The following is a 57671-nucleotide window of genomic DNA, read 5'->3' as shown; positions in this document are numbered from 1 at the left end:
TCGGGCTGCTGCGCCTGACTCAGGGCAAACTGGGCAATGGCGTCGCCGTCATCCATACCGCCAATTTCCACGGCACTTTGTGCCGGGCTGGCATTACCGGCAATAACCAGATCAACCTCTTTAATTAGCGCCTGTGCCTTAGCAGGATCATGACCTTGCAGGCTCAGGCAGTGAAATTGGATGTCGGTGAGCTGTCCCTGCAGCGCTTGTTCCAGGGCCATGCACTTGCGGGTGTCGGGCATAATAATGGCCACGCTTTTGGCACCCTTGAGCAGAGAAGCGGTGTGCTTGCCATTTTTGATATCTGTTATTGCCGCGCTGGCAAGCTCAGCCTCAGTGGCGCGGTGTTTGGCGTTGCCAAGCACTTGTTTGGCCAGGGCCTGCTGTTTGCCCAGATCCCTATGGTGTTCTGGCAGCAATTGATAGCTGGCCTTGAGCGCCATCACCCGGGCTGCCGATTGGCTAAATTCACCTGCATCCAGATCGCCCGTTTGCACCGCCTTGGCAACGGCATCGATCAGCGCCGAAAGTTTGGCGATATCTCCCTGGTTACGCACGGCAATGGGCATCAGGGCAATATCCACACCGGCCTTAAAGGTGTTGATAACGGCGTCTTCGGCGCTAAAAAAGTGACTGATCCCGGCCATATCCAGGGCGTCCGTGATGGTTACACCGTTATAACCGAGTTCAGTGCGTAGCAAGTCGGTCATAATGGCTCGGGACATGGTGGCCGGTTTGATCATGGTATCGCCATCCTTGCTGACAAAGGTGGAGTTGTCCAGCGCCGGATATTGAATATGGGCGGTCATGATCATCCCCGGCGCATGACCGGCATCGATAATGCGTTTAAAGGGGGCAAGATCCTGAGCCATCACCTGCTCCTTATCATGTGCTACGCGTGGTAAACCCGTGTGGCTGTCTACATTGGTATCGCCATGACCGGGAAAATGCTTTAATGCGGCTATTACCTGTTGTTCCTGGTAGGCGTCGACCTGAGCACCTCCAAGTTCGGCCACAAGTTGCGGGTCTTCACCGAAGGAACGGACATTGATCACCGGGTTATCCGGGTTCATATTCACATCGACCGTGGGGGCATAGTTTAGGTTAATGCCCACGGCACGGAGTTCACTGGCGATGATTTCAGCACTGCGGCGGGCAAAGTCGGTGCCATGGCGCGCATAGGTGGCGCCAATGGACATATTACCGGTCATGGCCGTGCCTAAATCCCGAGGGATCCGGGCCACTCGACCACCTTCCTGATCTATGCTGATAAACAGCGGAGCACCGAGCTCGCTTTGTTGCGCCGCCTGTTGCAACTGTTGCGTTAACTTAACCATTTGCTCGCTGCTTTCAAGGTTTTCTGCGAACAGGATCACGCCGCCTATTTGCTGCTCTGTAATGAGCTTGGCCAAAGGCTGGGGTAAGGAGGTCATGGGGGTGCGACAGCGGGCGCTGTTAATATCCTTATCCTCACAGTAATAGCGAAAATCCAGCATGAGTTTTTGGCCGATTTGCTGTTTTAGCGTCAGCGCTGGGGCGGCTAGGCTAGATGCACTCATAAATACACATCCTAAAATGGCGAATTTGGTTAGTCTGTTTGGTTGCAGGCGAAGCGCCAACGCACTCGTTAAGCGGCGGAAAATCATGGCGAGCTCCCTTGGAATAAAGTATTCATGATTTTATAGTGAGCAATGGCGTAAACACAAGGCCTTAAACTCGCCTATTTCTCAGCTAACATCTTCTATTCTTTGTGGGTATCCCCTAATTTGCGAATACGAGTTTAATAATATTTTATTCCAAGCTATGCTAGGGCAATCACGTATCAGCTATTGCCTCATTATGTCAGAGTCTCCTAGGGCTATGGAAGCCTTCATTGATGCCATGACCGCCGTCCTTGGTCGCGAGCAAGTGATCACCGATTATGCCTTGCGTTATGCCCTGGGCACAGACGCCAGCTTTTATCGCTTAACTCCCCAGTGCGTGGTCTTGGTCAAAAGCGCCGAACAGGTTCAGAAGGTGGTGGTAAGCGCTGCCGAAAACCGGTTGGCGATAACCTTTAGGGCCGCTGGCACAAGCCTTTCCGGGCAGGCTATTAGCGACAGTGTGCTGGTATTGCTGAGCGATGATTGGCAAGACTATAAGGTGGCCGAGGACGGCAGTTGGATCAGCCTGTCGCCCTCGTTAATCGGTGCGCGGGTGAATCGCATTTTGGCTCCCTATGGGCGGAAAATTGGCCCGGATCCGGCGTCGATAAACAGCTGTAAAATAGGTGGTATTGCTGCCAATAATGCCTCGGGCATGTGCTGTGGTGTCAAACACAATAGCTACCATACCCTCAAAGACATGGCGATTATCTTTGCCGATGGCAGCTATCTGGATACCGCCGATAAAAACTCCAAGGCGGCGTTTCGACAAAGTCACAAAGATTTGCTCACCGCCCTTGAGCAACTGGCGCAGCGTGTGCGCGAAAACGAGGCGTTAAGCACTCGCATTGCGCATAAATACCGCTTAAAAAATACCACGGGGTATGGCCTTAATGCCCTGGTGGATCACCATGACGGCATAGAGATCATCAAACACCTGATGATAGGCTCGGAAGGGACTCTTGGCTTTATTGCCAACATTACCTATAACACGGTCGTTGAGCCCGCCTTTAAACGCACAGGCCTGTTTACCTTTGCGGATGTGGATAGCGCTTGTGTGCTGATTGAACAGCTGAGCGCCTTGCCCATCGCCGCCGTAGAAATGCTCGATAAACGGGCGCTACTCTCGGTGCAGCAGCATGCGGTGATGCCACAAAATGTCGCCGATTTCCCCTCTGAGGCCACCGCTTTATTAATAGAGATTAGCGGTGAAAATCAGCAGGCCCTCGACGAACTTGATAACGCGGTGAATGCTATCTTGGCGCAATATCAATCGCAGCTCGTGCATCACTATCCCCTGAGCGATGATATCGAGCTGGCGCAGGCTCTATGGAATGTGCGTAAGGGCACCTTCCCTGCGGTGGGGGCGGTGCGCGAAACGGGGACCACGGTGATCATCGAAGATGTGGCCTTTGCGCTGGCGGATTTAAGCCGGGGCATTAAGGCGCTGCATCAATTGTTTGATAAACACGGGTACAGCGAGGCCATTATTTTTGGCCATGCCCTGGCCGGTAATCTGCATTTTGTCTTTACCCAGGCCTTTGACAGCCCAGAGCAGCTCCAGCGCTATGATGAGTTTATGGCCGATGTGGCGCACCTGGTGGCGGTTGAATTAAAAGGCTCTTTGAAGGCGGAGCATGGCACCGGGCGCAACATGGCTCCCTTTGTCGCGCTCGAGTGGGGCGACGAAGGCTACGCGGTGATGCAGCAAATTAAGCAATTGTTTGATAAGCAGGGGATTCTTAACCCGGGCGTGATCATCAACGGGGATCCCCGCGCTCATCTCCAGCATGTTAAAACCATGCCTGCCAGCGATATACAAATCGATAAATGCATCGAATGTGGCTTTTGTGAGCCGGTGTGCCCATCCAAGGAATACACCTTAACGCCGCGCCAGCGTATCAGCCTAAAACGACACGAGCAGCAGTTACTTGATGAACGACCCACGCATCCTGATGCCGTTGGCCGTCTCTTTGCGGTGCAGCAGGGCTATCAACATCTGGCCATCGACAGCTGCGCCGCCACTGGCTTGTGTGCCACCCGCTGCCCGGTAGGAATTGACACCGGAGCCTATATTAAATCATTGCGCGTCAAGCAGATGAACGCCAAGCCGGTGATCACTAAAATCGCCAATTGGACGGCAAACCACTTTGCCATGACCAGTGCCTTAGCCCGAGTGGGCGTGCGCGGCGCTCATCTCAGCGCCAGACTCCTGGGTGCGCAGCGGCTTGAAGGTTTTAGTGCCCAATTACAAAGGCGCTTCGGTACACCACTTTACTACAGCGCCTGGCCCGAGGCGCAACACACCGAGCAGAGACGCGTCAAGGTCAATGGCGGCGAGGCCAGGGATAAAGTGGTTTATGTGCCCAGTTGCGCTAACCGCATTTTTGCGAACGCCGCCGAGCCGAGTATACAGCAAAGGCTGCAAAGGCTGTGCGACAAGGCGGGACTAAGCCTGGTTATACCCGAGGAGGTCACCGAGTTATGCTGCGGCATGCCATGGCAAAGTCGTGGCTTAAGTGAGGTGGCGATGCAAAAACAACAGCAGTTGCAACAAACCATAGCACGGCTGAGTGAGGGCGGACGCTGGCCCGTGGTTATAGACGCCAGTCCCTGTGCCCTACAAAGTCAGCCTCAGGAGCTGGGCGGCGCTCGGGTGCTCGATAGTATGGGTTTTGCGTGCGAATACTTGCTACCCCGTCTGGCCATTGAACCCAGCAGCGAGCCGCTGTGGCTGCACATTACCTGTAGCTCGCAGCACTTAGATGGCGGTGTCGCCATGCTAACCCTGGCCAGGGCGTTGAGCTCCAAGGTGAGTACCACTGAGGTCAGTTGTTGCGGATTTGCCGGCGATAAGGGCTTTACTCATCCGCAGTTAAATGAGCACGCGCTGCGCCATGTGAGCGCCAATAAACCCAAGGGATGCTCGGTGGGTTATTCAAATAGCCGCACCTGTGAGATTGGCCTAACAAGGCACAGTGGAGTGATCTTCTCTTCCCTGCTGGCTTTGTTGGATGAGCGAGCGGCGGCACTCGCTAGCTAGACGAGGGAGTGAGCCTTAAGCAGCAATTGGTGGGCTTTAAGCCCGGCGATAATTTTAATTCTGGCGTCGATGCACCCGAGCAGGGAAATGGCCGCGGCCGTGAGCAGCAAGGCATCGTCGAGTAAACCTGGCATGGGGCTGGTGTCGGCCAAGAGATCGTAAGGAAAGAGGGTATAGGCCATAGTTGTAACGAGTGCGAGGCGATGTATCAGTGTGCACTTATCGCCGCGGATGGCATAATACAAAAGCAAGGCCCGTGTTAGGGTCGCGTGCAGTCGATCAAAAAACCAGCTTGGCGTAGTCTTCGTGACTCCTGCCTTTGAGGCTTTGCAGCGCTGTGATGTATAGGTTCTCTTGTTCATTGCATCCCCTCCAACGGCCACCAATTTACCTCGGGAGGGGACAAAATAATATTACAGCTAATTACGCCGTCGCTAGTTTATTCTTTGCAACTAAAGCGATAGGCGTCGTCCAGCTCAAGGGGCAGGACGACCGAGTAAATGCCCAGTGCGTCGGTAGTGGCGCACATCTCGCTAAACTCGGGGCTACCAACACCACTCACCCCCAGGTATTCAACGTGAAATACGGGTTTGTTGGCATCTACAAAGGGACGTAGCATGTCACATTCATTCCAGCGAATGCATGACTCGTTGATAGCGAAGTCATAGTAGCTGTGCAGGTCCGCCAATTGGCTCAGATTATTCTTTAAACCCACCGCCAGTTGTTGATCATGGGCCGCAGTTGCCAGAAAACGGTTATAGCTGAGCTGCTGTTCATAACTGATACTAAAGCCGCTTTTCTGGGTGTGTACGTCGACATTATCCGGATCGACGGCGTCGCAACCCTTGCTTTTAGCCAAGGCGATACGTGCAGACATCACCGCCTTCACCGATTCATGGGTGGTGTCCAGCCAGTGCTCACCGGGCCAGTCGCCAAGCGGAGCGCCTATGGCTTCGGCGGCGAAATCATTGGCATCAGGGCGCCATTCTTCGTGGGTGCCGGCAGAGAAATAGCAAATCGCTTTGGCGCCGCTGCTTTTAATTTCGGCTATGGTCTGAGCGCTGACATCAAACAGATCAAAGACATAGGCATCGACAGCGTATTCGGTATTGAGTGCCCCTTGGAGCTGCATTTGATAACTGGCGCCGGCACTGAGAAACCCTTCACTCGGTGGCTGAGGTTCGGGCTCGGGTTCCGGCTCCGGATCGGGTTCTGGAGCCGGGTCGACAGGCTCTTCACAGAGCTTACGCGGACGGCATTGTTTGCCGGTATCCGGACCTGCATTCTTAAATATGGTGTAATCCGCAAAAGCCGTGGTTTGTTCTTTTTGTTGGGTGCTTGGCGCGGCGTTTAGCGCACCGCAACTAATCAATAATGACAAGAGTAAGACATTGTATTTTGAGCGCATTTCAAGCCTAAAGTATTAATTTTTAGTATGAAAAAAAGTGTATGACGCAAATTCGAAGTCCACTAGTTTTTTTCGTACAAAAGGGTTAAAAATAAGTAAAAAGTATTAATATTTTGCGTGTTTTAAGCTGAATTTTCCCTGAAAGCCGGCGGTGTTTCGCCTATTGCAATGCCATGTCACTGACTGCAATCTGGGGGGGGGTCATTAGCTATCTGAATTTAATAAGGTAAATACAGGTTGAAAAACCATCTTAAACGGAGGCGCTGGGTATAAGGCTATTCAGTTTTTTGCATCAGTGCTGAGGGGGGAAGGTGGCTTGATATGGAGTGGGTTTCAGGTGTTAGAGCTGTCGCGGCCAGCAGATGCGAATATGAGCTCCACCTGTCTGCGGATGGTTACCCAAGGATAACTGGCCGCCATGCCATAAGCATATACGCTCGACGATATAAAGACCGAGACCGTAACCGCTGGCAACCGCACTGTCTTTGGAAGATGAAAAGGGCGCTAACAATAAGTCTGCGTCGTTGGGCAGGCCGGGGCCATCGTCATAGACTTCCAGCACCTGCATTTGATCTTGTTGATGAAGCCTTAATACTACTTGATGTTGGGCATATTTAACGCCATTAAAGAGCAGATTCTGAACCAGAATTGCAAAGCTATTAGGTTCACAATAGAGCTTGTCCAAGGCCACCTGGGTCTCGATATTGACATCGGTAAAGAGCTGATTCTTACTCGCTTCTTGATTGATAAACTCTTTTGCATCAAGCGCCTGTAATTGCAGGGGCTGAGTTAAATACTCGACCCGGGCAAAATCCAAATATTGACAAAGACGGTTTTCGATTTCGTCGATATTGCGTTGCATGGTGTGTTGAATTTCTTCATCGAGATCGCTATGCAAGGAAAGCACAAAGCGCATTCGTGACAAGGGTGTGCGGATTTCGTGAGAGATGATCCGCGATAAATCTTCGTGTAGTTGAATAAACTTACTGATGCGCTCCGACATCTCGCTCAGGGTTTGCGCCAGGGGGTAGACGGTAGAGCTGGGCTTGACCTTGGCGGTGAAGGCTTTCTTTTCTCTGGCGAAGCGTCGAGAGGCGCGTTTTAGCTCGGCTAAATCTTTGAATACCGGCCAGATAAATGACATCACCAGAAGTGCAATGGCGCTATAGACCAACAAAAAATAGATGCTATGTTCATCCGGCGGTGGCGCCACGGTAATAGGTCCGATGCGATACACTGTGTCGGCCTTATCGCCGCTACCAAGGACATAAACAAAATTGCCCTCGCTTTGGACCACCGTCAGCATTTTTTGCTTGTTAAGCTGCTGTGCCAAGGTTGGAGGCAGGGCGAGATCGTGTCGATTTAAACTGACCAGGCTATCGCCCTTATTATCGATCAGCGCTGGCCATTGGCTTACCGGCAGGGCAATGCTGGGGGATTGTTCAAATACATAGTTTTGATAGATTTGCCCAAAGGCGATCAGTGCTGCGATAACACTAACAATGATAAATACGTAGAGGCGAAAAAACTGCTTACGCATCGTGCTCGGTCGGTACTTGAAGCAGGTAGCCTTCGCCGCGAATAGAGATAATGTCTAGCCCTTCAATGCCATGATCGCGAATTTTGCGGCGCAAACGGCTCACTTTAAGATCGGCGGCGCGATCTAGTCCGTCGTATTCTCGGCCGATGATTTCCTTAAACAAGGTCTCCCGTGACAAAGGCGTGGGATAGTTTTGGATAAACAGGGTAAAGAGTCGGATTTCATCGTCATTAAGGTTGAGCTGATGCTTTTGGTACTGGAGTTGACGATGCGTGGTATCTAATTTTAATGGGCCTATGGCCTTGGTGGCTTCGCCTTTGCCGCTGATACGCAAACTGTTGTTGATGCGTGCGAGTAATAATTCCGGGCGAATAGGCTTGATCAAATAATCGTTGGCACCCAGGTTAAGCCCTTTTATTTGTGAGCGATCCGAGTCTAAGGCCGTTAAAAAGAGCACCGGGCAGCTAAAATGCTTTTTAAGCAGGGGAAAGAGCTCGAAGCCATTGCCATCTGGGAGCATTACATCGCAGAGAATGATATCCGGCTGCAGTTGGTCGAAGCAGGCCTTAAAGGCGGCGATACTATTTACTATGCTTACATCAAGTCCATTTTTGCTTAAGTAACGACTAATTAGGCTGGCTAACTCCTTGTCGTCTTCTATAAGTAGAACCTGGTGCGTCAATGTTAAATACCCCAACCAAAACGTCTTCTTACGCGATAGTTTTTTGAGGCGAGTTTCCCCACCTCGAGTTTTTGTTCTGCCAGTACCATTCCAGATTGATCGGTGAGAGTGATAGTGGTGGTGGCTTCAAGCGTGACTCGATAGGTCACCGACACCCTGTTGCCGTTAAAACATTCATATTGTCGCTTTGGCAGAGCAATACTGATACACAGTTGCTCCGCCAAAGCCGACGCCGCATTGACATGGATTTCCATGGTGCAACTGGCGGCTTGCAGCTCGCCGATGCAGGTGTGAGGAGATACCTTAAGGGTACCCTCCACAGCAGATTGCATGGATGCGGGTAGCATAGATAGGGCGACAAAGTAATTAACTAGCATAAGATGTTAGTACTGCTAAAACTCAAAAGTAATCCCGGTAAAGCCAGTCATATACTGGTCTCGATCAAACATAGGTGTATCACTTAAGTCACTGTCAATCCAAGTGTTTGAGATATTTAGCATAGCACTAAATTGTTCACTTAGACGATATTTGTACTCCAGTTTTACATGGTAATTGAGCGCGCTACTTAGTTTATAGCGGGGGATCTTAGACAATGCCTCGCCTGGGTGGACGCGGTAGTAGTATTCTATTAACTCGGTGCTTTTATGAGTGAGTCCGGCCTCGGCAATGAACTGACCACCGAGTAAATTCTGACTGTAATAGGCAATAAACTTGTTTTCCAAACCGTTATGTACGCTACTGATATCATGCAGGGTGCTAAGTTCAAGGCCCCAGTTTTTGGCGCTGTAACCGAGTGCCAGGCCTCCTTCGTAGGCCAGGCTGCGCTCTATCGGCGTCAAATTGATTGGCGTGGCATTGGGTCTTCCTGGGCGCGGCGAGTCGCGTACCGCCGAGGTGGCAAAGAGCTTATCTATGCCGTCGAGCTCGAAGAAAAAGCCGTCTTCGTTAAAAGCACCGATAACATCAACGTACCAGGATTGGTCCTGGTGCAGGCTGTAGCCCAAAGCAAAGTCGTCGAAATACCACTTCTCACCATAATAAGCCAAGTGCGGAAGAATAACAGAAGTGACGTTATCCGCTCCCCGAATCGGGTTTTCGATACCACCATATCCCACGGTGATAGACGCCTCTAATGTACCTACCTCAATAAATTGCGCCGACTCGCTGGGCGCATTCTGGCTCAGTACCGAGGCGGAAAATAATGTACACGCAAGGGCGATATGTTTATTCATGTTTCAGTTGTGTTCCTTCTCTGTCTTAACTGAATCTTAATTATTTGTCGATATTACGCAAGCCACGTTAGCGCAGTGTCAGGGTTTTGGCAAAGCACGAATCCACGGGGAAAACAGCGATAATTTCGTATCTTTATGATTTTTATGGTGTTTTCATAATGTTAACAGAATTCCCCGTACAAATTGCTACATTACTCCGAGTTAGGTTACCCGCTGTTTCTGGTGTTAATGAGGTGTTTTATTTTGTGTTGATGCTGTACAAAAGTGTACACAGAGTTGTTGGTGATGGCTGTTGTTAATGTGATTGAATCGAGCTGTTAAAAAATTTCGGCCTGTTCGAAATTATAGCTTAATTACTTACTAAGTTAGGGTTCAAAATGAAAAAAACCACTATTGCTTCTGCAGTTGGTGTCGCACTCTTTAGTGCGGGTACACTCTATGCAGCAGTTGGTACAGACCAACAAACAACAAGTGTAAAGAATACGCTAAAAGCACCTGCATTTACTGCACAGGACGTTCATGCTCTACAAAAAGAGCTTAACCTTGACCAGCAGATGGATGCGCAAGTACAAGGGGTGAACGTACAACTAAACGCTCATCAAAGTAAATTTGTTGAGGAAAATATCGACGGTGAACACATCTACATCGTGCGTTTGAAAGACGCCTCTGTAGCCGTTGCCGCGAAGGATCCAAACTCACCCCTTACTCGCTCTCTTGGCGATTCTAATGCGAAGTTGTTTGAACGTGGTCAACCTACTTCAAAAGCAGTAGTGACTTATGAGCGTCAGCTACGTGACAAGCAACAACAAGTATTCCAAGAAGTAACCGGGTTGACAGGTCGCACCGAAATGCGTCGTCAATTCACCAAAGCCATCAATGGTTTCTCGGTAAAAATGACCGAGCAGGAAGCGGCACGTATCGCAAACCTGGGTAGCGTCGCCTCGGTAATGCGTTCTAAGCATTATGATCTTCTGACTGATGAAGGTCCCAAGCAAATTTCTGCCGATCAGGTATGGTCAGGCATGGCTTCTCCAACGGGTGTAAAGCACAAGGGGGAAGGTCAAATCATCGGTATTATCGATACCGGTATTAACTCGGATCACCCTTCATTCGCCGATATTGGCGGTGACGGTTATGACCACGCTAACCCTTGGGGTGCAGGTCAATACGTGGGTGACTGTGTTGAAGATGCAGAGCACATTCAATGTAATGACAAGCTAATTGGTGTACGTTCATACGACGTGATCACCGATACCTACGCAGAAATGATCCCAGGCTGGCCAGCTATTGGTGAAGATTACCAGGGTCACGGCTCACACGTAGCCTCAACGGCTGCGGGTAACGTAGTAAAAGACGTGCCTTATATGATTGCGGGCATCGGTGAAGAGCAAGACGGTAAAATTCTTGCCGATGCCTTGTTCCCGGAAATTTCTGGTGTAGCACCGCATGCCAACATTATTGCTTACCAGGTATGTCACTCGACAAATGCAAGCGGCTACGCGGGTTGTCCGGGTGAAGCGCTTGTTGCCGGTATCGAAGATGCTATCTCAGATGGTGTTGACGTAATCAACTTCTCAATCGGTGGTGCCGACTCAAACGTGTGGGCCGACCCGGTTCAACTTGCCTTCCTATCTGCGCGTGAAGCGGGTATCAACGTTGCTGCGGCAGCGGGTAACTCGGGTACTGGCGTATGTGGTGCGTCTGAGTGTTTAGGTTACTTGGATAACTCTTCACCTTGGCTTGCCCAAGTGGCGGCAACGACACACGGCCGTAGCGTCGTTATTGAAACTGGTGTTGAATACGCGGGCTTCATCGACCCGGCTATGGGCTCAGAAGTACCAAGCTGGTCAGAAATGGGTCTTGTCGGTGGTTCAATCAACCAAGAAGAAATCACCGGCGTGGTGGTTTGGGCCAAAGACTATGCAGATGTCAATGGCACTAAAGATTTCAATGGCTACTGTGCAGCCGAGTACCCGGCCGGTACCTTTGACTTCTTCAAAGATGGTACGGCTATCCCAGGTGCGGCCGATGGCTCTACAAACGTTATCGTTATCTGTCAGCGTCACCATCCACAAGATCCTAATGCAAACGCTCGTACTGCGAAAGTAGAAAACGTTCAAGCCGGTGGTGCAGATGGCTTCATCATGTATAACCGTGACAGTGCTCAAGGTACAGTGCCAGAAAGCTATGCGCTACCGGGTGTTCACTTCACCTATGACCAGTGGAATGGTGTATACCCAGAAGATGGCCTCGAGGACTGGGTAGACAGCTTCAGCGAAAAAGGCCATATGATCACCATTAAGCCTACCGTTGTTGAGCGTCGTATTAATGCAGAGGACGCGGACTGGCTTGCACGATTCTCATCACGTGGCCCTTCTTTCTCTAACATTGAAGTGCTTGCACCTACGCTAGCTGCACCGGGTGTGAATATCTATGCTGCGTACTCGGATGAGCATCCGTTTGTACCTACACCTTTCGGTCTGGACTATTCAATGAGCAGCGGTACATCGATGGCTTCGCCACACGTTGCCGGCTCAATGGCCTTGATCCGTCAAGCAAACCCAGAGTGGACCGCAGCAGAAGTGCAATCGGCGCTGATGATGACCGCTGATAACGTAGTTCAGTACTGGCGTCTTAACCAAGAAGGTAGCCAGTCTGACAAAGCGCAAATCTATCGTGCCGGTACCGGTCGTATCAACGTGGCTAATGCGGTTAAGTCTGGCCTTATTATGGATGAATCGGCAGAAAACTTCCTTGCTGCAGACCCATACAATGGTGGTACACCGCATAAACTAAACCTTCCTAACCTGGTTGACTTCTCTTGTGCTCCTGAGTGTCAGTGGGTGCGTACGGTTAAAGCAACCAAAGACGGTACCTGGACGGTAAGCCATGAAGACGTGGTGAACTGGGCGTTTGATATGCGTCAGCAAGCTGCGCAAAATGGTGTAAACATTGAGATTATCCCAGAGACCTTCTCATTGAAGGCTGGTGAAACGCAAACCATCATAGTTAAAGCCTCCGTTATGGATACACAAGACATGTTTAGTAACGCAGAAGTTGAGCTGCACACTAATCTGATCTTTAAAGCCGAAGAAGCGGATATTCCAGATGCACATTGGCCAATGGCGTTCAAGTATGACCGTGGCGAGCTGCCTTCACGCGTTGGCACCGTAGCGCACGCGAATAAGGACACCTTAGTTGCTAAGGGCATTACTCTGCCAGCAGTGGAAGCGCCAGTTGCGCATGCTTACAAACCAACTAAAGCCGATGTGCAAACAGCGACGATTCCAAAAGATGATGACAGCACATACCCATGGGCAATGAACCGTACCGATACGGTAAATCCTGAAGACGTTCTTGATGAAGCCGTGCATTCTGGCTTTGTGACAGTGCCTGCTAACAGCAAGCGTTTGATTCTTGAAGTCCTGGATGCTGAGTCTGGGTTAGAAGGTACGCCGGATCTTGGCAACCCTCTGGTATACATAGGTAAGGACTACAACGGCGATGGTGTAATCCAGCCGCAAGACGAAATCTTGTGTGCATCAAACCACAGCATGATCAAAAACTTCTGTAATATCAATAACCCAGAAGAGGGTGAATATTGGTACATGCTGTATAACAACAGAGACAATGGTAATGAAGGCTTTGAAGAGACCTTTGAATATGCAGTGGCTGTTGTTAGCGACCAAATCAGCGACGATATTACCGCATCTCTACCTGCGGGCGACGGTATTAATACCGTAGACATGACCGTAGCCTGGAATTTGGATATGGAAGAGGGCGATGTATTCTACAGCATGATCGATGTAGGTACCTCGGCGGTTAACCCAAGTAACCTTGGTTCAATTCCATTCAAGCTAGTGCGTGGCGTGGACCGTGTTAATCTTGATGTGCCACAAGATGGTGCAAAAATCGGCGATGCGGTACCATTTACGTTTGAAGTGCTTGCAAACACCACGGGCATGGACCGTAACTTTACGTTCACTGCCGCCATCCCTGAAGGCTTAAACATTCATGCTGACAACGTGATGAGCTCGCGCAGCGACGTAAACATTGAAGTAGCCGACGGCGTATTGACTATCTCTGGTACGCAAGAAGATACCTCAGAGGTACAGCCGGATTACATCGTCACCGACAGCATCACCGACCAATCGTGTCGTACACCTAACTTTGGTCTGCCAAACTCGGGTGGTTATGTTGACCTACGTATGGCAGGTTTAGCGCCATTTTTGAGTGGCTTCGACCCTGACACTAATGAGATCAACTACCGTAATGGTCATGTTCTTCCTGTTAACTGGTTGTACCCAGAGCTGGAGAACATCAGTCTGTACAACAATGCCGATGCGCTGAATTACGACTATGGCGTTATGGCGATTCGCCCTACTGGTGAAGTGTCGTTCAGCCCGGGTCCTCATTTTAGAGCTTGGCACAGTAAGTACCCGTACGAAGCCTTCCCATTTGAGAGTGTGGCTCCACTATGGCGTGGTTTCTCCCCGGGTTTCGCAAACGATGTCATGAGCCTAGGCTTGAGCTCGCAAGAGGGTATTACTCTGGCGAGAGCCGGTAACTGGACAGTTATCGAGTGGGATAACGCGTCAGACTATGCCTACCAGGGCTATGATCGTATGACCGGTCAAACCGTATGGGAGAAAAAAGACAACTTGTTTGACTTTGAAATGATTTTTACGCCGTACACCCGCTTTGGTGAAAACGAGCATGAAATCTACCTAGCGTATGACAACATCGATTTCGGTTCGACTGACAGCCGCGGTAGTATTGGTATCCAGGGCTTTAGGGGTCTATTACACCCATATGGTCCGCTAGAGGGTTACCTAGGTCGCTCTATCAACTTCAACGAAGTAGACGAAGTAGTTAAAGACGACATGGTTATCTGTATGGATTACGTCGGTCCTGAGTCATCACAGTTCGAAGTTACTGCATGGGCCGATATCACACCTGCATCAGCTGGTCGTGACATGGAATTCACAGCGAATATCGACATGGATGGCATGGAACCTCTGGTTAAGTCACACACCCTGTCTGTGCCTAGCAACATCACCGTTGTTGAGCTAGAAGACATGACTACCAATGAAGAAGAGTCAATTACCTTCGACGTAGCCTACATCGACGAACTTAACTCAGCGAATGAAGTTCTCGTCAGTGGCGACAACATGACTGCTGAAGTGGATGGTAACACCGTGACTATCACTCCGGCTCAAGACTTCTCTGGTGAGATTGAAGTAACCGTTAAAGTGGCTGATATTGAGCATCCATCTGATGCCGTGAGCACGAACTTCATTCTGACCGTTGCGAATGTAAACGACGCACCAACAGCCGAAGTAGCACAAACTGCTATCTCAGCGACGGAAGGCAACACAGTAACGCTTGATGCGAGTGCTTCAATGGACGTTGATGGTGATGCAATCACATTCGAATGGGAAGGTCCGGGTACAATTGAGTCTCCAAACTCAGCGGTAACCAATGTGACTGGTCTGAGCGAAGGTGAGCATATCTTCACCGTAAGCGTAAGCGATGGTGACATGGTAACTACACGCGACGTAGTAGTAACTATCACCGCTGAGCAAATCACGGTAACGCCAGAACCAGAGAGCAAATCAAGCTCAGGTTCACTAGCCTGGTTATTACTACTTAGCCCGCTAGCCTGGTTCCGCCGTAAAAAAGCTTAACTAACCCAATCTAGTTAACAGCTTAATGCCGCTTACTATTTAAGTAAGCGGCATTTTTTATGCCTGCGATAAAGCGGGTTCTAACCGCTCTTTATCCAGCTTTTTAATTAGGGTATGTTATTTTTAAAAGCTCAGGTGCGATTAGGCCCTAATATCATGAAAAAGCGGACTTCCTTTTACCTCGCCTCGTTATTCTTTAGTGCTTTCGTCGGCGCGAATGCAAATACGACTGCAAGTGCGACTGCAAGTGCGGCAGCCAGTAGCACCTTGCCGGAGGACTTTGTTGCTATTGGTGAACTTGACTCCAGCATAGAAAAAGATATTCGCTACTTTGGCAGCAACAATTTTGTCGGCACTCAAGTAACGGGTTATCAAGCCCCCAAGTGCATTTTGCAGCGCCGTGCGGCCGACGCTCTGGTGCGTGTGCAACAGTCGGCAAAGGCACAAGGCCTGACCCTGAAGGTGTTTGATTGCTATCGACCGCAGCGTGCGGTGGATCATTTTGTGCGTTGGGTTAAGGATGGCGCCGATACCAAAACCAAGACCCAGTACTATCCGAATTTAGGTAAAGATAAATTACTGGGGGGTTATATTGCCGCTCAATCCGGTCATAGTCGTGGCGCCACGGTCGATTTGACCTTGGTGGACAGCAGCAGTGGCCAAGAGCTGGATATGGGCTCGCCCTTTGATATGTTCGATACCCTGTCGAATACGGACGATCCACGTATTAATGACGCACAGCGAAAAAATCGTTATTTGTTGCGGGATTTAATGATGGCCCAGGGTTTTGCTCCTTACCCCCTGGAGTGGTGGCACTTTTCTTTAAACCCCCAGCCCTATCCCAACACCTATTTTGATTTTGTGGTGCGCTGAACCAGCGCCTTAATTTCCTTTAGCACCATCTCGGGCTCATCCCGTTGCGGAAAATGATAGCTTTTATCCGTAAGGACGATTTTCCCTTGCGGGAAGGCCAAAGCCCAATCTCTGTGCAGTTCGCCCCACATTTTTCTGGCCTTATCGGTAAAAAATAACAGCGGCGGATTTTCATAGCGTTTAACCGAGGCGATCACGGTCACCGGAATATCGGCTATCTCCGGGTAATCGGGTAAGGGACGTTTGGCCCAAAAGTCGAGGTACTGATTCGACATACCGTTTATCATGTCATCACGCTTTACCTGGGCTATTTCGCGCTCCGCCTTGGCTAAATCGAGCTGGCGCATAATATCAACATCGTGTTCGGATGCCGGCTCGATAAGCATTAGTGCCGCTACTTTTTCTGGATATCGAGCGGCGAAGGTGCGGGCAATATAGGCACCATACGAGTGGGCGATATAAATCACCGGACCATCAATTTTCAGGGCATCAAACAATGCCAGCGCCTCGTCGGCGTATTCTTCTGAGCTGTAATTTTTGCGCACCGCGGTGGAACCGCCGTTGCCAATACGCGAATAGCGCAGGGTGCGGTACTCGCTGGCGAGCTGGTCATAGATGGGGTTCCAGTCTTCTAGGCCGGCCGAGCCACCGGCCTCGAGCAGCAAGGTGGCTTTAGACTCGCCACGTAATTCGTATTCGACCCGATAGTCACCCAAGGTCACATAAGCGACTTTGGCATTGAGGTTAAGGGAGATAAACAGCAATAAAAAGGCACTAAATTTAGTCATCCTGACACTCAAAATTAATTATTAGCTAGATGGATTAGGTAAAACTAGCTCGGGCGAGAGAAAGCCAATACGATCCTGCAACCCAAATTTTGTACAAATAGTACTGTAACACATTGATCCTAGATTAATAATAAATGCGGTTCTGAGGTGTGGTTTGTAGGGGGCAAGGCGGATTTTCATCTCAATGAATAAAAAATATACAAAAAAGTGACTTAAAGCTTAGGTGATCTCGCCCCCTTGTGTTAGGATGCACGCGTCTGATGAGTTCTACCCAGATTCGATTTTGCTTTTGTACTTCAGTTCTTCGTGTGTTCTACCCAGTTAGTGTTCCACCCGAATTTATGCAGCGTAAGCCACTCGTGTTAGCTAGTACTTAGTTCGGCAATTCTGATGTTGCAATGCAACACATTATTTAATTTAAATATTTTGGAGACACTATGTCTAAAACAACTGGTACAGTTAAATGGTTCGACGAAGCAAAAGGCTTTGGTTTTATTACTCCTACTGATGGCGGCAAAGACGTGTTTGTACACTTCCGTGCTATCGTTGCTGAAGGCGGTTTCCGTACCCTTCAAGAAGGTCAGCAAGTTGAATTTAACGTTGAAGAAGGTGCTAAAGGCCCTCAAGCTTCTGACGTTACAGCTATCTAATTAGCTGGCATATCCAGGTGGGGCGCCCTCGCTCCACCCGTTAACCTCTCCTCTTTACCACTATTTTTACCTCCCGGTTTTTTATTTAAGCTTTTCTAGAGCTTCACTCCCTAATTTGCTTTGAGCATAAAAATTGTAATTGCTATAAGAAAGCAATAAAACCGTTAGTAACTCGACTTACACCCTTTACCCTCTTCATCTTCATCGTTTTTGACCTGTTAACTCTAAGCCCTGCAGCCCTGTGTATTTATACCGATTCACTTAAACAGCTAATCATTCTAGCGGGCTAAAAAATATCATGCTCACAGCGTTGGAATTTTCCTATGCACGCTTGCTGGATTTAGGCGGTAGAGCGGCGCAGGAGCCAAAGCCGAGAATAACTACATCAGAAAAATTCCGCCTTGTTATCACATCATTTATCCAGCGCTATACCTGATCCCATACTTAACAGAATTGGTATTAGCTCCGTGAGCGGCTATTTTATGTCCGTTAATTTCAATGGCGTGGGCGATGCGTTTGTATCCATGCTGGCAAGCTCAATATTATGGGTTTGCACATGGGTGATAAGCTCGGGGAAGAAAGCTAAAAAATGTGCTTCAAAGGCATCGAAGTGGCGCTCAATATCTTCGATTGCGCCGGCAAAGTCATTGCGAAAGCGGATTCGGGTAGCGATCCTATCCAACGCAAGGGCAACGCCATCAAGCTCGGCATAGGTAGCAAACCAGTTTTGCTCGGACATTTTTCCCACCACATGTCGCATGCGCTCGGGCATCAGATCGTTACGGGTGTTGAGAAGTTGATAACTGTGCTGGCAAAACTCGTCAAATTCGGTGCTGGTAAAGTCTTGCCAGTGACGGATCAGCAGATGATCAAACAGCACATCCAGTGCTACCGGCGCAAAGCGCCGTCTTTGTGGTGAAAACAAGGAAGTGGCACGGCGCACACTGTTATGCTGATCGGTGAATCTGTCCACCAATAAATGATTCTCTAAACCTAATTGTACCGCCTTGGGCCACCGTTGATGCACCAGGCCGCGGCGGAAGTCGCCGAGCAAATTGCCAAAATGGGAATCGGCATTGGGCTGGGCTAAATACAGGTGGGCGAGGTAATTCATGACTCTAGAGCGTCTTGCTTATAAACACGGTTACATATAAGAGTGTAACGCGTTTAAGGCGCTTAGATAAGGGGCGGCTAGCCGGGAGTTAGTGTCATTTTGGATGTGTGCGGCGAAAGTTAACCGCATTTAGGGGGCTAAGCATTGAACGCCAAGGGTGTTAAGGCATAAAAAAGGGAGCGAAACGCTCCCTTTTTTGGTTTTAGGCCTGGCCCTTTAGCCACTGCATAAAGCCTTGCATATCGGCGTTATTTGCAAACTCGATAAAGCTTTTACCTTGATGATGACTAATGGCCATGCGGCGTTTGTTAATAGAAATACCCGCTATCGGCAGGGTAATATCAATACGTTGATTGTTATATAAATAGGACATAATAAAACTCATTTTTTGGCGCCATAGGGCACATTAAAATTGCCTTATTATCGTCTGGAAAGCGGCGTCAATTACGCGGCATTGGGGTTTGCTGCTGTTACAAAAAAGGCAGCACCCGGTTAATCTTTGTCAGACTTTTAAGGCGTTATAAATTTCGGGATGGGACTGACTGGATCAAGGAAAGGCATCACACGCGCACATTGTAAGATGTGCATTGCCCACTAACTGAGGATGAGTGAGCAATCCGAAAATATACCCATATAAAAATGATAATGCAAGCACTATATTTCGAAGTGCTAACTGGTAGTGTTTCCTGCCGTTAAGTAAGGCTGTAGTAAATACTGCAAAACAAGTTGATTTTAATCACAAAAACCGTCCCTTTTTTGAGGAAATTATCGTTATTTCTAAACCTTCGTCTATATTTATTAGTGCTCAATAATTAATCCACGCAATTATTTTTTAAACTTATTTTTATCTTGCTAATAATCAAGGAGAAGTTATGAAATTGCCATTGATAGGTGTGATAGCAGGATTGTTATCGCTTGCGGTGAATGCGAAAGATGATCCTAATGTACTTGCCATCATGGTTGACGATGTTGCGCAAGTGTCACTCAGCGCATACTCACACGGCATGACCTACAACACCCCCAATATTGATCGTATCGCCAATGAAGGGGCGCTATTTACCGATCATTACGCACAACCCAGTTGCACCGCCGGACGTGCGGCCTTTTTAATGGGGCAGTTGCCGGTGCGCACCGGCTTGACCACGGTCGGGCAGCCGGGTAACCCGCTGGGCATTAAGGAAGCGGATCCGACCATGGCCGAGTTTTTGAAAGAGCGCGGTTATATGACGGCTCAATTTGGTAAAAATCATTTAGGCGATCTGGATGAGCATTTACCTACCCGGCATGGCTTTGATGAGTTCTTCGGTAACCTTTATCACCTCAATGTTTCCGAGGAGCCAGAGCAGGAAGATTATCCCAAGAGCAAAGAATTTAAGAAAAAGTTCGGCCCGCGGGGAGTCATAGAGGCCTATGCCGATGGCCGCATTAAGGATACCGGCCCGCTGACTCGCAAGCGTATGGAAACATTCGACGAAGAGGTGCTCGCTCGCAGCCTCGATTTTATGGAGCGGGCGGTAAAAGCGGATAAACCTTTCTTCATTTGGCATGCGCCAAGCCGTATGCATGTTTACACACACCTTAAACCCGAAAGCCGTCATCTGGCCACGCAAATCAGCTCGGAAGAAGATGTGTTCGGCAGTGGTTTAATCGAGCATGATGGCCATGTGGGTCAACTGCTAGATAAGCTCGATGAGCTGAAGATTGCCGACAACACCATAGTGATCTACACCACGGATAATGGCCCCGAGCAAAGCTCCTGGCCCGATGCCGGTACCACTAAGTTCCGCGGTGAAAAAATGACCACCTGGGAAGGAGGTGTGCGCGTGCCCTTTATGGTGCGTTGGCCTAAGGAGATCCCGGCAGGGTTAAAACTCAATGGTATTTCTTCTCATGAAGACGTGTTCCCCACCATAGCCGCGGCCGTGGGTGAGAAAAATCTGCGTAACGCCATGGAAAAGGAGTTTAATGTTTATATCGATGGTGAAAATAACCTTGCGTACTGGCGTGGCAAGGCTGAAAAGTCGGCGCGTAACCACTTTTTCTACTATTACGAGTCGCAGCTGACCGCGGTACGTGTTGGCCCATGGAAGATGCACTTTGCCTCTAAACCCGGCGGTCGTTATTATGAAGACCTGGTAACGCATACCATGCCCAAGTTATTTAACCTGCGTAAGGATCCCATGGAGCACTATGATGGGGTCACCGGTTTCCATCAGATCATGAAGAAAAGTTGGGTATTCCAGCCGGCCATCTCCTTGTTGACGGAACATATCAAGACCTTTGAAAAATTCCCGCCACGGCAAGAGGCGGCCTCACTTAATATCAACGAGGCCATCAGTAAGGCCAAGTCAGCGTCGACCAATCGCTAAGGTTTGCCGGGTTTCCTCACTCGGTTGCACTGTGGCCGAGTGAGGTTTCCTCCATTCACTATTTAGATATGAGCTAAAGCCAGCGTCGAACTCGGCGGCAATACTGGATGTATTTGTCATCAAATTTTTGCTTCAGAAAATGCTCTTCCGGCCGTATTTGAAAACGGTTGAGGTAGATAACAAACAAGGGCGGCACAAGGGCTGAAACCGGGTTAGTAAGCCATATTCCCCAGCCGATTAGCATTAATAAAAAGCCTAAATACATGGGGTTGCGACTGAGTTTATAAATGCCGTTGCTGACCAGACACGCCGATTGCTGTGGATAGCGCGGGTCGACCGTGGTTTGGGCGGCGCGAAATTGCAGCACGCCCAGGGCGGCGATAGCTCCGCCGGTTAACACCAGAGCCAGGGCAAAACCAAAGCGCCCCCAAAGCTGGAAGGTCAAACCCGGAGTCAGAATAGCGGCCAGCCACATTATGAGTGCAGCGAGCAGCATCAGAACCAAAGGTGGGATTTTTAGCGCCACTCTTGTCTCCTTATTTTTATGAGCAGTCAGCTAGGGCGTGACCGACTGCATCAGGGTGAGTTTTTCCACAAGCGCCGCTATTTGAGGATCTCGTGGCACCATCTCTTGTAGCCGGGTGGCATAGCGCAGAGCCTGGCGGTAGTTTTGTGCCTTAATGTGGATTTGTACCAGGGTGTAACACAAATCCGCGTTGTGGGTGTCGAGGGCGAAAGCCCGCTCTAATTGCTCTAAGGCGGCCCTGGCTTCACCCATTTCATTGAGCAGTAGGCCATAGGTGTAGATATGGTTTACGCTGCCATATTGTGCCGCCAGAGCCAGGTGCTCTTTGGCCTTGGTTCTATTTTTCACTCTCACCCAACTCATGGCCAAGGCGTAATGCACATCGGCATTGTCGGCATCCTGTTGCAATGCTTGTGTGAGTACTGCCCGTACCTTGTCTTCATCGCCTTGGCGCCGATATAGATCCGCCAGGTTAACGTAGGCGGGGATATAAATGGGTTCCACCGCAATGGCTTGTTCATAGTGTTGGCGCGCCACTTTAATTTGCTCCAGCTCCAAGGCCAGGTTACCTAAATTGGTATGGCTACTGGCGCGCTCGCTATTGTAACGCTCCGTTTGTCGGTATTCCTCCAGCGCTTTTGCCAACTCGGCTCTGGGCGCATCCTGTAAGTTATTTGGAAAGGGTACCACCAGCATCGCCGCCAACGCACGGGCTGCACCGGTGCGAATAGCCAGACGCGGATCAGCCAACAAGGGTTTTAGCAGGGTATAGCGCTGTGGCAATGGAAATCCCCTTGCGGCCTCGATGGCCCCCAAACGCTTTAACGGCTCTTCATCCCTAACTGCTCGGCTGATGGCGACCAGGGTGTTTTTATCCGGGTAACGGGCCATACGTGCCAGGGCCGAGGCGCGGATAATATCCGTATACTCACTGCTTTGAGCGATACGGGTCAGCAATTGAGACGCCGTTGGTAGGCCTTGGTCGGCGGCATAAAATGCCTGAGAAAAATGGCTTTTGCCCAAGTAGTTAGAGTCTGGGTGCCATGTTTTAATGGCGTTCATGGCCCATTGTGGGGTTTTGTCCTCATGGCAGCCGTTACAGGCATTTGGGGCCTGGGTTTGTACACTGAGATCTGGGCGCGGTACGCGTAGGCTGTGATCGCGGCGGGGATCAACCTGCATATAGGTGGTGCTGGGCATGTGGCAGTCGACGCACTGGCTGCCGATGCTGCCAAGTGGATGGCCATGATGCTCTGTGCTTTGGTATTGACTGCTGTCATGGCACTGGGTGCAGGTTTGGTTGCCGTCCAGCTTTAGTTTGCCCGAGTGAGGGTTATGGCAGTTACTGCAGGTGACGCCGGCAGCGTACATCTTGCTTTGTAAAAAGGAGCCCCAAACATAATCCTCGTCAAGGAGTTGCCCATCCACATGATAAAGCTGCGATGTAATAAGGGCGGGCTTAAAGGTATCCAATAGCTCCGCCTGATTGTTGCGATCGCCCAGTTGCGAACGCCGCGCATGACAGGTGGCACACTGAGCGTTCTGCTCGGTCTGTTTGACTTCCCCTTGAGGTAACAGGGCGCCATCGGCACCGCGGCTAAAAAGCGCTACCTGAGTGCCTATGTCTTTGCTAAAGCCCTTATGTGCTATGTTTTTATCGCCCTCGGCCCATTGCAGGTGTTGCTGGCTATCGCCATGGCAGGCGGCGCAACTGACATTGATGGCTTCATAGGTTGAGGCGAAGCGATTCGATTGGGGGGAAAATTGCTTTTTAAAGTCGGTGCTGTGGCAGTCGGCACACATATGGTTCCAGTTTTGTCCCATTTGCGTGTGATGAAATTCATCCATGCTGCGTTGTTGTGGATGCAAGATAAACCAGCGTTGGCCGCCGGCGTCCTTGGCCCGGCTGTCCCACGCCAAGGGGATAAACTGATAGCCGCCACGCTCATCGGCGACCAGGTATTGCTGCAATGGCTGATAGCCAAAGGTGTAGTGAATCTTTTGGCTGCTTGTCCGGCCATCCGGGTATTCATGGCGTAACACAAAGTCTTCGCCTTGTTTACTGAGGATCAGAACCCGTTGCTCAAAGGGGATACGCTGATCATTAAAGGCACCAAGGACAAATTTTGCGCTGGCCGGGTTCATGGCCCGATAATGGTGGGAGGCTTGCCAGTCGGCTACCTGTTCCTGATGGCAGCTTTGGCACTGCTGTACTGATGCCTGGGCATTGCCAAGGGCACCGAGCATGAGTAATGGCGTCAATATCTGTGCGACTTTCCTTAATACACCCAAGTACATGGCAATAATATTCTCTCACTCTAATACTGGCTCGGTGCCCTTCGACCGCTTAAAGGCCAGAATATGGACAGTTATTCAATAACTTATCCTGCTAGGCGTGCCAGTGCAATGCTAATCTGGACGTTAGAGCTGGTAATTGAATTCGATGCGGTGATCGCCATCAAAAATATCGACGTTTTCGTTCCAGTTGGCAAAGTAGCGTACGTTCAGGCGCGGGGTGATCTGGTAACTGGCGGCAAACTCATGGGTCAAAATGTTACGCTCATTGAGGCCGTAATAATTTTCCTTATAGGTACTGGAACCGGTCAGGGTTGTCAGCCAAAAAGGGTTGTAGTTTAGCCAGATTTTGTCGCTCAAATTAACCTTGGCATACATGCCGATCAGGCCGTAGCTGCCCATTAATGAGTAACCATCGTCTATGCTGCCATCGCTTTGACGCTCATCTTTACCGACTGATGCACCAACCCCCGCAAGGGGATAAAAGTTGAACGCCCCCATAGGTGGTAGGGCTTGAATAAGGGAGTAGGAAATATCGGCGCTTTCATCGGCAACCAGGTTGGCACGAAAGTTATAGTTCACATCGAGCTGGGTGGCGCGCAGGCTTTGCAGGGTGACGGCAAAGTTACGAAAACGCAGTGAGTCGAGGGACTGTGTGGTATGGTGCTCGGAGCGCCAGCCCAAGGTATCGCCGAGTAGGCCTTTGGCCTCCACCACAAATTGTGCGGCGGTGGCGTGATCACCCGTGTCGTAGGCTTTACCCAGTTTAAAATTAACGCCTTTATCTGTGGCGCCGCCGCCAACCTGGGTGTAGATCGCCAGCGGATCCGACATGTCGGCGACGTCCTGTTCCTCGGCATAGACAGAGGTAGAAAAGGTAAGAGTGCAAAGGGTTAAGAAAGCGGTTTTCATTTACTGTCCTTATTAGCAAAGTCCCTTACTGCAAACAGGGAAAGTAAGTGTCATTATTGTCAGGGCCTACCAACTGCTGCCGGCTTGAATGTAAATGGCCTTTTTAAATGATCGGTGACTTCCAAGCCCTCAAGCCAACTTAATAATGGCTTAGGTAATAAAGCTGAGACCAGATTTGTATTTGATTATAGCAAAATATCTTAAATTCAATGTGTTACTAGTCTGGCAAAAAAGGGTATGACCCGCCTAGTATTGCGGTAGCTCGGTGATGGGGCTGTAATCAATTTGCAGTTCAATCAAGGTGAGCTCGGGCATGGCTTTTAAACGAGCCATTTCGGAGGCCATATCCAGGGTTGCGGTTGCACTTAAGCGATAGTTATCACCGGCAATCTGGGTAATTGTGTACTGAGGTGTCAATTGTTGATAGGGCAGTGCCGAGCTGGTGACGACAAAGTCTCTGCCGACGAGCCCCGGCTCACCATTGCTGAGGTTGTCGATGCGGGTTCCCGGCAGTAATTTTTGCCCACGCCAGCGGATTTTTTCACCATTATTGTCTAAGGTGAAGTAAGTTTGTGCCGACGTGGTCGATTGGGATTGATCGCGCTCGTCATTACGACATGCGGCTAATGTCATAAGTAATATCAAAATCAGCAAAAGTTTCATTAGCCCTGTTCCATCTCTTCAGTTGCAATACTGATAAGGTAGTTGCATTGGTTTCAAATAGGCAAGGTACATTATGGCTAAACAGCGATGGTTTAAGACCGAGCATTATGTAAAGACAGGCATAAGGCCGTTGCTCTTAACCCTGTTATGGAGCACTTCGGCTGCGTATGGCGCGCCTCAGCAGGGCGATTATTATCAGGCGCAATCGCAGCCGCCCAAACTATTGGCTCGAGAACAATTGCGCATAGCACAGCAACAGACCAAACTCGGTATGCCCTCGCACTTTGATCCCTTGCTTAACCGAGCCACCTTTGTCTGGGCACCGGCTACATCGGCAATTAGCTCCATCTCTCAGGGTTCCCTGCAGCAAAAAGCCCAGGCACATATGCAGCGTTTAAGCGGCATTGCCAACAATAAGTCCGCTCAGCATCAAGCTGGGCATCAAGCTCGGCTTAGTCACTGGCATGACCCGGGGCAGGGCGCGGTGATTGGTCGCTATCGTCAGTATGTGCAGGGTATTGAGGTATTTAATCGCCACTATAACGTGATGCTCGACCGCCGTGGCGAATTAGTCGCCAGCTCCGGCTATTTTGCCGAGGTGCCTAGCGAGGCACAGAACTTCAGTGCCCTTAGGGCTTTTAGCCATGCCTCTACCGCGGTGCGCCATGCCTTGCGTCAGCTAAGTGGAGCCGCGTTACAGCTTGAATCAATGGGCACACAACAGGGCTATAACTGGTTTAGGGTGGGCAGCAGCGACGCCGATGAGCTCTTTGCTGGAGTGCGCGCCAAAGCCGTGTTTTACCCCCTTAACGGAGAACTATTGGCGGCTCACTACGTGGAGGTTGAGCGACAAAATCGCCATACCTTGGTGAGTGATTACTTTGCCTATGTTATAGCCAGCGGCACCAACAAGGTGCTGTTCAAGAAGAATCTGCAAAGTCATGCCACGGCATATAACTATCGGGTGTATGCCGACGGACAAAGCGGCTATCCGATGGAAGGCCCCCATGGCGACGTGATCCCGGCCACGGGGCTGGGGCAGGAAGATGAAACAGCAATTCTCAATGCCAGTTTAGTGAGCCTAAGTTATTATCCCGGGCTGTCCACCGCCGATCCTTGGTTAAGCGACACGGCCACCCAAACCCAGGGTAACAATGTGTATGCTTATGCTGATATCAATGCGCCTCAGGGCTTTAGCGCCGGTGATCTCAATGCTGAAACCACCTCGGCTTTTACCTTTGATTATGTGCTCGACCCAGACTTACCACCCAGCGCCGAGGTCAATATTAAGGCTGCGGTGGTGAATCTGTTTTATATGAATAACTTTCTCCACGACTTCTTCTACGACCATGGCTTTGATGAAAGTGCCGGCGTGGCGCAACTGAGCAACTATGGTCGTGGCGGTGTTGAGGGCGACCCGATTAATGCCGAAGCCCAGGACTACAGTGGCCTGAATAATGCCAATATGGCAACACCTGCGGATGGTGCCAGCCCGCGCATGCAAATGTTTGTCTTTAACTCCAAAGACGCCAGGGTGGGTGAAGACTATGGGGTGATAGGCCCCAATGGCCTGTTAACCTCGACACAGCGTTCGCAATTTGGCCCGGATGCCTTTGATATCAGCGGTGAGCTGGTGCGCTATAACGATGGTAACGATGTGGACTCCGCCAGCGTCAATGACGGCTGTGAAGTGCCCCTCGACCCCAGCCTGCTTGTGGGCAAGGTCGCCATAATCGAGCGTGGTAGTTGTACCTTTGTGACCAAGGTGAAAAACGCCCAGGATGCCGGCGCGCTGGCGGCATTGATCACGAATAATGTTGATGACGGGACTGCGGCGCCCATGGGCGGTGTCGATGACAGCATCACCATAGGCAATATGGGGCTGAACTTTGCCGATGGCCAATTACTTTACACTGCCTTGAATGATGGCGTGGTCAATGTGCGTCTGTTCGACACCAATGCCCTCAAGGATGGCACCTTTGATAATGGTATAATTGCCCACGAATGGGGACATTATATTAGCAATCGCCTGGTAGGGAATGGCGCTGGCTTAGTGAACTTCCAGGGTCAGGCCATGGGCGAAGGGTGGGGAGATTTCCATTCCCTGATGTTTATCGCCAAGGAAGAAGATACGGCCATTGCGGGCAATAGTGATTTTACTAAGCCCTATGCCATCAGTACCTATGTATCAGACTTTTACTTTGGTCTTCGCCGTGTTCCTTACACCCCGGATCTGACTATCAACCCCCTTAACTTTAGGCACATTAGCGAAGGTGCCGGTGCCGATGTCGGTCTGCCGCCAACCTCGGTGGCTTCGCCTCATGACCCAGGCGAGCTCTGGGCATCGGTGCTGTGGGATACTTATGTGGCACTCATTAACCGACATGGCTTTGCCCAGGCGCAACAACGCATGGCCCGCTATCTGATTGGCGGTTACAAGATGACCCCGGTAGCTCCCCTGTACACTGAGGCGCGGGATGCGCTGCTGGCTACCATAGCCGCCGAGGATATGACCGACTACCGCTTGGCCTTGGCCGCCTTTGCCCGGCGCGGTCTAGGCTTGGGAGCGCAGTCGCCAGAGCGTTACAGCGTCACCCTGGCTGGTGCGGTGGAATCATTTGAAACCGAGCTGGCAGCGTTTGCCGTTGAGCAGGTTAAGCTCGATGCAGACAGCGATCTGTATTGCAGTTTGGATGGCTTTTTAGACGTAGGAGAGCGTGGTAGTCTGAGCGTACAGCTTACCAATACAGGTAGCGAAACCCTGACCAATGTACCGGTACAATTTACCCTTATGTCCGCCCAAGGCGTGATTTTAGGTAATGGAGGCAAGAGCACGGTGGCTGAAATTGCCCCCTTTGAATCGGCCTGGAGTGAGCCCATCAGCATCTCCTTGCTCAATGCCGAAGTAGCCAGTGAGCTCGAGCTTGAGGTGAGCTTCCCCGAGCAAAGCGTCGGCGACGATATCGTCGAGCCACAGGCGGTGACCGAACGTTTCACGGTCAACTTTCGCTTTACTGACGCGCCGCTTGTTAGCGCCAGCCAAGGCGATGATATGGAAAAGGCGGTGCTCAGTCGCGCCAATTTGCCGCTACTCTTGCTGAAGTCAGACCCCCGTGCAGAAAACACCTTGCGCTTTGATAACTCGGAACAAATCGCGCTCTTTGAGCAAGGCGGTTTCGAGCTGGGAGAGCAGGCGTTGTTCCTCAATAACAACGGCTATGAGTCCGATGTGGCGCTGACAACTAGGCCCTTTATGGTGTCGACGCAGAGTGAATTCAGCCTGTCATTTTGGCATTACTATGCTTTGGAGGCATTCTGGGATGGCGCGGTGCTTGAAATTAAGGTCGATGATGGCGACTGGCAGGATGTGACTGAGGCCGGCGGTCAATTTAGCGTCGGTTACAATGGCACGCTTAACGAAAGCCCAACGCAATCTTTGCAGTTGCGCAATGCATACACGGGTCGTAACAGCAGTGGTGGTGTGCTTGGCAACGAAGAGCAGGTGAGCTTTGGCACCCAATTAGCCGGACGGCAGGTGCAATTGCGTTTTCGCATCAGCACAGATATTAACGCTAATGATACCGGCTGGTGGATAGATAACCTCACCCTGGTCGGGATGGACAGTGCCGCCTTTTATCAACTCAGTGCTCCGGATCAGGATGATTGTGACAACCGCGCTCCTACTTTGGCGCCTTTGATGGCGCAAAGCGTGGAGGAGGGCGATGAGGTGACGTTAACCGCTCAGGCTGAGGATATCGACGGCGATACCCTTAGTTATCAGTGGCGGCAAACGCAAGGGCCCAGTGTGACCCTCAGTGGTGCGCAAACCGCCAGCGTGAGCTTTACCGCGCCGCAGGTGAGTAGTCAGCAGCAGTTGCATTTTACCCTGAGCGTAAATGACGGCGCGTTAAGCGCCGAGCAAAGTGTAGTGGTTACGGTTAACAATGTGGTTGCTCCACCACCGGTGCCAGAGCCGAGCTCTGGTGGCGGAGGGGGCTCTGTTGGTTGGCTTACGCTTATCTTGCTCGCCGCGATCAGGGTGTTGCGAAAGAACTAAAGAATAAGGCCGCATTAAAAATGCGGCCTTTTTGATGCTTACTGAGTCTTGTTCTCAGCGGATCAAGTGGGATTAGAGGTAAAGCTGAATGATTTCGCGATTCCACAACCCTTCTTTAGAGCCATCGCTTTGCAGCAATTCGTTTTGTTTTTGCAAATAGCTATAGGTCACCGTGTTGCCGATATCACCCAAGGCCTTCAGGGCCATGGCGCGATCCGACCAGGAGCCGGTGCCTTCATACAAATCTATTAACAACTGGACACTGTCATTGTCCTTCATATTGCCCAAAGACGAGATGGCGGCGAGACGAACATATTCATCCTCAGATTTAACCAGTTCGCGCAAATAAGGCAGGGCAATTGGGTTATTACTGAAGCCAAGCTCATACACATCCAGGTAGTTGGCTTTAACGCCGGCACCCTTAATGCTGTCGATCAGGGTCTGGGTTTTTTCATCGGACAACTTACCGCCCATAAGCTGCTGATTGATTTTTGCGCTTAATTCTTTAACCACTAAGCTCATGGGTTCATTGAGCGTTGGCTCAATAATTTCGTCAAAGCTCCACACCGGCACCTTGCCACGCTTTACATACACGGCCACCGGGTAACTGCCTTTTGTCGTCTCCAGTTTGCCTTTGAGCATGGTGAAGGTAATAAAAGGAGTAAAGCCATTGGTTCTATGATTGCGCATATTAAAACGCAAGATCTCTAACTTGTTGTCGCCCTCACCTAAGGTGATGGGCAAATCACGGGCGGCAAATTCTTCGGCTAAATGTGCCTCGAGGAACTCCACTTGCTTGAGTACCGTGCCTTCATACATCAAGGCGCTGGGCAAAATACCCGAGGTGAAGGGCGCGCTTTTATCGCTGCGCTGGTCGACCACCTGTATTTTTTGCTGGTTGGTCTGAGCCGTCGCCTCATAGGCATTTGGCGAAGGTTGTGGCTTACTCAGCTTGTATGAGCTGGGCGCACAGCCTTGAAGTAAAAGAGAGCAGGAAAGTGCAACTGTTATTGTTATTGTTTTCATTGTAAACATCATAGGTCCTTCAATTTGCTTAATAATTAGCCGCATGAAAATAGCAAACCGCTGAATCTAAAGCAACGAGTTTGTTACCAAGATGTAAACTAAACTTTTGTGAATACCGGAATAAAAGGGTGTCAGCGCTCGTCAATGGCTGTGCACGGTAAGCGCGTGCAGGCGTAGCAAATTAATTATTTTCTCTTTTTTAAGTTTCTTAAGACTTTCTTAAGTTTCGCTTTCTAAATTGATTCCATCGCCTCATCTTCAGTAGGGTTTGCTATGGAATCTTTATCGCTCAGCTACGGCACAATGCAGTCGCAATATCTGTTACCCGAGCCCGCATCTATCGCTCAGGGTTATTTTGTTGCCAATTCAGAGCAGCCCATCCATCGTAGTTTGGCGACCCGTATTCAAGCGGGGTTTGCCAAGCATTATGGCGCCGATGTGCAGGAGTTTATGCCGCTGTTGGCCTGTCTTGGTTACTCCGAGCTGCGCTATTGCTGTTTTGGTTTGCGCAGTGCCAGCCAGCCTTTGTTTATTAACCAATATTTGGATCAGCCACTGGCCGAGCACCTGCAGCAATGGCAATGCCTGCCGTCTGACTGTATCGAGCTGGGTAATTTGGTGTCCACCCACAGTCAGGCAACGCTGGCACACTTTGTCGTTTTGGCCAAAGCGCTGCAACGAGCCGATAAGCGCAAACTGGTATTTTGTGCCACCGCTCATATTCGTAACCTGCTTACTCGCATTGGTGCGCCCTTCGAGGTACTTGGCGATGCCAAGCCGGAGCGCCTGGCAGATTGCGGACTGAGTTGGGGCAGTTATTACACCAATACACCTCAGGTCTGTGTGGTGGATGTGGCGCAGGTTTGTAAGCATGTGGATAGCACCGACACCCTGTCCTATTTTGCCAAGTCCTATCAGAATGATATCGCTAATCTGGCCGTTGAGGTGACGCATTTATGATGGCCGAATTAACCCGTCTTTGGCACGGCCAGGTGGTCGGTGAGCAACAGCACATGGATGCAGCGCAGTTTTGGCAGCAAGTCGAGCACCTGGCTACGCACCTAAAGGACATGCAGTTAAGCTGTGTGGCGGTGGAGCTGGATAATGGTCTGCCCTGGCTGGTGGTTGATTTTGCCCTGATGCAGGCAGGCATAGTGTCCTTGCCTTTGCCAGCCTTCTTTTCGCCCGAGCAACGCCAGTTTGCCCTGGATAAGGCGCGTCCCGAACTTATTATCGGCGCCGCCGACCAGACAAAAAACGCCGCACAGAGCTGGACTATTGGCAGTGAAAGCATTGCCCTGCAACCGAGTAATCTGGCGGCTCCCGAGCAAGCAGTGCCCCAAGGCACGCAAAAAATTACCTTTACCTCAGGGTCTACCGGACAACCCAAGGGAGTGTGCCTGTCCACGGCGCATATGTTTGAGGTCGCCGCGTCCTTGGTCAGTCGCACCGCGGTGGATGCGCCCAAGCATTTATGTCTGTTGCCCTTGCCCGTGTTGCTTGAAAACGTAGCCGGGGTTTATGCGCCCATGTTGGCCGGTGGCGATATTTATGTGCCGTCGCTGACAAGCTTAGGCTTCGACGGCGCCCGGTTAACTACCCCACAAAAGCTCTTGGCCACCATTAGCGAGGTAGAGCCCAATACCCTGATTTTGGTGCCGGAATTATTAAAGGCCCTGGTGCAAGCCTGCGCTTCGGGTTGGCAGGCACCCAGTTCCTTAACCTTTATAGCCGTCGGTGGTGCCAAGGTTGCGCCTCAGCTAATTGCACGCGCCCATGATCTGGGTCTGCCCGTGTATCAGGGCTATGGCTTGTCTGAGGCCGGCTCGGTGGTGAGTTTAGCTACGGATGACGGCGCCGGTGTGGGCGAGCCATTGGCGCATGTTCGTTATGAAATCCGCGATGATGAAATGATCATCAAGGCACCGAGCTTCCTTGGTTACCTTGGCGAGCCAAACACTCAGTCACAAGGCTTCGCCACCGGCGACCTGGTGCGCATGGACAATGGCGAGTTGCATATTCTTGGTCGTAAAAAGAACCAGCTTATTCTGAGCACCGGGCGCAATATTTCCCCGGAGTGGCCCGAGTCGCTCTTGCTTAGCCATGGGCCCATATTGCAAGCAGTGGTGGTAGGTGAAGGTCAGGCTTTTTTGAGCGCCCTTATTTATTGTCATGAGGCCGTCGATGACGCCCAGCTAGGGGCGCTTATCGACGCCACTAATGCGCAACTGCCCGAGTATGCGCAAATTGTTAATACCCTGCGCTTAAGTGCGCCGCTCAGTGCTGCCGAGGGCTTGCTCAGTGCCAATCAAAGGCCCAAGCGCCCGGCTATCAATGCGCATTTTTCACAACAAATTTCTCAGTTATATCAGGAGTAGTCCGCTATGTTATTTTTCCAAAAACTGGTCGAACAAACCGAACAAGAGCGTCAATACCTGTTGTCTGCCGAGGTGATCCAAAAGGCGTTGGCCGGCCAGGTCAGCGTGGACCTTTATGTGGCCTTTTTACAACAAGCCTTTCATCACGTTAAACACACCATCCCACTCTTGATGGCCTGTGGCGCCCGCATTAGCAGCGAGCAGGAATGGTTACGCGACGCCATCGCCGAATACATAGAAGAAGAGCTGGGACACCAGGAATGGGTGCTCAATGACATCAAGGCCTGTGGTTTTGATAAAGAGCAGGCCCGTTACAGCGAGCCCAATTTTGCCACCGAGATGATGGTCAGCTATGCCTACGACAGCATAGCGCGTATTTCGCCGCTCAGTTTCTTCGGCATGGTCCATGTGCTTGAAGGCACGTCCATTGCGCTGGCCGACAATGCCGCCGACACCATACGCACTAAGCTGGGGCTGCCAGAAAAAGCCTTTAGCTATCTCACCTCCCATGGTGCCTTGGATATAGAGCATGTGAAGTTCTTCCAGGGGCTGATGGACCGTATTACCGACGAGCAGGATCAGCAGGTGATAGTGAATGCGGCGAAGCGTTTTTATCGTCTCTACGGCGACATGTTCCGCACCCTGGATACTAACCATGGCCTGGCGCCCCTGAGCGAAGAGGTGGAGGCGTTATGAGCGCGCCGATTGCGGTTTTGACCGGAGCCAGCGGCGGCATCGGCGGTGCCATCGCCAAACGATTGGCGGCCCGCAATTACCGGATGATCTTACTCGGTCGCGACTTGCCCGCATTGGAGCAGGTTCGCCAACAGTTGCCAAGCGACGAGGCGTCTTATCATCTGGCCTTACAGGTGGATCTAAGCAACGACGCCGATATTAGCCGGGTGGTGGACCTACTTGGCGATATTGGCCGCTGTGATTTGTTGGTCAATAACGCCGGGGTAAACACCATGGTGCCTTTTGGATCCCTGAGCAAGTGTGATCTCGACGCGGCGCTGGCGGTCAATGTCCGTGCGCCCATGCTGCTGTCTCAAGGGTTATTACCCCTGCTGCAACAAGGTGGCGGCACCATAGTGAATATTGGCTCCTCGTTTGGCGCCATAGGTTACCCGTTACAAGCCCAATACTGTGCCACCAAGTTTGCCTTGCGCGGGTTTAGTGAAGCGCTGGCCAGAGAGCTAAGTGATACTCAGGTGCGGGTTAAATACTTTGCCCCGCGTGCCACACAAACGGCGATCAACAGCGACAAGGTCACGGCACTTAATAAGGCATTGGGTAACGCCATGGATACGCCGGAGTATGTGGCCGAAGAATTTATGCGTTTACTCGACTCCGACGAGCGCCGCCGCAGTGTCGGAGCCAAAGAGTCCTTCTTTGCAAAAATCAATGCGTTACTGCCCAGGGTGGTGGATAACGCCCTAGCGAAACAACTTGCGACCATTAAACAATTAATGAGGTGAACTATGAAACCCTATTTCGCAATGGCCCTTGTGGCCGCAGCCCTGTCTCAAAGTGCCTTTTCTCAAAGTACCTTGTCTCAAAATGAGCAATCCAGTGCCGATGAGCAAATGAGCCTGCAACAACTGATGCGCCAGTGGGCCCATGTAAATTATGAGCTCAAGGGCGACGATCAAGAGGATGCCTTCGCCGAGCTGGCGAAGAGTGCGCAAACCTATCGTCAGGCACACCCGGATGAGGCCGAAGGCCATATCTGGTCCGGCATTATTCATTCCAGTTACGCCGGTGCAAAGGGCGGCTTGGGGGCTTTAGGTCTGGCTAAAGAAGCGAAAAAAGACTTTGAAATGGCCATGCGCATCAATGGCCAAGCACTGCAAGGTTCGGCCTACACCAGTTTAGGTACCCTGTATGCGCAGGTGCCGGGCTGGCCTATCGGTTTTGGCGATGATGAGAAGGCTCAGGAGCTGTTTAAAAAGTCCTTGGCTATCAACCCTGACGGCATTGATATTAATTACTTTTATGCTCAGTTCCTCTATGATGAAAGGAAGTATAAACAAGCGAAAGCGCATTTATTGCGTGCCCAGGCAGCAGCGCCACGCGCCGAGCGTCCACTGGCCGATAAATATCGCCAGCAAGAGGTGGCTCAGTTACTGGCTAAGGTGGAGCGCAAGCTAAAACGCTAACAAAGGAGACAGGGATTGCGGTTGTTACTGGTGGAAGACGATGTCATCGTCAACGAAGGCTTGAGCCGTACCCTGGCTCACGAGGGTTATGCGGTGGAATCGGTGACCTGTTTGGCCGAGGCGCGGCCCATGGTGGCCCATGATGATGTGGATCTGGTGATCCTCGATCTCGGCCTGCCCGATGGCGATGGTCTAAGCCTGCTCGGTGACATTAAACGTCGTGCCAAGCCCTTGCCGGTGCTTATCCTCACCGCCCGTGACAGCCTGGATGACAAAATTCAGGGCCTGGACTTGGGCGCCGACGATTACCTGGTCAAGCCCTTTGCCGTGGACGAGCTATTGGCACGTTTGCGGGTGCTGGGCCGGCGCGTCAGTGGTGTGGCATCAAGCATATTGCAATGTGGCTCGGTGCAAATGGATCTCGGTGCCCATCAGGTCAGTATCGATGGCGCCTCGATCAATCTGCCGCGTAAGGAATACATGCTGTTAAAGGCGTTAATGGAAAACCAAAGCCGGGTGCAGTCCAAGGAGCAGCTGGAACAAAAGCTGTACCAATGGGGGGAAGAACTCGGCTCCAACGCCATCGAAGTGCATATTCACCATTTACGCAAAAAGTTACCGGCCAAGATGATCAAAACCCTGCGGGGCATCGGCTATGTGTTGGCCACCAATGAAGGCGGCGAACCTTGAGCATACGCACCAAGCTGATGATGCTTTTGTTGGCCATGCTGGTGCTTATCCTGTTTTTAGCCCTGGCCCAGGGCTATCAACGCAGTTTGGCCCGTGCCGATGCCTTGTTTGACCAGCATCTCCAGGCCCGCACCCAATTGCTGTTTGCCGTTGCTCCCGAGGCCCTGCCCAAGCAACAGGCGCAATTTTGGCAGCGTTGGCAAGGCGATACTTTAGTGGGGGGAAGCGAAAGCTTACTCGCCAAGGTGCCGCCCCAAGGCCTGCAAACCATCAACAGCCAAGGGCAACGACTGCGTATCGCCACCTATTGCCGGCAAATAGATTGCGTGGTGCTGGGCGAGCCCATCAGTGAGCGTTTTGCCCTGTCGGAGCAATTGATCATCGCCCTGATGTTACCCATGTTGCTCGGCATTGCTTTGTTGGCGGTGTTTATCAGTCTGGCGGTGAAGCGCGCCTTACAACCCCTTACCTTACTCTCTCACGAGCTCAAAACACGTGCCGCCAATGACTTTTCCATGTTGCGCACCAAAGCCAAGGCCTCGGAAATCAAACCCGTGGTGGACACTCTGAATGCCCTGTTGCGGCGTACCGAGCAGGCCTATTTGCGTGAGCGCTACTTTGCCAGCGATGCCGCCCATGAGCTGCGTACACCCTTGAGCGCGATGAAAATCAACCTGCACAACTTATTACAGCGTCATAATGATGAGGATGCCAAAGCGCTGAGCCTGAGTGTCGACCGCCTTAATCATTTGGTGGAGCAGATGCTGGCCCTGGGACGTACTTCCTCCCAGCAGTGGCAGGACAAACTGGCCAAGCAGTCGCTGGCGCATATTTGCCAGCAGTTAATCGCCGAGCTTTATCCGCAAATAGCGCAGAAAAATCTGGATATCAGTTTAAGCGGCGAGTGTCGCGAGGTTATCGGTGAGCCCTTTACCCTTAATGTGATGTTGAAAAACATCATTAGCAACGCGGTGAAATACACCCCGGCTAATGGCCGTATTGCCATTCACTTGGCCGACCGAGGTGATAATATTGAGCTGCGGGTGGCTGACTCAGGCCCCGGCATTGCCAGCGAGTTACGGGAGCGCATTTTTGATCGTTTCTTTCGCGTTGGCGGCGACTCGCACCCAGCTCATATTCCTGGTGCGGGTTTGGGTTTGGCCATAGTTCAGCATGTGATTGGCCTCTATCAGGGTGAGGTGCAACTCAAGCAAAGTGAATGGGGTGGATTAGAAGTGATCATTACCATGGCGGTACAGCGAGAGACATTATGCAGCGATTGATATGGACATTGCTGCTGTTGAGTATGCCGGCTTTTGCCGAACTCAAAGAGTTTAAGCTGGTGCTCAAGGACCACCTTTTCTATCCGGCGCGCATGGAGGTGCCGAGCGGTGAAAAAATTCGCCTCTTGGTGCACAACCTCGACGGCGACCCGGAAGAGTTCGACAGCTTTGATTTAAACCGCGAGAAGGTGCTGTTCCCCGGGCGCATTAATGTTATCTATGTCGGCCCTCTAGCCCCGGGTGAGTACTTCTTTTTTGGCGAATTTGCACCCGACACCGCACGGGGCACCCTGGTAGCGGTGCCTATTGAGGAGCAAAGGCCATGATCAACAGCTTATTAGTGACCATCAATCAATTGTTGCCGCCGGCGGTGTTGCTGGTGTTTGCCCTGGTGTTGCACGTTAAGCCCCTGGGTCGAAAGCGCTGGCTTATTTTATCCTTGTGGCTAGTGGTGCCGACATTGAGCTATATCCTCGCGCTTGAGCAAATCAGCCAGTGGTTCGATTACCTGGGCTTTGAGTATTCACAAATGCTGCTGGTGGCCCTATTGGTGCTGGCGGCGCTCAGCGGGTTGGCGCTGCGGCTGTGGGCCAGTTTTGTGTTGCTGTTGGCCAGTGCCAGCTGTTTATATTTGAGTCACTACTTACCCTGGCTGCTGCAAGGGCACATGGAGCTGGCTCGCGCCCTGGGGGTATGTCTTGGAGTGGGCATAGTCGGTAGTTTTGCCATTTTATTTTATTTTTTTCTTACCTGGTTGGCCGAGCATTACGGGCCCTGGGGGGTACTCGGCCTATTTAGCATGCATATTGCCGGGTCCATGGTCGGCATGCTGGATATTGCCGCCGGTGCAGGCTTACTAACCATGCCTTCCCCCTTGGTGGATCTGCGCACCCTGTTGGACGAGCACAGTATTTTTGGCCGTTTGGCCAAGGTGGTTGTGGGTTATGAAGCGACCCCCAGTTCGCTGTCATTATGGGTATATATATTGACGCTGTTGGCGCTGCTAGGAGCAGCCAACTGGCAATGGAGTAGACAAAAATGCGATATTTAACCTGGGCTTTATTGCTGCTAAGTGCCAGCAGTTGGGCCGATGGCATGGTGGTCGATAAGGTCTACCATCCCTATGTCCTGCCCTATGAGAGGGAGCTGGAGTGGCGCCTGGTATCGCGACAAACCGAGGAAGGCAATGTGCTGGCGCAACGCTTCGGTGTCGGCGGTGCCATCAGTGAAACCCTGAGCCTGGAAGTCTATGGTGTCGGTGAGCGCGACGATGAAGGCGACTTTGGTCTGGCCGCCTATGAAGCGGAGTTGCGCTGGCAAATGGTGGAGCAGGGGCGTTATTGGGCCGACTTTGGCGCCCTATTTGAAATAGAAAAGCAGCACAAAGAAGATAACTATGAGATCACCTCCGGCCTCTTGTTCGAAAAAGAGTTCGGCATCACCAGCCTCACGGTCAATGCCTTCTTGGTGTATGAGTGGGGCAGTGATATTGATTCAGAATGGGAGTCGGAGTTTCGGGCGCAGTATCGTTACCGTTTGCGCTCGGCGTTTCAACCGGCATTAGAGCTCTACAGCGGCGAAGACTTTGTCGGTGTCGGCCCGGGCTTTATCGGTTTGCACCGTTATGACGGTCAGCATCAGCTAAAATGGGAAGCGGGCTTTATCAGCGAAGTGGGGCATGGCGGTAAAGACCATAGCTTTCGCCTGGCCCTGGAGTTCGAGTTTTAAAATGTGGGTTGTCTGTTTATCTGCGCAAGAAACGAAGATAAACAGACCCTAGGTTTTACTTAAAACTTACTGGGTGCCGGCGGCACGCTCAGTGGTTGTCTCGGATTGGCCTCAAGCTCCTTAAGTAGCTCTTCAACGGCGCGCTCGATGGATGGATCCTTACCCTGATAAATAAGCTCAGGACGATCAATCACCTCGATATCCGGCGTTACGCCTTCATTCTCGATGATCCAATTTCCCTCGTTATCCAGGATGCGGAAGGTCGCCGCAATCACCTGACCGCCATCGACCAGGTTCGGGTTGCCGGAAATACCGATTAAGCCACCCCAGGTACGAGTACCAATCAGCTTACCTAAACCCGCCTGACGGAAATAGTAAGGCAGGGCATCACCGCCGGAGCTGGAATAGCCATTGATCAGCATGGCCTTGGGACCATCGTGGGCAAACTGCGGAGTTTTCGTCGGCTCAACACCACGGCGCTTCCAGTAGTTTAGCGGCTTACGTGCCAGCCAGGTGATCATGTGCTCGGGAATAAAGCCACCGCCATTGTAGCGGTCGTCGATGATCATGGCGTCCTTGGTGGTTTGCGGCATAAAGTTTTTGAACATGGCACGGTTGCCCTCGTAATGGGTGTTGGGCAAGTGCACATAGCCAATCCGGCCATTGGAAAGCTTGGCCACATAGTCGGCGCGCTCATTCACCCATTGCAGATAACGCAGGCCTTGCTCGCTGGCCACCGGCTTGACGCTGACCTTCCAGGCACCCTTTTGGCTTGGTTTGGAGTTTATTAGCAGTTCAACCTGCTCACCCTGGGTGTTTTCCAGCAATTCATAAAAGTTACTCACCTGAGTGACCGGGCGGCCGTTAACGGAAATAATGAAGTCTCCGTCGCTGGCTTTAACGCCCGTGGTGCCTAGTGGTGAGCGGAAGTCTTCATGCCAGTTTTCGCCTTGGAAAATCTGCTCGATTTGTACATAACCCGAGTTGTGGCTCGCCAGTTTGGCGCCCAGCAGGCCGTGTTTTTTGCGCTCTGCTTTTGGCATATCACCGGATTGCACATAAATATGACCGGCATTGATCTCACCGGCGATTTCGCTCAGCACATAGTCAAGATCGGCGCGGTGCGCCACGGCATTGGCCAACGGCTGATACTTGGCCAAGATGGCATCCCAATCCTGACCATGATGGTTTTCATCGTAGAACCAATCACGCAAGGTGCGCCAGCCTTCCACATACATTTGCTGCCACTCGACTTGCGGGTCGATTTTCAACGTCATCTTGGTTAAATCCAGCTTGGATGCGTTCAAATCCTGATCCGCTTTCGGGGCAATTACGCTGTAGTCCTTACCCGCTCGTACCAAGACATGCTCACGGTTGCTGGAGAGCGTATAGGCATTCACACCCTTGGCCACGGTTTTCAGTTCAGCGTCGTGTTCGGTGCCAAGTAACTGCAAGTCGCCCTTACTTAGCGTCAGGACACCGCCTTCGACGCCAGCTAAGGCGTTGTAGTCTCCCGCCGGGGCGTTAAGAGCGGTCACCCGTTGCATAAAGCCACTGCTTTGCAGTTGGTTTTTCTTGCCCTTGTCATTGCTCTTTTCGTCATCATTGAGGATGGCCGCTTCATCACTTTGCAGGGCAATTAAGGGTGTGATCTTATTGTTGACCGCGGCGGCATAAATGCGCGTGGCGCGGTTAAACATGTAGTCAAACTCATAACTGCTAAAGGCAAGGTTGAAGTCTCGCTCAGAGGTAAAGTACAGGTACTGGCCATCCGGTGAGAAGGCGGGGCTGTGCTCATTGGTCATCTCATCGGTTAAACGTGTCACCGTTTGCTCATCGGTATTGTAGTGCCATAGCGAGGCATAGCGGTTTTCGTTGTTTTTCACAAAGATGATGTCTTCGCTGTTAGGCGACCAGATGTACTGTTGAATACCTTCTTCATCGTACAGGCCGGTATCTATCTTGTGTTGCTTACCGGATTTTGCATCCAGCCACCACAGGGTGTGGTTCTTATCTGCAAACAGCAGTTTTGAACTATCCGGCGACCACACCGGGGTGAAACGCCAAATGGTGCCGTTGTCGGTGAGTTGTTTCACCGCATTGTTGTTGGCGCGATCTTTTAGGTAAATTTCGTATTCGCCGGTCTCATCGCTCATATAGGCGATGTAACGGCCGTTGGGCGACCAACTGGCATCAATTTCACGCCCCGTTGGCGTGTAGGACAGGTTGCGTGTGGGTCCTTGTTTAACCGGCACGCTAAAGAGCTCACCACGGGCGGTGAACAGGGCGCGTTTGCCATCATGAGACAATGACATGGAGTCGATAAACTCGCTGACATTCTTGCTGTATGGCATGGCGTACTGGCGTACACCGGCGATATTAATGGTGAGTTTGGTGCTTTGCTCGGTAATAGGGTCAAAGCGATAGAGGTAGCCGCCATTTTCATAGACCAGGGCGTTAGGACCGGCCGATGGCCAGAGCACGTCAAATTCCGCGTGATTGGTGAGCTTTTTCGCCTCGTCTCCCTCGCGGTATTGGTAAAGATTCAGGGTGTAGTCGCTGTCGGAAACAAAATAGATGTTGTCGCCCACCCAGGTCGGTTGCTGCTCGGTGGCGCGACTGCTGGTCAGTTGCTTGGAGGTGTTGTTTTCTAAGTCATACACCCACACATCCTGGGCACGACCGCCTCGCGAGCGCTTCCAGGTACGAAACTCGCGGTCGATGGGGGTGTACACATACTTACCGCCATCGGGAGACAGCATGCCGCCACCGGTTTCCGGGATAGCCAGTGGCTGCTCTAAGCCACCATCCGCTGGCACCATATAGGGACGGCCCATGCGCTTTCCCCAAGGTGTACGGTTGGCACGAAAGACCACGTTTTTGCCGTCGGGGGTCCAATCCAACACCCGGTAATCATAGCCACCGCGCGGCGGCATAGGGCCAACATCGTTATAGTAAGTCAGTTGCTTTAACCCGGAGCCATCGCGGTTGATCACGTAAATTTGGCGGCTGCCGTTGTACTCGGCGGCAAAGGCGATACGCTCACCGTCCGGTGAGAATTTAGGAAAGGTCTCAAAGCCAACATGATCGGTCAGGCGTTGGCTGGCACCGGTTGCGGTGTTAGCCACATACACATCACCGGCGTAGATAAAGGTGACATGTTCGTTGTGAATATCGGGGAAGCGCAACAGGCGCGTGTCTTCGGTTTCATAGGCCGACACCCAGGGTGCCAGCGTGGTTGCCACGGCTAAAGCCAAGGTCGTTATTTTTTTCATGGTTATCCTATCCTTTTGGGGAGACTGTTACATCATAGCAAGGGAGCGGATAACTGCGACCGAGGTGCGACTAAAAGGTTGTTAAAAATTATGTAGATGGCCGTTTATGAGACCCTAAGCGTCCTTAGTCATTAAAGGTGTGCAGCTCATGATAGGGGTTGCGCAGCTTTTGCTGGTACCAGCTTGTATCTTCGATGGCGGCGAAGGCTTCTTTAATGTTGGCCACCGTAGTGGCATCCAGATCTTTGTTGGCCGCCAAGTAGCCATAGACGCTGAGCTCTTCGATGGCGCTGATAAAACGCAAATGACTGGCGGGCAGATTAAATTGCTGCGCCATGGCACCCACATAGTTAGGGTCATCGATGATTAAATCCACCTTACCCGAAAGCAACAGGCGATAGGAATGTTTGATATCTGTGGTTTGCAGCACGGTAAAGCCGCGCTTAACAAAAAACAAGGCGCTGATGTCATCGCGCTGCACCGCAATGCGATAGGCACGGGCGTCCTCGAGTTGTTTGATGTTGATGTGTTTGCTCGAAGCTAAGCTGACAAAGCCCAAGCGAAAATAGGCGACCTTGCCCAGCCAGTGGAACAGCGGCTCGCGCTCCGGTGTTTTCGCTAAACTGTAGATCAGCGTATTGGCCTGCTTTTTGGCGAGGTAAAAGGCCCGAGCCCAGGGGTAGATGTTGATGTCGGCATCCACATTCGCTTCGCTGAGCACATGACGAACGATATCCGTACTGCTGCCGCCGATATTGTCATTGATTAAAATCTGGTTGGGCGGGCTCAGTTCGGTCACCACCTGCACGGCGTCATCCGCAGCACTGTTAAAGGATAGAAGTGCGCATAGGAAAGATAACAAGGGGAGTGACGTTCGCAGCAAGGGGGTCATGCTTTTTCCTTAAGCCAATAATTCCCCTAAGCATAGATAAATGCGATCGAGAATGCACCTAATAACGCAGAAAATATTCCTTATTTGGGTACTTTAATGGATTTATACCAATTCTGTTAAGTATGTGAGCAGATATAGCGCCGGATAAATGATGTGATAACAAGGCAGAATTTTTCTTATGTAGTTACTCTACATCGAAAAATTCCAACGCCGTGAGCATGACATTTAGCCCGCTAGAATGATTAGCTATTTAAGTGAATTGGTATTAGTAGGGTGCAGAAACGATAAAAGGGCCTTGCGGCCCTTTGGTGAAGTATCGTTCAAGTTAGCTGTTACCTTAACCCCTTAAGGCAACAACCTAGGTCTAAGACCCTGTTTTGCAACTGTGGCTTCTCTTTGTTTCTAAGCAATAGAGAGGAAAAACCCAGCAATTGCGGCGCTCATGAGGTTGGCCATAGATCCTGCCAACACTGCTCTGAGCCCTAGACGTGCGATGTCCTTTCGCCGGCTTGGCGCCATACCGCCAATCCCGCCTAGTAAGATAGCTATCGATGACAGGTTAGCGAAACCACACAGTGCAAAGGTTACGATTGCTTGTGTGTGCTCACTTAACTCATCACGATAATTTACAAAGTCCAAATAAGCGACGAACTCATTTACGACTAATTTCTGGCCGATAAAGCTACCGGCTCGCATGGCTTCATCCCAAGGCACACCCAATAACCAGGCGACCGGGGCGAAGACATAACCTAAAATCTGTTGTAGCGTCAGCTCCGGGTTATCGAAGAAGCCGCCGAACCAGCCTAATACGCCGTTCAATAGGGCGATTAGCGCGACGAAAGCCAACAACATGGCGCCCACGTTCAGGGCCAGTTGCATACCGCTTGAGGCTCCAGCGGCCGCAGCATCGATGACGTTAACCGGCTGCTCATGCTCGGTATCGAGCTCGGCCAGCGTTTCCTTCGGAGTTTCCGTTTCCGGCACGATCATTTTTGCCATCAGGAAACCACCGGGTGCGGCCATAAAGCTGGCAGCAATCAGGTAGTGCAGCTCAACACCGATCTTTACATAACCGGCCATGACCGAGCCTGCGACCGTGGCTAAGCCACCGACCATGACCGCGAATAACTCCGACTTGGTCATGGTGGTAATAAAAGGTTTTACTATCAATGGCGCTTCGGTTTGGCCCACGAAAATATTGGCGGTGGCCGAGAGCGACTCGGGGCGCGACGTTTTCAATAGCTTTTGCAGCGCACCGCCTAAGAATTTAATCACCCAATCCATTATGCCGAGGTAATATAAGACCGCCACCAGGGATGAGAAAAATACGATAACCGGCAACACCTGAAATGCGAATAAAAAGCCCAGGGTGTCTTCCTTGGCCAGAGGACCGAATAAAAAGCTGATGCCATCTGTGGCATAGCCGATTATTTTGGCCACCCCCCTGGACATGGCTTCAAGTATGTTTTTGCCAAATTCAAAAAATAATACAAAGCCACCTATGATGACTTGCAGTAAAAATGCCACACCCACGGTGCGCACGTTAATCGCTTTGCGGTTTGTTGACGCCCCGTAGGCAATCGCCAGTAGCACCAGCATACCGATCAGGCTCATTAATGTTGTCATTGCCGATGTTCCCGTTATTCTTGTAGTAGGTGTTTGATTTTACTTTTTATTATGTCAATTGCTACGCGGTTTTTACCACCTCGGGTAACGACCAAATCGGCGTTATGCTTGGACGGCTCGATAAACTGGTAAAACATAGGTCGCACGGTGCGCTTGTATTGTTCGACAATCGACTGGATTGTGCGGCCACGCTCTTCAATATCGCGTTGCATACGGCGCATCAGACAGATGTCCAGCGGCGTATCGATAAACACCTGGATATCAAATTCATCTCTCAGTGCCGGATCGCTTAATAACAAAATACCCTCGACGATGAGGATCTTTGCCGGTAAAACGCGGCGTGTTTCTTTTGCGCGGGTGTGCTCGTTATAGTCATAAATGGGCACATCCACGGCGCACCCTTCACGCAATTGGCGCAGGTGCTCGACCAACAATTCGTGCTCAAAGGCATCCGGGTGGTCATAATTGGTTTTGACGCGATGCGCCATAGGTAAATGCGATTGATCCCGGTAGTAGGCGTCTTCCTCGATAATGGCGATCGCCCCAGGCTCTAGCTCATTGACCAGTTCGTTATAAATAGTTTGACTAAACAACGACTTACCCGATGCAGACGCACCGGCAATGGCGATAATGGTTTGTGTCACAAACAAAGCATCCAGACTGAAATTAGACAATTGATTACTTTAGCAAATTCGCCACTAATAATCTCAATTGATGCCATCCCTTAGCGCTTATGCGCGCCAAAAGTGACGCAAATCCTCACGTTATTCCGACAAATGTAGCCTTTGTACCGGGTTTTTATAAGGACTTATGTCCGCTTGAAAAAACATCAGTGGCGAACCCCTAGCGCCCAGATCAAACCTATAATTACTGTAGGACTTTTGTCCTGTTGGTAAATTTATCAAGTGGTTAAAGTTAGCAACATAGCGTAATAGAGCGAGGCAAGTATGGCACGAGCAGTGATCTTGATGGCCGACAGTCTGGGTATAGGCGCGGCACCGGATGCCGAGGCCTTTGGCGATCTTGGCGCCAACACCCTGGCCCACATTTTAGATGCCTACCAGCAGCACTGGGGTGAACCCCTGGCGCTGGCAAACTTGTCGCGACTGGGTTTGATCGATGCCTGTGAGGCGGCGTCTGGTCGAACCCTTAACGTTGCCAATCGCCAACAGCCAATGGCTGCGTGGGGTTATGCCAAGGAGTTATCCAGTGGCAAAGACACGCCGTCGGGGCATTGGGAAATGGCCGGTGTGCCGGTGTTGTTTGATTGGGGTTATTTCCCCTTAACCACACCTAGCTTTCCTGCCGAGTTGATCGAGGAATTGGTAGCGCGCACCGGTATTCCCGGGATCTTGGGTAATTGTCATGCTTCGGGCACGACCATTATCGCCGAGCTCGGTGAGGAGCATGTGCGCACGGGTAAGCCAATTTGTTACACCTCGGCCGATAGCGTGTTCCAAATTGCCGCCCATGAACAAAGCTTTGGCTTGGATAACTTGTATCAGGTATGTGAAGTTGCACGCTCACTGCTTGATGACTACAACATCGGCCGCGTGATTGCGCGCCCCTTTGTTGGCAATGACAAGGATGATTTTAAGCGCACCGGTAATCGCCGCGATTATTCGGTGTTACCGCCGGCCCCGACAGTGCTTGATAAGCTGGCGGCCGCCGGTGGCGAGGTGATCAGTATTGGCAAAATTGCCGATATTTATGCCCATCAGGGGATCACCCAAAAATATAAGGCGCCGGGCCTGGAAAACCTGCTGGCGAAAACCGTCGAGGTGTTTAAACAGGCGCCGGACAACAGCTTGGTATTTACCAACCTGGTGGACTTCGATGAGCTATACGGTCATCGTCGTAATGCCGTGGGTTATGGCGAAGCATTGAAAGTATTCGATGACTTTTTGCCCCATGTGCTGGCGCAGTTAAAAGAAGATGATCTGCTGATCATCACCGCCGACCATGGCTGCGACCCCACCGCCCCAGGCTCGGATCATACTCGCGAGTATGTGCCGGTAATCGCCTATCGCCCGGGCATGCAAGCCGTGGCTCTGGGTGAGCGTGAGAGTTTTGCCGATATCGGCCAGACCCTGGCGCAATGGTTTGACCTAACAACACTTGAATATGGTAACGGCTTTGTTGCGGAGCTGTCGCTCGATACGCCGGACACAGCACAGTAAGAGGACAAGATATGAGTACGCCACATATTAGCGCAGCCCAGGGCGATTTTGCCGAAACGGTATTAATGCCGGGCGATCCACTGCGTGCCCAATACATTGCCGAGCACTTTCTCGACGATGCGAAACAAGTGACTGGCGTACGCAATATGTACGGTTTTACCGGCACTTATAAAGGCAAGCCGGTGAGCATCATGGGCTCGGGTATGGGCATTCCATCCATGTCCATTTATGCCCGCGAGCTGATCGTCAGCTACGGCGTGAAAAACATTATTCGTATCGGTACCTGTGGCGGCATCGCCGCGGATACCAAAATTCGTGACGTGATTTTTGCCCAGGGTGCGAGCACCGACTCCAATGTCAACCGTGCCCGTGTGCGTGGCTACGATTTTGCCGCCCTGGCCAACTATGGCTTGCTTGAAAATGGCGTACGCGCTGCCCGTGAATTGGGTATCGATGCCAAGGTAGGGAATGTGTTTACCACGGATACCTTCTATCAGGCCGACCCCTCGTTCTACGAAGAGCTGCATAAGCTGGGCGTGTTGGCGGTGGACATGGAAACAGCCGGTCTTTACGGCGTGGCCGCCGAATACGGCGCCAATGCCATGGCGCTGTTTACGGTGAGCGATCATGTGATCACCGGCGAAGCAACGCCAGCCGAAGAGCGTCAAAGCACCTTTAACGAGATGGTGAAAATCGCCCTCGAATCAATTTAACTTGCGCACCTAGGGGCCACCCTAGGTTGCAACACCCGTGTTCCTTGGTAATACGTGAAAAACGTTAACCTCAAAGTCCCCGCTTTTTAGCGGGGCTTTTTTATGCTTATTAAGTGTGTCGACTAAACTGGAAGGTCTGAGTTACCAGTGACTCAATCAGTCTAAAAAATCCTTTTTATAAGGCAAAAATTAAAACGGGTAGCGTCCGAATTTTTATAATGTTTAAAATATATTATTTAGCAACTGTGGTGCTTCAACCCAAAAAACTTGGTGAACACCAACGCCTACTAAAAATAATAAAAATAACTTCCCCATAAAGTCCCTAAACTCCCTCTTATCAGAATCACCTTCAGCCATTTTCTTATAAGACTCTGTAAGACCGTGTAAAAGCCACATTAAGCCATGAAACCCTGACACAACCAGAAAGAAAACTATCATCCCTAATATTATTACTGACTTCATTTTTCCATGTTTCTCCGATATTAAAATGACAATTTATAGCCGGAAATTTCGCTTTTATTGGCTTTTTAATTTCCGAACTTTTTTATTTTCTATATTAATAACAATTCGACACGCCTTTTGCTAGCGTTGAATTTGCCTCGGTGCCATATTTCCTAGATAGAAAAAGATAGCAAGTTAAGAAGGCTACCTACCCTTTAACTTACTTACACCTAATATGAATAAATTGGATATCAGGGGTACTAAGTTATCGCTGGACGCTTTGTAAGCAACTTTATCTCAGGATAATTCTGTTCTTGATTTCATTTCTCATTTTAGCACTTAGGGGCATCCCTAGGTTGCAACCCTCGTGTTCCTTGGTAATACGTGAAAAAACGTTAATCTCAAAGTCCCCGCTTTTTAGCGGGGCTTTTTTATGTCTGCAGATAAGGAGAGCGCTTTGTCTTTTTTATAGTGGGCGTTTGACTAGGGGGAGCAATTAACTTATTAATATTGAGGGTAACTTGTTTGAATTGCCTTAGGTATTTGATATGGAAGTGACTTACCAGAGCTTAAAAGCGCGACAGCGTAGCGAACGAAGTGAATACTCTGAAAACATAGGTTTGCGGGTGCACAGGGCACTGAGCTGGCTGCATAAAGCAGAGCAGATGGAAGGGGATAAAGACTCCCAGTTTATCTTTTATTGGATAGCCTTTAATGCCGCATACTCAAATGTTATTGGCGATTGTTACCGTTATACCGAGCAAGATACATTCCGTAATTTTATCGAACGCTTATGTCAGCTGGACGAGCAAGGCCGCTTAGCAGATCTGGTCTGGAATGAATTTGCCAGCAGTATTAGGGTATTGTTAAACAACAAATTTGTGTTTCAGCCCTTTTGGGATTTCCACAATCATAAAAAGTCCGAACAAGAGTGGGAAGAGCGCTTTAAAGCCGCAAATTCCTATGCTAATAAAGCACTCGGCGGTAAAAACACCTCCGCCGTATTATCGGTCATATTTTCTCGCCTATATACATTAAGAAACCAGATTATCCATGGTGGCGCCACCTGGAATAGTTCAGCAAACCGGGCTCAGGTCCGTGATGCGGTTACCTTCTTATCCAAGTTTATTCCGTTCACAATTGAAATCATGATGGATAACGCCCAGGAGTTTTGGGGAGAAGCAAGTTACCCCGTTGTAGAATAAAGCAAATTACCAAGACACCCATCTCAAAGCTTAAAGTATAAGACTGGGTGTCTTGTTTATTACTCAGTTTTTCTAGCGCCTCTCTTTCAGCCCTTGGGTTCTTGAACTCTCTTGGTAGCTTTTAGTCCAAACCTTCCACGATAGAAAAGTGATGGCTGGCTATTCGAAACCCTTCCCTGAGGTAAAATTTATGGGCGGGAAAGCGTTGCACGCCTGAATCGAGGTGGATCTGCGTACAGCCGACTTGTTTCGCATAGCTTTTAAACCAGTTCATAAAAAAAGTGCCAACGCCTTTGGAACGGTATGCTTCATTGGTAACCAGATCCTCAATATAGATGTGCTTTCCCCAAGCGAGTTTTTCGCCCATGCTGAACCCGGCAACCGCCAACACCTCGCCTTCCGATATCACATAGACTAGCTGATAGCCCTGCGCTTTTTGTTTCTCTATCTGCACATGCAAACTTTCACGACTGTACTGCGGGCGCAACTGCAAGAGTACATCAAGCACCTTGTCTTGAAGGTCACCTTGACCCATAAACCTAACTTCCATCTACTTCTCCATTTTGGTGTCTTTAAGCAACGAACGTCATCGTACATAAAACTTATCTCAAATCCACATTGTCGACAATTATATTCTGTATACATATAAATAAATTGTTTATATGGGTTTATAAATTAAGATTGTCGACAATGTTAATTTGGGAATTAGATGCTAATGTGGTTTAACTTTTTCGGAACGCTCAATACTTGCTTCATCTTATTTAGTTTAATAGGGGTGTATTCACAAGTACGTACAATATGGCGAAGGAAGCAAGAACACAAACAGCATCCAACGCATATCCTGTCGCTAAAAATGTTTATGGTTAGCTTCTTAGCTTACTACTCCTTCTTTGTATATGGCATGTCGATAGAGCCTTTCAATCACTATATTGTGTGGCCTAGGTTATGCGCCTCAGTGCTGGTTAGTATCATTCTTTATGAAATATGGCGAGACAGGAAGACAGGGCCGTCGTTTCTATGTTTTTCAGCGGCCTTAGCGCTACTTTTGATAGGCGCTTTGTTTGGTGTCATGGGAACTGCTTATGAAGATCAAGGACAGCAAATAATGGCGGTGATGATAGTCTGTATCACTGGGCTTATTGCACATGGCTATTACAGTCAGATCACCTTAGTGCTTAAGGCGGGGGAGACCGGGGCGCTGGATAGAAAAATGAGTTTGTTTATTTTGATGATGGACATTTCAACTATCGCATTTTCTCTGAGTATGGGTCTTAAACAAGGCTGGCCGCTGCTGCTGTTGGCGAGCATCAGTGCCATCACAAAAATCGCCGTGCTTTATTTATTCAGGTGGGTCCGTTTTAGCCCGATAGCGCAGGCCAGACGCGTAGCCCAAAACGCTGGGTCATAGAGAGTCAAGGCGGGCCAGGGCTGATTGAGCATCGTCTATATTAAAGGCGCGCAGGGGTGGTTTTGTCCCACTATTAGGCCCCAAGAGAACGCCAAACTGGTCGTATCAGCACGCCAAATTACTCCTAACTAATTCAAATAATTAAACAAATGCATTTTTATACTTTAGTCGTAGTTGATTTTTCTTTCATTTCGTATTTTTGTTGATAGGATGTTTCCTAAAGGTTAATTCGCAGGCTTGAATTAGCCTTCATAAAAGTGATTTTTATAAATCGATAATACGTGCTTTAACTTACTCTTCTTTGTCTCCACCTTTGGGTGTGTCGATTGATAAAGAAGAGTAGGCAGGATAATCAACGGGACACACATGACAACACATCGTTTAAATATGCTGGCAGTAGCCGTCGGCTTGGCCGTATCCACGGTCTCAGTGCAAGCCGAAGAAACACAACAGGTCAAAGCAGATGAAAAAATTGAGGTAATTTCGGTACTGGGGTCGCGCATGGCCAATCGCACGGCCACGGAATCAACCTCTCCTGTTGATTTGATCGACTCAGACGACCTGAATAAGGGTGGCTTTACCGAGCTGGGTCAAAGCCTGCAGGCTACTGCGCCGTCGTTTAACTTTTCTCGTACTCAGGTATCGGACGGCTCCGACCTATTCCGCCCGGCGACCCTGCGTGGTCTGCAGCCGGACCAAACCTTGGTGCTTATCAATGGTAAGCGTCGCCATAACCAGTCTATCTTTGGTCTCAATGGTACGGTTGGCGCCGGTGCTGCGGGTACCGATATGAACGCCATTCCACTGACCGCGTTAAAAGGCGTTGAAGTATTACGTGACGGTGCCGCGGCACAATATGGCTCCGATGCCATCGCCGGGGTGATCAACCTTTCTTTAAATAACTCAACGGGTGTAACAACCGGTTACGTGCAAGCGGGCAGCACAGGCGAAGGTGATGGTGATACCATTTCTATCGGCCTTAACCGCGGCTTTGATATCGGCGATGAAGGCGGTTTCATTAACTTCTCTGTTGAATACCGTGATGCCGACGGCACCAACCGTGCTCAGCGCGACATTGGTGGCTCGGTAGATGTGCCTGCGGGTACCCTGTCCGACGAAGTGCGCTGGGGACAAGGTAATGCCGACAGCGAATTTACTTCACTGTTTTACAATATGGCCCTGCCTATGGGCGATAATGAACTGTACTCCTTTGGTGGCTACTCAAATCGTACAGCCTTAGGTAATGGCTTCTATCGTAACTTCGACCAGGCGTCTAAGAACGTGGTCCAGGTATACGGTGATGGCTTCCTGCCACGCATTGATAACGAGGCCGAAGATATCTCTTTCGCTCTAGGTCTACGCGGTGAGATAAACCCGGATTGGAACTATGATGTTTCAGCGGTTTATGGCGAAAACACCTATGACTTCAACTCGAAAAACACCATCAATGCTTCTTATGCCGCCGAGTATGTGTTTAACAACCCAGACGCCACGGACGAAGAGATCATTGCCAATTCCGGCCCTCGTGGCGGTTACTCGGGTGGCTTCCGCTTCGACCAAACAACGGTGAATGCGGATGTAACGGGTATTATCGATATCGGTCGTACCGACCCTGTTTATCTGTCAATTGGTGCCGAGTATCGTAAAGAAAACTATGAAATCGTCCCAGGTGAAGAAGCATCTTACGCCTGTGGCCTAGCAAATATGGATACCTCTTACCCTTCGGTAAACGATCCTGACCAATTTGCAGAATGTGGCTTCCAGGCTTACAACGGCTTACGTCCTGAAGCCTCGAACGATGAAAGTCGCCACAGCTATGCAGTGTATGCCGATGCCGAGACTTTGATCACCGATGCCTGGCAGGTCAGTGCGGCGCTGCGCTATGAAGACTTCTCAGATGCCGGCGACGACATTATAGGTAAATTAGCGACTCGCTATGAAGTGAACGACGACTTCGCCATTCGTGGTGCGATTTCATCGGGCTTCAGAGCGCCGTCATTACAGCAAAGCGCTTACACCGCTTATACCACTAACCTGGGTGCCGGCGGCGTGTTATTGCAGTCGTTTACCGCGACGGCAGGATCGGATTTCCCTTCAGCCCTGGGCGTAGACAACCTGGAGCTAGAGACATCGGAAAACTTAAGCTTTGGTTTTGTTTACGATGTGAGTAGCGAGCTATCATTAACCGTTGATTTCTATCATGTTGAGATCAAAGACCGCATCACCCTAGGCAGCTTGATGTCAGCAGAAGATGTGGCCTTTAGCCCAGAAGCGGTTGCCGCGCTTAACGCTACCGGTGCAGAGCAGGCTAACTACTTCTCAAACTCGGTTGACTCAACCACCAAAGGGGTGGATATCATCGCCTCTTATCGCACCGATTTATACGACGGTGACTTCTCGGCGACCTTCGCCGGTAACTTGAATGACACCGAAATCGACGATGTAAACGCACCTGAAGGCGTTCCGGACAATATTGCCCTGGATGATCTACAGCGCAGCTTCCTAACGGATGGTCAGCCGGGTGAGCGTGCTACCTTGACGTTCGAATATGAGCGTGGTGACTACAACAGCATGGTGCGCTTTAACTATTTCGGTGAGACCGACGTTAAATACTTCGGTAATGACCATATCGGCCTACCGGATGAGTTATCGCCTACCGGGTCATTTAAAGACACCAGCACCGTTGAATCGGCCGTGCTTGTGGACGTAAATGTGGGTTATCAGCTTTCCGAGGAGATCATGCTGTCTGTGGGTATCGACAACCTGTTTGATGAAACCCCTGATGAGCTTGGTCAAGACGAAGCGCTTGACTTTATTTCATATCAGGCATTTAAATACCCGCTTCGCGCAGTGCCTTATGGCTTTGATGGTATGACCTATTATGCGAAAGTAAGCTTTAGCTTCTAAACGCAATCGAATAAAAAAGCACGCGAAAGCGTGCTTTTTTTATGTCTATCACTTCTGAACGGCGCTGAACGCCTAGTGCTTATCACCTATTGCGTAGCAACTAGTTACTGCACTTTTTACCGCGGCAGGGTTTATCACCGCCGCTGCCACCACCACCACTTTCGGTGACCTCCACACTCGCCCAGCCTGACCAGGATGAGGCGCCGCTATTATTAAAAGCCCGAAGGCGATAGCGGAAGGTGCCGGTGCCGCTGGCATCTACAAAAGCGGTCTGGTCGGCGCTAATTGGGCCAATGGATGTGCTGGACTGCCACACCCCCGCCAGTTTTTTATGGGCCTTTTCTCGCTGTAATTCGTAGCCACTCTCGCCGCTCACATCATTCCAGCTAAGTTGTGCGGTGCCGTTAACGCCGTCAGCAACGATAAAATTACTGGGAGTAAGGGGCGGTTGCGGATTGCTGCTGACACTTAAGGCGCCGGCGAGATTAAGGCGACCGTGTTGCGACCAGGCTTGCATATTTTGCCCCCCGGCACCACTGATGTCAGCGCCTTGCTCCAAGTGCTCACGCACGGCCTGGTTACAAGGCACGCCCGGCGCGGCTTCGCAGGTGGCAGGATCCGCCAGTCCGTCACTATAGAAATGTGCCCAAACCATTGCCGCCGCACCGGCGACATGAGGACTGGCCATGGAGGTGCCGGAATACCAATCCAGGCAGGCATCGTTGTCGGGGTCAAAAATAGTCCCCAAAATCTCCGCATAGAAGACACAGAGCTCGTTGGGTACGGTGGAGATAATATGATCCCCCGGTGCCATCATGGATATCCAATTACCGAAATTGGAAAATGAAGCCCTGTCATCATTTCGCTCGGTGGCGCCTACGGCCAACACGGGGTCGTAGGCCGCCGGGTAGGTGAGGGTGTTAACGCCGTCGTTACCGGCCGCAGCGATAAGCACTGTGCCTTTATTCCAGGCATAGTCGACGGCATCGGACTCGGTCTGTGTCCAGCCGCCAAGACCGGCAGGGTCGCCATTTTCATCCACCGAGTCACTGGCATAACTCATGTTGATCACATGGTAGCCGTTGTCGGCGGCATAGGTGATTGCCGCGGCGGATGAGGAAACCGGGCACACCCCGACTATCACATAAATGCCCAAGGGCGGCATTAGATCTATAGTGTATTCAAAGCAGGTTTTCAGGTTGCCAACGGCGCTGTTCCAACCGACGCCGGCAATGCCGATATCATTATTGGTGGCCGCGGCGGCTATGCCCGCCACATGGCTGCCGTGGGCGGCAACATCATCGAGGGTGGTGCTGTAGTCGGCAACAAAACTGACTTCTTCAATGCATTTGCCGGGGGCAATAAATTCAAGGCTGCCGCCGGGTCGTGCAGCTGTTCGGCAGTCGACGCCGGTATCGAGAATAGCAATTTTCACTTGATTGGAGCCGGTGCTGATATCCCAGCCCTCGGGCGCATCAATATCCGCGTCCACCCGACCGACAAATTCTTGTTGCCCTGTTTCTGGGTTCATCAGCAATTGCCCGGTATTATTCAGGCCCCATTGCTCGTTAAACCATTGGTTGTCGGTGCCGGTGGGCGGCGGATCTTGCCCTTCATCGGGGATCAACAAGACCCGGTAGTGATCCGGCTCGGCGTAAACGACATTGGGATTGTTGCGGAACATCTTAATGCTCTTGCCAACGCTGCCCACGGGCACTTCAATTACATGCACATTCAGCGGTGACAACACCCTTACTTGCGAGCCACCGGCCATGGCCGCCATCTGGCCGATCTCATTGGCCTTAGTGCCTGGTTTGAATTTCACCAGTACCCGATCAGGGGCGTAGGCGGGGATGTCATGACTGCCCGGAACCACTACGGCGCCAGGTGAGGCAAGGGCATGGGTATAAACCAGAGCAAACAGCAGCGACAGCAAAAGACGATTAAAACTTTGCACTTTCTCTCTCCTTTGAACTTTTTAAATGTTTCCTGTCGGCGCTACCGCAAGGTCACCTCCCGACCTTACGCCGCTTACTGTGCCCACGTTTGCCAAATTTGGTTGCCAAAGTTGGCTGCCAAGAACGGCTGCACAGAACTGCTTAATCTTCTAAGTCTAGAAGTCTTCTGGGGCTTAGCAATGTTCGATGGTGTGATTGGTACTTTAGGAGTAAGCCTAAAAGTAGAGACACAAAAGCCCCGCATAGCAGCGAGGCTCGATATGTTCTTTTGAAAAGTGCTAGAGGTTTTGTTGATGTACCAATTGGTTATGAATGCTGGTCACCAATTCCTGTGGTATGCACAGCTGATTTGCCAGCGCATCGAGGTATAGCCTTGATTCGGGCTGCGTTAGATCGATGGCGTCGACGCTGGCGGCGTAGACCTCAATGCCGGTTTGCGCATCCGGTATCGCGCTCACCAGCTCAGACAAGGTCAGGGGCTGGCGTAATTCGTCAAAGAGCATGGCTTTTTCCTCGACCGTGAGCGCCATATTTTCCACGCTGGCGAAGATTTTTTGTCGTTCTAATTCGTCGATATGACCATCTGCATAGGCGGCGGCGATCATCGCTCGCATTAACAATAATTGTCCCGACTCATTGTTATCATCGATCACGTCCTCAAACGCCTGCTCGGGCATACGATCTGGGGTGTAATCAAAGATGCGGCCACCGTGATTGTCTGAGTGCCCTTGGTACTCTTTGTGTACTTGATTGCTCTGCCTGGCATCGCTTTTTTGCGAGTATTGCTGATAGGCCTTCCAGGCAAGCCCTCCGACCGCGGCCAGGGCTCCGTATTTAAGCGCCTTTTTACCGAATTTCTTGCCTTTTTTTCCCGTGGCCAGGCTGGTCAATCCGCCGCCTAAAAAGCCGCTGAGCGCCCCGGATTTATTCAGGCTGCCCACGAGTTTTTGTAATTCTTTCATCACTGCATCCTTTTCTCTGTGTTGGTCACACCTTATGCCAATTGTTTTGAAATGAAAACGCCGGTTTTGTTACAAAGCGCTACAGAGTCGGCGCTAAGTCTACATGGTGCCGACTAACAGCACTTTTTAAACCTGGATTTGGGACAAGTGGCTATCAATCCAGCGTTTTAGTGAAACGCCTGGCGGCAAAGAAAACGCCAAAAAGGGTAAAGGCGCCAAGCCACAGCGAGTCTTGCCATAAACTGGAGAGCTCAGCGCTGCGCAGCACTAGCCCCCTGATAATACGCATAAAATGGGTGGCGGGCAGGGCTTCGGCAATCCATTGAGCGGCGACGGGCATGCCTTCGTAGGGAAACATAAACCCCGACAGTAAAATGGAGGGCAGCAGCACGAACAGGGTCATCTGCATTGCCTGCAACTGACTGCGTGCCAGGGTCGAAATCAAAAGTCCTAACGCCAGGCTTGCGGAGATAAACAACAGTGAACCGAGCAAAATCTCATGAGGCTTGCCATGAATAGGTACATCAAACATCAGGTAGCCCAAGCCTAAGACTATCACCACCTGAATTAAACCAACGAAAATATAGGGGACAATCTTGGCTATCATCAGCTCCAAGGGGCGCACCGGCGTTGTGATTAAAAGCTCCAGATTGCCTCTTTCGCGTTCACGGACAATGGCAATGCTGGTGAACAGCACCATGGTCATACTCAAAATCACCGCAAGTAATCCTGGCACTATATTCACCGCCGTTCTGCGGCTGGGGTTGTAATAAAGTGCCACTTCGAAGGTATTGTTGGCATCGAGTAATGTCTGCCCGGCATTGGCAGATTTGGGGACCAGGGTAAACGGCATATTCTGCAAGCCGGAGATGGCGCCGCCAATCACGCTGTCGGTGCCATCCACCAGCCAGTGGGCAAGGGCGCGTTGTTGCGCCAGGCGCTGGTTTATATCATGGGGAATGACGAGCACGGCCCGTACTTCGCCCGTTCCAATAGCAGCCTTTGCCGCTTCCGGGGTGTCAAAGGTCTTGGTGAAATTCACTATTTGGGTCGCCCGCACGGTTTCAAGCAGTAAACGGCCGGTTTGATTATGGCTTTGATCAACCAGCGCAACGGGGATATGACGCACATCGGTATTGATGGCGTAACCAAACAGCGTCAGTTGTATTAAGGGGATCATTACTATCATGGCAAAGGTGAGCCTATCCCGTGCCAGTTGCTTTACTTCTTTGAACATCACCGCACGAATGCGGGCAAAGGAAATCATTCTCTGCTATCTCCCGTAACGCTCACAAACACATCTTCCAATGTTGGGCGAGCCTGGGTGAGCTCTGCATTGTGTAGCTCTGGGTACTGGG

The 57671-nt window shown here is 50.8% G+C and carries 46 protein-coding genes (2 of these 46 running past the window's edge); 21 read left to right on the top strand and 25 right to left on the bottom strand.

The genetic code is table 11. From position 1 onward, the window contains the following. Positions 1-1559, bottom strand: the 5' portion of a protein-coding gene (locus KD147_RS09485; RefSeq protein ID WP_212547666.1) for a glycoside hydrolase family 3 protein. The gene continues 247 nt to the left of window position 1, outside the view; 1559 of the gene's 1806 nt are visible here — the first part of the coding sequence; the start codon lies at positions 1557-1559; the stop codon falls past the left edge of the window. A gap of 301 nt (positions 1560-1860) precedes the next feature. Here KD147_RS09485 and KD147_RS09480 point away from each other — a divergent pair, with 301 nt between their 5' ends. Then, positions 1861-4686: an FAD-binding and (Fe-S)-binding domain-containing protein gene (locus tag KD147_RS09480; protein WP_212547665.1), complete on the top strand. Its 2826-nt coding sequence runs from the start codon at positions 1861-1863 to the stop codon at positions 4684-4686. Here the strand turns inward: KD147_RS09480 and KD147_RS16945 are convergent. The 6 genes from KD147_RS16945 to KD147_RS09450 all read right to left on the bottom strand — a co-directional run bounded on the left by KD147_RS16945 (position 4683) and on the right by KD147_RS09450 (position 9548). Beyond that, positions 4683-5048, bottom strand: coding sequence for a DUF1232 domain-containing protein (locus KD147_RS16945; RefSeq protein ID WP_283247834.1), 366 nt, complete (start codon positions 5046-5048; stop codon positions 4683-4685). The two genes, KD147_RS09480 and KD147_RS16945, sit on opposite strands and share 4 nt — an antisense overlap. A 77-nt stretch (positions 5049-5125) precedes the next feature. After that, on the bottom strand, positions 5126-6094 hold the full coding sequence (locus KD147_RS09470; RefSeq protein WP_212547663.1) for an endo alpha-1,4 polygalactosaminidase: 969 nt from the start codon (positions 6092-6094) through the stop codon (positions 5126-5128). A 340-nt stretch (positions 6095-6434) separates the two neighbouring features. Further along, positions 6435-7634 (bottom strand): ATP-binding protein, encoded by a 1200-nt coding sequence (locus KD147_RS09465; RefSeq protein WP_212547662.1) that lies wholly within the window; start codon positions 7632-7634, stop codon positions 6435-6437. Next, positions 7627-8316, bottom strand: coding sequence for a response regulator transcription factor (locus tag KD147_RS09460; protein WP_212547661.1), 690 nt, complete (start codon positions 8314-8316; stop codon positions 7627-7629). Before KD147_RS09460 ends, KD147_RS09465 begins: the two co-directional genes overlap by 8 nt. Positions 8317-8318: 2 nt before the next feature. Further along, positions 8319-8693, bottom strand: a complete 375-nt coding sequence (locus KD147_RS09455; RefSeq protein WP_212547660.1) for a DUF3019 domain-containing protein — start codon at positions 8691-8693, stop codon at positions 8319-8321. 15 nt (positions 8694-8708) lie between these two features. Next, complete coding sequence (locus KD147_RS09450; RefSeq protein WP_212547659.1) at positions 8709-9548, bottom strand: MipA/OmpV family protein; 840 nt, start codon at positions 9546-9548, stop codon at positions 8709-8711. A 377-nt stretch (positions 9549-9925) separates the two neighbouring features. Here KD147_RS09450 and KD147_RS09445 point away from each other — a divergent pair, with 377 nt between their 5' ends. Both KD147_RS09445 and KD147_RS09440 read left to right on the top strand, forming a co-directional pair. Then, positions 9926-15235, top strand: a complete 5310-nt coding sequence (locus tag KD147_RS09445; protein ID WP_212547658.1) for a S8 family serine peptidase — start codon at positions 9926-9928, stop codon at positions 15233-15235. 156 nt (positions 15236-15391) lie between these two features. Continuing rightward, the gene (locus tag KD147_RS09440; RefSeq protein WP_212547657.1) at positions 15392-16108 is read left to right on the top strand and encodes a M15 family metallopeptidase; all 717 of its coding nucleotides are present in this window, start codon (positions 15392-15394) and stop codon (positions 16106-16108) included. On the opposite strand, the gene KD147_RS09435 is transcribed toward KD147_RS09440, so the two are convergent. Further along, entirely contained in the window at positions 16084-16896 is an 813-nt protein-coding gene (locus KD147_RS09435; protein ID WP_212547656.1) for an alpha/beta fold hydrolase, read from the bottom strand. The two genes, KD147_RS09440 and KD147_RS09435, sit on opposite strands and share 25 nt — an antisense overlap. A gap of 437 nt (positions 16897-17333) precedes the next feature. On the opposite strand from KD147_RS09435, the gene cspE reads away from it, so the two are divergent. Next, on the top strand, positions 17334-17546 hold the full coding sequence (cspE, locus tag KD147_RS09430; RefSeq protein WP_105189283.1) for a transcription antiterminator/RNA stability regulator CspE: 213 nt from the start codon (positions 17334-17336) through the stop codon (positions 17544-17546). Positions 17547-18021: 475 nt separating this feature from the next. On the opposite strand, the gene KD147_RS09425 is transcribed toward cspE, so the two are convergent. Both KD147_RS09425 and KD147_RS09420 read right to left on the bottom strand, forming a co-directional pair. Further along, entirely contained in the window at positions 18022-18660 is a 639-nt protein-coding gene (locus KD147_RS09425; protein ID WP_212547655.1) for an acyl carrier protein phosphodiesterase, read from the bottom strand. A 202-nt stretch (positions 18661-18862) separates the two neighbouring features. After that, complete coding sequence (locus KD147_RS09420) at positions 18863-19033, bottom strand: hypothetical protein (protein ID WP_158678874.1); 171 nt, start codon at positions 19031-19033, stop codon at positions 18863-18865. 499 nt (positions 19034-19532) lie between these two features. On the opposite strand from KD147_RS09420, the gene KD147_RS09415 reads away from it, so the two are divergent. Further along, positions 19533-21029, top strand: a complete 1497-nt coding sequence (locus KD147_RS09415; protein WP_212547654.1) for an arylsulfatase — start codon at positions 19533-19535, stop codon at positions 21027-21029. Between the two features lie 73 nt (positions 21030-21102). Here the strand turns inward: KD147_RS09415 and KD147_RS09410 are convergent, their stop codons facing one another. From KD147_RS09410 to KD147_RS09395, 4 genes are all read right to left on the bottom strand, one after another. Then, positions 21103-21555, bottom strand: a complete 453-nt coding sequence (locus KD147_RS09410) for a methyltransferase family protein (RefSeq protein WP_349304684.1) — start codon at positions 21553-21555, stop codon at positions 21103-21105. 30 nt (positions 21556-21585) lie between these two features. Further along, the gene (locus KD147_RS09405; protein ID WP_249319095.1) at positions 21586-23817 is read right to left on the bottom strand and encodes a tetratricopeptide repeat protein; all 2232 of its coding nucleotides are present in this window, start codon (positions 23815-23817) and stop codon (positions 21586-21588) included. A 159-nt stretch (positions 23818-23976) separates the two neighbouring features. After that, positions 23977-24762, bottom strand: a complete 786-nt coding sequence (locus KD147_RS09400) for a hypothetical protein (RefSeq protein ID WP_212547653.1) — start codon at positions 24760-24762, stop codon at positions 23977-23979. Between the two features lie 246 nt (positions 24763-25008). Further along, a complete protein-coding gene (locus tag KD147_RS09395) occupies positions 25009-25395 on the bottom strand; it encodes a hypothetical protein (RefSeq protein ID WP_212547652.1) in 387 nt (128 codons plus the stop codon). Between the two features lie 103 nt (positions 25396-25498). On the opposite strand from KD147_RS09395, the gene KD147_RS09390 reads away from it, so the two are divergent. Continuing rightward, a complete protein-coding gene (locus tag KD147_RS09390; protein WP_212547651.1) occupies positions 25499-29482 on the top strand; it encodes a rhombosortase-dependent M36 family metallopeptidase in 3984 nt (1327 codons plus the stop codon). Positions 29483-29554: 72 nt separating this feature from the next. On the opposite strand, the gene KD147_RS09385 is transcribed toward KD147_RS09390, so the two are convergent. After that, the gene (locus KD147_RS09385; RefSeq protein WP_212547650.1) at positions 29555-30508 is read right to left on the bottom strand and encodes a HEAT repeat domain-containing protein; all 954 of its coding nucleotides are present in this window, start codon (positions 30506-30508) and stop codon (positions 29555-29557) included. 273 nt (positions 30509-30781) lie between these two features. Between KD147_RS09385 and KD147_RS09380 the strand changes: the two genes are divergently transcribed. From KD147_RS09380 to KD147_RS09335, 10 genes are read left to right on the top strand one after another with little or no spacing between them, the layout of a single operon-like run. Further along, positions 30782-31468 carry a thermostable hemolysin gene (locus KD147_RS09380; RefSeq protein WP_212547649.1) on the top strand — a complete coding sequence of 229 codons (687 nt, stop codon included), beginning with the start codon at positions 30782-30784 and terminating at the stop codon, positions 31466-31468. After that, the gene (locus tag KD147_RS09375; protein WP_212547648.1) at positions 31465-32886 is read left to right on the top strand and encodes an AMP-binding protein; all 1422 of its coding nucleotides are present in this window, start codon (positions 31465-31467) and stop codon (positions 32884-32886) included. The genes KD147_RS09380 and KD147_RS09375 overlap by 4 nt, the downstream gene beginning before the upstream one ends. Before the next feature lie 6 nt (positions 32887-32892). Next, positions 32893-33582 carry an iron-containing redox enzyme family protein gene (locus KD147_RS09370; RefSeq protein ID WP_212547647.1) on the top strand — a complete coding sequence of 230 codons (690 nt, stop codon included), beginning with the start codon at positions 32893-32895 and terminating at the stop codon, positions 33580-33582. Further along, positions 33579-34364, top strand: coding sequence for an SDR family oxidoreductase (locus KD147_RS09365; protein ID WP_212547646.1), 786 nt, complete (start codon positions 33579-33581; stop codon positions 34362-34364). The genes KD147_RS09370 and KD147_RS09365 overlap by 4 nt, the downstream gene beginning before the upstream one ends. Before the next feature lie 21 nt (positions 34365-34385). After that, entirely contained in the window at positions 34386-35045 is a 660-nt protein-coding gene (locus KD147_RS09360) for a tetratricopeptide repeat protein (protein WP_502710225.1), read from the top strand. A gap of 15 nt (positions 35046-35060) precedes the next feature. After that, the gene (locus KD147_RS09355; RefSeq protein WP_212547644.1) at positions 35061-35735 is read left to right on the top strand and encodes a response regulator; all 675 of its coding nucleotides are present in this window, start codon (positions 35061-35063) and stop codon (positions 35733-35735) included. Next, positions 35732-37018: a Stf0 family sulfotransferase gene (locus KD147_RS09350; protein ID WP_212547643.1), complete on the top strand. Its 1287-nt coding sequence runs from the start codon at positions 35732-35734 to the stop codon at positions 37016-37018. Before KD147_RS09355 ends, KD147_RS09350 begins: the two co-directional genes overlap by 4 nt. Further along, positions 37003-37344 carry a cupredoxin domain-containing protein gene (locus KD147_RS09345; protein WP_234399138.1) on the top strand — a complete coding sequence of 114 codons (342 nt, stop codon included), beginning with the start codon at positions 37003-37005 and terminating at the stop codon, positions 37342-37344. Before KD147_RS09350 ends, KD147_RS09345 begins: the two co-directional genes overlap by 16 nt. Next, positions 37341-38069: a hypothetical protein gene (locus KD147_RS09340; RefSeq protein WP_212547642.1), complete on the top strand. Its 729-nt coding sequence runs from the start codon at positions 37341-37343 to the stop codon at positions 38067-38069. The genes KD147_RS09345 and KD147_RS09340 overlap by 4 nt, the downstream gene beginning before the upstream one ends. Then, positions 38057-38746, top strand: coding sequence for a hypothetical protein (locus tag KD147_RS09335; protein ID WP_105254392.1), 690 nt, complete (start codon positions 38057-38059; stop codon positions 38744-38746). Before KD147_RS09340 ends, KD147_RS09335 begins: the two co-directional genes overlap by 13 nt. 59 nt (positions 38747-38805) lie before the next feature. Here the strand turns inward: KD147_RS09335 and KD147_RS09330 are convergent, their stop codons facing one another. The 4 genes from KD147_RS09330 to udk all read right to left on the bottom strand — a co-directional run bounded on the left by KD147_RS09330 (position 38806) and on the right by udk (position 45183). Next, complete coding sequence (locus KD147_RS09330; protein WP_212547641.1) at positions 38806-42021, bottom strand: S41 family peptidase; 3216 nt, start codon at positions 42019-42021, stop codon at positions 38806-38808. Positions 42022-42145: 124 nt separating this feature from the next. Next, on the bottom strand, positions 42146-42913 hold the full coding sequence (locus KD147_RS09325; protein ID WP_212547640.1) for a substrate-binding periplasmic protein: 768 nt from the start codon (positions 42911-42913) through the stop codon (positions 42146-42148). Positions 42914-43315: 402 nt separating this feature from the next. Then, positions 43316-44539, bottom strand: coding sequence for a NupC/NupG family nucleoside CNT transporter (locus KD147_RS09320; RefSeq protein ID WP_105189261.1), 1224 nt, complete (start codon positions 44537-44539; stop codon positions 43316-43318). 14 nt (positions 44540-44553) lie between these two features. Next, the gene (udk, locus tag KD147_RS09315) at positions 44554-45183 is read right to left on the bottom strand and encodes a uridine kinase (RefSeq protein WP_212547728.1); all 630 of its coding nucleotides are present in this window, start codon (positions 45181-45183) and stop codon (positions 44554-44556) included. 303 nt (positions 45184-45486) lie between these two features. Between udk and KD147_RS09310 the strand changes: the two genes are divergently transcribed. After that, the gene (locus KD147_RS09310; RefSeq protein ID WP_212547639.1) at positions 45487-46719 is read left to right on the top strand and encodes a phosphopentomutase; all 1233 of its coding nucleotides are present in this window, start codon (positions 45487-45489) and stop codon (positions 46717-46719) included. A gap of 11 nt (positions 46720-46730) precedes the next feature. Continuing rightward, positions 46731-47432: a purine-nucleoside phosphorylase gene (gene deoD, locus KD147_RS09305; RefSeq protein ID WP_212547638.1), complete on the top strand. Its 702-nt coding sequence runs from the start codon at positions 46731-46733 to the stop codon at positions 47430-47432. Between the two features lie 222 nt (positions 47433-47654). Here the strand turns inward: deoD and KD147_RS09300 are convergent, their stop codons facing one another. After that, positions 47655-47894, bottom strand: coding sequence for a hypothetical protein (locus KD147_RS09300; RefSeq protein WP_212547637.1), 240 nt, complete (start codon positions 47892-47894; stop codon positions 47655-47657). 527 nt (positions 47895-48421) lie between these two features. Between KD147_RS09300 and KD147_RS09295 the strand changes: the two genes are divergently transcribed. Continuing rightward, complete coding sequence (locus KD147_RS09295; protein ID WP_212547636.1) at positions 48422-49078, top strand: HEPN domain-containing protein; 657 nt, start codon at positions 48422-48424, stop codon at positions 49076-49078. Between the two features lie 121 nt (positions 49079-49199). On the opposite strand, the gene KD147_RS09290 is transcribed toward KD147_RS09295, so the two are convergent. Further along, entirely contained in the window at positions 49200-49628 is a 429-nt protein-coding gene (locus KD147_RS09290; protein WP_105189259.1) for a GNAT family N-acetyltransferase, read from the bottom strand. 165 nt (positions 49629-49793) lie between these two features. Here KD147_RS09290 and KD147_RS09285 point away from each other — a divergent pair, with 165 nt between their 5' ends. Together KD147_RS09285 and KD147_RS09280 are read left to right on the top strand one after the other, a co-directional pair. Continuing rightward, positions 49794-50486, top strand: a complete 693-nt coding sequence (locus KD147_RS09285) for a hypothetical protein (RefSeq protein ID WP_212547635.1) — start codon at positions 49794-49796, stop codon at positions 50484-50486. 366 nt (positions 50487-50852) lie between these two features. Further along, complete coding sequence (locus KD147_RS09280) at positions 50853-53393, top strand: TonB-dependent receptor plug domain-containing protein (RefSeq protein ID WP_212547634.1); 2541 nt, start codon at positions 50853-50855, stop codon at positions 53391-53393. Positions 53394-53493: 100 nt separating this feature from the next. On the opposite strand, the gene KD147_RS09275 is transcribed toward KD147_RS09280, so the two are convergent. The 4 genes from KD147_RS09275 to KD147_RS09260 all read right to left on the bottom strand — a co-directional run. Beyond that, the gene (locus KD147_RS09275; RefSeq protein ID WP_212547633.1) at positions 53494-55350 is read right to left on the bottom strand and encodes a S8 family serine peptidase; all 1857 of its coding nucleotides are present in this window, start codon (positions 55348-55350) and stop codon (positions 53494-53496) included. 279 nt (positions 55351-55629) lie between these two features. Then, complete coding sequence (locus tag KD147_RS09270) at positions 55630-56313, bottom strand: tellurite resistance TerB family protein (RefSeq protein WP_212547632.1); 684 nt, start codon at positions 56311-56313, stop codon at positions 55630-55632. 154 nt (positions 56314-56467) lie between these two features. Further along, positions 56468-57580 carry an ABC transporter permease gene (locus tag KD147_RS09265; protein WP_212547631.1) on the bottom strand — a complete coding sequence of 371 codons (1113 nt, stop codon included), beginning with the start codon at positions 57578-57580 and terminating at the stop codon, positions 56468-56470. Further along, positions 57577-57671 carry the end of an ABC transporter ATP-binding protein gene (locus tag KD147_RS09260; RefSeq protein WP_105254401.1) on the bottom strand. Its footprint extends 832 nt past the window's final position, so only the last 95 of its 927 coding nucleotides appear in the window; the start codon falls outside the window, past its right edge; it ends in the stop codon at positions 57577-57579. Before KD147_RS09260 ends, KD147_RS09265 begins: the two co-directional genes overlap by 4 nt.

The organism is Pseudoalteromonas sp. BDTF-M6, from assembly GCF_018334135.1.
GTDB lineage: Bacteria > Pseudomonadota > Gammaproteobacteria > Enterobacterales > Alteromonadaceae > Pseudoalteromonas.
The sequence above is the reverse complement of the archived record's forward strand: the minus strand, read 5'-3'. Positions and strand labels throughout refer to the sequence as shown.

What these genes read in the sequence shown, in the direction of transcription:
- KD147_RS09270 (WP_212547632.1), bottom strand. Translation starts at nt 56,313, where the DNA reads ATGAAAGAATTACAAAAACTCGTGGGCAGCCTGAATAAATCCGGGGCG.
- KD147_RS09425 (WP_212547655.1), bottom strand. Translation starts at nt 18,660, where the DNA reads ATGAATTACCTCGCCCACCTGTATTTAGCCCAGCCCAATGCCGATTCC.
- KD147_RS09290 (WP_105189259.1), bottom strand. Translation starts at nt 49,628, where the DNA reads ATGGAAGTTAGGTTTATGGGTCAAGGTGACCTTCAAGACAAGGTGCTT.
- KD147_RS09455 (WP_212547660.1), bottom strand. Translation starts at nt 8,693, where the DNA reads ATGCTAGTTAATTACTTTGTCGCCCTATCTATGCTACCCGCATCCATG.
- KD147_RS09330 (WP_212547641.1), bottom strand. Translation starts at nt 42,021, where the DNA reads ATGAAAAAAATAACGACCTTGGCTTTAGCCGTGGCAACCACGCTGGCA.
- KD147_RS09385 (WP_212547650.1), bottom strand. Translation starts at nt 30,508, where the DNA reads ATGAAAACAATAACAATAACAGTTGCACTTTCCTGCTCTCTTTTACTT.
- KD147_RS09395 (WP_212547652.1), bottom strand. Translation starts at nt 25,395, where the DNA reads ATGACATTAGCCGCATGTCGTAATGACGAGCGCGATCAATCCCAATCG.
- KD147_RS09415 (WP_212547654.1), top strand. Translation starts at nt 19,533, where the DNA reads ATGAAATTGCCATTGATAGGTGTGATAGCAGGATTGTTATCGCTTGCG.
- KD147_RS09465 (WP_212547662.1), bottom strand. Translation starts at nt 7,634, where the DNA reads ATGCGTAAGCAGTTTTTTCGCCTCTACGTATTTATCATTGTTAGTGTT.
- KD147_RS09360 (WP_502710225.1), top strand. Translation starts at nt 34,386, where the DNA reads ATGGCCCTTGTGGCCGCAGCCCTGTCTCAAAGTGCCTTTTCTCAAAGT.
- KD147_RS09310 (WP_212547639.1), top strand. Translation starts at nt 45,487, where the DNA reads ATGGCACGAGCAGTGATCTTGATGGCCGACAGTCTGGGTATAGGCGCG.
- KD147_RS09335 (WP_105254392.1), top strand. Translation starts at nt 38,057, where the DNA reads ATGCGATATTTAACCTGGGCTTTATTGCTGCTAAGTGCCAGCAGTTGG.
- deoD (WP_212547638.1), top strand. Translation starts at nt 46,731, where the DNA reads ATGAGTACGCCACATATTAGCGCAGCCCAGGGCGATTTTGCCGAAACG.
- KD147_RS16945 (WP_283247834.1), bottom strand. Translation starts at nt 5,048, where the DNA reads ATGAACAAGAGAACCTATACATCACAGCGCTGCAAAGCCTCAAAGGCA.
- KD147_RS09340 (WP_212547642.1), top strand. Translation starts at nt 37,341, where the DNA reads ATGATCAACAGCTTATTAGTGACCATCAATCAATTGTTGCCGCCGGCG.
- KD147_RS09370 (WP_212547647.1), top strand. Translation starts at nt 32,893, where the DNA reads ATGTTATTTTTCCAAAAACTGGTCGAACAAACCGAACAAGAGCGTCAA.
- KD147_RS09280 (WP_212547634.1), top strand. Translation starts at nt 50,853, where the DNA reads ATGACAACACATCGTTTAAATATGCTGGCAGTAGCCGTCGGCTTGGCC.
- KD147_RS09420 (WP_158678874.1), bottom strand. Translation starts at nt 19,033, where the DNA reads ATGTCCTATTTATATAACAATCAACGTATTGATATTACCCTGCCGATA.
- KD147_RS09265 (WP_212547631.1), bottom strand. Translation starts at nt 57,580, where the DNA reads ATGATTTCCTTTGCCCGCATTCGTGCGGTGATGTTCAAAGAAGTAAAG.
- KD147_RS09365 (WP_212547646.1), top strand. Translation starts at nt 33,579, where the DNA reads ATGAGCGCGCCGATTGCGGTTTTGACCGGAGCCAGCGGCGGCATCGGC.
- KD147_RS09285 (WP_212547635.1), top strand. Translation starts at nt 49,794, where the DNA reads ATGTGGTTTAACTTTTTCGGAACGCTCAATACTTGCTTCATCTTATTT.
- KD147_RS09320 (WP_105189261.1), bottom strand. Translation starts at nt 44,539, where the DNA reads ATGACAACATTAATGAGCCTGATCGGTATGCTGGTGCTACTGGCGATT.
- KD147_RS09400 (WP_212547653.1), bottom strand. Translation starts at nt 24,762, where the DNA reads ATGAAAACCGCTTTCTTAACCCTTTGCACTCTTACCTTTTCTACCTCT.
- KD147_RS09445 (WP_212547658.1), top strand. Translation starts at nt 9,926, where the DNA reads ATGAAAAAAACCACTATTGCTTCTGCAGTTGGTGTCGCACTCTTTAGT.
- KD147_RS09480 (WP_212547665.1), top strand. Translation starts at nt 1,861, where the DNA reads ATGGAAGCCTTCATTGATGCCATGACCGCCGTCCTTGGTCGCGAGCAA.
- KD147_RS09295 (WP_212547636.1), top strand. Translation starts at nt 48,422, where the DNA reads ATGGAAGTGACTTACCAGAGCTTAAAAGCGCGACAGCGTAGCGAACGA.
- KD147_RS09390 (WP_212547651.1), top strand. Translation starts at nt 25,499, where the DNA reads ATGGCTAAACAGCGATGGTTTAAGACCGAGCATTATGTAAAGACAGGC.
- KD147_RS09450 (WP_212547659.1), bottom strand. Translation starts at nt 9,548, where the DNA reads ATGAATAAACATATCGCCCTTGCGTGTACATTATTTTCCGCCTCGGTA.
- KD147_RS09470 (WP_212547663.1), bottom strand. Translation starts at nt 6,094, where the DNA reads ATGCGCTCAAAATACAATGTCTTACTCTTGTCATTATTGATTAGTTGC.
- KD147_RS09300 (WP_212547637.1), bottom strand. Translation starts at nt 47,894, where the DNA reads ATGAAGTCAGTAATAATATTAGGGATGATAGTTTTCTTTCTGGTTGTG.
- KD147_RS09325 (WP_212547640.1), bottom strand. Translation starts at nt 42,913, where the DNA reads ATGACCCCCTTGCTGCGAACGTCACTCCCCTTGTTATCTTTCCTATGC.
- KD147_RS09380 (WP_212547649.1), top strand. Translation starts at nt 30,782, where the DNA reads ATGGAATCTTTATCGCTCAGCTACGGCACAATGCAGTCGCAATATCTG.
- KD147_RS09375 (WP_212547648.1), top strand. Translation starts at nt 31,465, where the DNA reads ATGATGGCCGAATTAACCCGTCTTTGGCACGGCCAGGTGGTCGGTGAG.
- cspE (WP_105189283.1), top strand. Translation starts at nt 17,334, where the DNA reads ATGTCTAAAACAACTGGTACAGTTAAATGGTTCGACGAAGCAAAAGGC.
- KD147_RS09440 (WP_212547657.1), top strand. Translation starts at nt 15,392, where the DNA reads ATGAAAAAGCGGACTTCCTTTTACCTCGCCTCGTTATTCTTTAGTGCT.
- KD147_RS09435 (WP_212547656.1), bottom strand. Translation starts at nt 16,896, where the DNA reads ATGACTAAATTTAGTGCCTTTTTATTGCTGTTTATCTCCCTTAACCTC.